Here is a 55,963-nt window from a genome sequence, read left to right on the forward strand (position 1 = left end):
GAGGGCATCAACAACCGGATCAAGGTCATCAAGCGCATCGCCTACGGCTACCGCGACGACGCCTACTTCTTCCTCAAGATCCGAGCCGCATTCCCCGGAGTTGGGAGATGAACCAAAAAAAAGCCCCGCATCGCGGGGCTTTTCGTTTGTGGCGGTAATGCGTATCAGCGCACGGATTTCAGCACCAGGTCGAGCTCGTCCTTGCCGTCCTTCTTCTGCAGGATCCGCGCCGGTACCGGCAGACCGTCGACCACCCACACGATCACCTGCTTGTTCTCGGTGCTGCGGCTGACCTTGGTGGCGCTGCGCGGCTGTCCGCCGACGGTGACGGTTTCCTTGCCCAGGTTCTGGTAGGCCTGCGCGCGCACCACGCCGTTGTCGACCAGGCGATAGTTCAGCGGCTTGCCCGCGGCCACGTCACGGACGATGGCCAGGTTGAGCAACATCGCGTCGAGGTCGCCGCTCTGCAGTTTCACCGGGCCCGCGCGGTCGGGCTTCACGTCGCCATTCCAGCGCGCCTCGCCCGCGCCCCAGTCGTAGGTCGCGTTCTTCTGCGACTTCTTCATCAGCATCTGGGTCGTGTCGCTGCCGGACAGCGGGCGCCAGTCGCCGCCGCGATCCTCGAACACCGTCGCCTGGCGCACGGACGCGACCGGGCTGGTCACGCTGAGTACGTAGTTCCAGCGATCCGCGCCGGCCGGGGACAGGGTCATCTGTGCATCGGCCTGCAGGGTGCCCTTCACACTGGCCTGGTATTCGGCCGAGAACGGCTTGACCGCCCACGCCGGGGCGGTGGCGAGCAGCAGGGTGGCGAATACGGTGGCGAGGCGGGAAGTCTTCATGGGGTCTTCGCTGTCGCGCTGGTGGGCGGCATGCGCCAGGCCAGCGTCATTCATGGGGCGGCGAACTGTAGCCGCAGCGGCGTAAATCGGGGCTGACCATCCAGCCGGAGAATGCCATCCTGTTCAGACATGCGGCCCGATGCCACGAGTTGCAAGGCCGCGACCAGCAGCGGGTGTTCGACCCGGAGGACGCGTGCCGCCAGGGTTTCCGGGGTGTCGTCGGGCTGCACCGGCACCACCGCCTGCATGATCACCGCGCCCGCATCCAGCTCCGGCACCACGAAGTGCACGCTGGCGCCGTGCTCGGTATCGCCGACCTGCAGCGCGCGTGCATGCGTGCGCAGGCCGCGGTACTTCGGCAGCAGCGACGGATGGATGTTCAGCAGGCGTCCGCGGAATCGCTGCACGAATGCCTCGCCGAGAATGCGCATGTAGCCCGCGCAGACGATCCAGTCCGGTCGCGATGCCGCCACGGCATCCGCCAGTTCGGCATCGAACGACGCCCGGTCCGGGAATGCCTTCGCATCGCGCGACCAACGCGCATCCGTCGGAACGTGGTGCAGCGCGGGGGCGTCCGGCTTGTCGGAAAACACGCCGACGACGTCGGCATCGAGTGTGCCCGCGGCGATCGCCTGCAGGATCGCCAGCAGGTTGCTGCCGCGACCGGAGGCGAGCACGGCGATGCGGACGGTCATGGCCGCGTCTCCGTGGACCGGTCGCGTCCCAGCGGCCAGGCCAGAAATGCGCCGAGCGTGGCCAACAGCATGTCGGCGTGCGCGTCCCATGGGTCGCCTTGCTGGCCGTTGTAGGCCTCGGCCGCTTCCGGTGACAGGGCCAGCGCGATGGCCCACTCCATCCACTCGTAGACCAGGCTCGCGCACATGACCAGCATCACCGCCAGCGCGAAGCCCTGCCTCGACGAGAGCCGTGGCCAGCGCTGCTGCAGCCAGTGCCGGGTCGGAGGCGCGAAACAGACGCCGAAGGCGAGGTGGATGAAACGGTCGAAGTGGTTGCGCTGCCAGCCGAACGCCGCGCCGGGCGACCAGCCGGTGGCGGCCTGCAGCCAGGCGTCGTAGGGGACGTAGGAATACAGCCAGCGCGCGCCGATGCAGTGGGCGATGACGAAGCCGCAGACCAGCGCGAAATGCAGCGGCCGCAACGGCCAGCGGCGGTCGTGCCACCACAGCCATGCCAAGCCGAGCACAGTCAGGCTGCTGTGCAGGGCCTGTTCGACCGGCCAGTGCGGCGCGATCCAGCTGGCCGCGAACAAGGCCAGGGTCAGTCCGAACGCGATCCGCTTGGTCGCGGTCATCCCGTTCAGCCGATGCGCAGGCGTTCGCCTTCGCCGACCGGCACGACTTGGCCGATGCGCCAGTGGGCGAGGCCCAGCCGGTCCAGGTCGGCTTCGATCGCGGCGACATCGCCCGGGGCCGCCATCAGCACGTAACCGATGCCGCAATTGAAGGTGCGCCACATCTCCTCGCGGGCGACGTTGCCTTCGCGCTGCAGCCAGTCGAACACCGCGGGCAGCGGCCAGCTGGAGGTGTCGATTTCCAGCCCGAAGTCCTTCGGCACCACCCGGATGATCTTCTCCACCAGTGCGCCGCCGGTGACGTGCGCCATGGCGTGGAGGTCGTGCTTCGCCAGCAGTTCGAGCACCGGCTTGACGTAGATGCGGGTGGGTTCCATCAGCGCATCGGCCAGGGTCACGCCGCCGAGGTCGAGATCGAGCGGATTCCCGGCGCGCTGCAGGATCCTGCGGACCAGCGAATAGCCGTTGGAATGCGGGCCGCTCGAGGCGATGCCGATCAGAACGTCGCCCGCCCGCACCTTGCTGCTGTCGATCAGCTTCGATTTTTCCACAGCACCGACGGTGAAACCGGCCAGGTCGTATTCGCCGGGCGGATACATGTCCGGCATCTCGGCGGTCTCGCCGCCGATGAGCGCGCAGCCGGCGATCTCGCAGCCCTTGGCGATGCCGGCAACGACTTGCACCGTGGTCTCCACATCGAGCTTGCCGGTGGCGAAATAGTCCAGGAAGAACAGCGGTTCCGCGCCCTGCACCAGCACGTCGTTCACGCACATCGCGACCAGGTCCTGGCCGATGCTGTCGTGGCGGTCGAGCTGCTTGGCCAGGATCAGCTTGGTGCCCACGCCGTCGGTGCCGGAGACCAGCACCGGCTCGCGATAGCGGCTCGAGAGGTCGAACAGGCCGCCGAACAGGCCCACGCCGCCCAGTACTTCCGGGCGCATCGTGCGCTTCACCAACGGTTTGATGCGCTCGACGACCTCGTTGCCCGCATCGATGTCGACGCCGGCATCGCGATAGGTGAGGCCATTGGCAGCAGGAGTCTGGGGGGCGGTCACGGCGGGCTCACGGGCGCGGGAAACGGCGATTTTAGCAGCCGCATTCATGCTGGCGGCGGCGCGGTCATGGACGTGCCCGCCGCGCTGCGGCACCATTTCAGGCGCAAGACACGGATTCCGGGCAAGGATTGGCGATGCGAGCGATGCCGCAAGCAAGCGGACGGTGGCGGTGGGCGGGCCTGATGGCGGCCTGCCTGTGGTTGCTCGCCTGCGTGCCGGCAATGGCCCAGCGCGTGGAGGGTGATCGCGCGGCCGCCAGTGGTGCCTACGAGGCCGAAGTCGCGGTGCGCAATCAGACCGATGGCGAGCGCAACGGCGCGTTCGGCCGCGCGCTGGCGCAGGTGCTGGCCAATGCCACCGGCGATCGCGGCGCCGCCCAGCAACCGGGCGTGCGCGATGAACTGGGCAAGGCCAAGGGCTATGTGGCCAGCTACGACTACCGCCAGGACGAAGGCGTGTCCGCCACCGGAGCGCCCAGTTTCCAGACCACCCTGGTGGTGCGCTTCAAGCGCGATGACGTGGATGGCCTGATCCAGATGCTGGGCCTGCCCAGCTGGCCCACGCCGCGCCCGAAGCCGGTGCTGTGGCTGGGCATCGACGATGGCACGGGACCGCGGCTGGTGGCGCTGGCGCAGGTGAATGCCGCGCGCGCGGTGCTCGACCAGGCCAAGCAGCGCGGTTATGCGCTGGGCCTGCCGTCCGGCAGCGCTGCAGAGCAAGCCGCGGTCGGTGCGATCTGGCGCGGCGATACCGCCGCGATCGCGTCGCTGTCCAAGCGCTACAGCCCGCCGATGCAACTGGTCGGCAAGCTGCAGCGCGCCGGTACCGGCGGCTGGGTGGCGGACTGGATCTTCGTCGACAAGGGCAAGGTGCTGTCGAAGTGGCAGACCAAGCACCCCGACGCGCGACGCGCGATGGCCGGTGGCGCCGACGGCGCGGCGGACGCGCTGTTCAAGCGTTACGCCAAGGCTGGCAGCGGCGGCCCGCCGGGGCGCTATCGCGTGCGTATCCTCGGCATCGACAGCGCCGACGACTACCTGCGCCTGGCCGGTTACCTCGAAGGCGTGTCGATCGTGAAGCGGGTGACCCCGGTGTCGGCCTCCGCGGACGTGCTGGAACTCGACCTCGAACTGGCCACCGGCATCGCCAACTTCGCCAGGTACGCCGATCGCGGCGAAGTGCTGACCACGGTGTCGGCCGGCAGCCGCGACAGCGACGACAACGATGGCGAACCCACCGCGCCGCAAGTCGCCACCTTCCGCCTGGATTGAGCATGCATCCCGACAACGACCTGGCCACCATCGCCACCTTCTACCGGCGGGTGCAGTGGACCGCGCTCGCCATCGGCGTGCTCTGGGTGATCTGGTTGCTGGCGCCGATCCTCAGCCCGTTCGTGTTCGCCGCCCTGCTGGGCTGGCTCGGCGATCCGATGGTCGACCGCCTGGAGCGCAAGGGCTTCAAGCGCAACAACGCGGTGATCCTGGTATTCAGCGCGATGACCCTGGTGCTGGTGATCGCCCTGATCGTGCTGGTGCCGATGCTGGAGCAGCAGATCGTCTATCTGGTGGAGTCGCTGCCGAACTACCGCGACTGGATGGTCGGCACCGCGCTGCCCTGGGTCGAACAGCGGACCGGGCTGCAGATCCTGTCGTGGCTGGATCCGGGCCGCCTGTTCCAGTTGATCCGCGAGCACTGGGAAAGCGCAGGCGGCGTCGCCGCGACGGTGCTGGGCTACGTGTCGCGTTCGGGTTTTGCACTGCTGGGCTGGATCGCCAACATCGTGCTGTTGCCGGTGCTGACCTTCTTCTTCCTGCGCGACTGGGATCTCCTGGTGCATCGGGTCGGGTCGCTGGTGCCGCGTGACCACTACGACACCGTGGCCAGGCTGACCCGCGAATCCGATGCCGTGCTCGGCGGCTTCCTGCGCGGGCAGTTGCTGGTGATGCTGATTCTCGGCGTGCTGTATGCGGTGGGCCTGTCGCTGGTGGGCCTGAACCTGGGCATCCTGATTGGCGTCATCGCCGGCCTGCTCACCTTCGTGCCCTACCTGGGACCGGCGGCGATCGTGGTGTTCGGCGGCACCGCCGCGCTGGTCCAGTTCGGCGACTGGCAGCACTTGGCGGGTGTCGCGGTCGTGTTCACCGTCGGCCAGATCATCGAGAGCTACTGGCTCACGCCCAAGCTGGTCGGCGACCGCATCGGCCTGCATCCGATGGCGGTGATCTTCGCGGTGATGGCCGGTGGCAGCCTGTTCGGTTTCCTCGGCATGCTGCTGGCCCTGCCGGTGGCGGCGGTGGTCAACGTGCTGCTGCGCTATGCGCAGGAGCGCTATCGGCAGAGCCGTCTGTACGCGGGTGACGGGCCGGCGATCGTGGTGGCGACTGCGGCCGATGTGCATCCGGTCGCCAGCCGCGATGGCGAACCGCCCGCCGCCTGAGATGCCGGTGGAAGGCCCGCTCGGCCCGCAGTTGCCCTTGGCGCTGCGTGCACCCGCCGACCAGCGCCTGGAACGCTACCTGCGCGCACCGTCGGGCTTGCTCGAACAACTGCAGTTGCTGGTCACTGGCGACAGGGGCGGTGCGCTGTACCTGCAGGGCAGCGCCGCAACCGGCAAGACCCACTTGCTGCTCGGCAGTTGCGCGCTTGCCACTGCGCTGGACAGGCGGGCGGCGTATCTCTCGCTGGCGAACCTGCGCGGACGCCTGCGCGCCGCCAGCGAAGGCCTGGATGCAGACCTGGTGGCGCTGGACGATGTCGACGCGATCGCCGGCAACCGCGAGGACGAAATCGCCCTGTTCGACCTGCACAACCGATGGCGCGATGCCGGCCGCAGCCTGTTGTACGCCGCGCCGGCAGGGCCCGATGCCTTGCCGCTGGTCCTGCCCGACCTGCGCTCGCGGCTGGTGCAATGCACGCGCTGGACGCTGCCGGTACTGGACGATGCCGCACGCGCCGAGTTGCTGCGCCAGCGCGCCGCCGCACGCGGACTGGATTTCGATGACGCCGCGCTGGACTGGATGCTGCGCCGCTGCAGCCGCGACCTCGGCACCCTCACCGCGCTGTTCGAGCAACTGGATCGCGCTTCGCTCGTCGCGCAGCGCCGCCTGACCGTGCCCTTTCTGCGCCAAGTGCTGGAAACGGACATCCCGTAACCGCAGCTGCACACGCCGCCTGGAACGACTTCGCCGGGCCAGCATTGCCGGCACCCGCTCTGGTGGGAGGGGCTTCAGCCCCGATGATCAAGGCATCGGGGCTGAAGCCCCTCCCACAAGCAGGAATCTGCTTCTACGACTCGCGCAACTCGTCGTCGAGTACGCGCAGCCGCTCCGGCGTGCCGACATCGGTCCAGCGGCCGCGGTGGTGTTCGCCGGTGATGCGGCTGTCGGCCATGTGCGCGCGCAGGATCGGTGCCAGCGGGAACTTCGGCTTGCCGTTGACGATGGCAGGGGCTTCTACGATCCCGCGCCAGCCATCGAACAGTTGCGGGCGATACACGCCTATGCCGGAATACGTCAGCCGATGTTCGCCATCTGCGCGGACGAAGCCGGCATCGTCCAGGGCGAAATCGCCATGCGTGGCCTGCGGCGGGCGATCCACCATCACCAGGTGGGCGAGTCCGTTCGGTTCGCGCGGCAGGCCGGCGAAATCGACGTCGGTCCAGACGTCGCCGTTGACCAACAGGAATGGTTGTTCGCCCAGCAATGGCAACGCATTCCACATCCCGCCGCCGGTTTCCAGCGGCGTGTCGCCTTCATGCGAGTAGGCGATGCTCAGGCCCCAGTTCGATCCGTCGCCGAGTGTCGCGGGGAACTGGTCCGCCAGCCAGGAGATGTTGACCACCACGTCTTCCACGCCGATCGCGGCGAGCTTGCCGAGATGCCATTCGATCAGGCGCTTGCCGCCGACTTCAAGCAACGGCTTCGGGGTGGTGTCGGTCAGCGGGCGCATGCGCTCGCCCAGGCCGGCGGCGAAGATCAGGGCTTTCATGCGGGCAGCCTCGCGATGGCCGGCTTGATGGTGCGTTCCAGCAGGTCGCGCAATGGATCGAGTTCGCGATACCGCGGCACCACTGCATCGAGATAGCCGATGAAACGCGGCGCGTCGGCGAGGTAGCGCGACTTGCCGTCGCGATGGTGCAGGCGGGCGAAGATGCCGAGGATCTTCAGGTGGCGCTGCACGCCCAGCCAGTCCGCATCGCGCAGGAAGCTGGCGATGTCGGGGACGGGCAGGCCGGCTGCAAGGGCGCGCGCGTGGTAACGACGCAGCCAGGCGTCCACGCGAGCCTCGGGCCAGCTGAGGAAGGCATCGCGCAGCAGGCTGACCGGATCGTAGGCGATCGGTCCGATCACCATGTCCTGGAAATCGAGCACCGCCGGGCCATCCGCCACCGGCATCAGGTTGCGCGGCATGTAATCGCGGTGCGTCGGCACGCGCGCCTGCGCCAGCGCGTTGTCCATCAGTCGCCGCTGCGTCAGTTGCAGGCGCTCGGCATCGCCGCAGTCGAGTTCGATGCCGAGGTGGTGGCGCAGATACCAGTCCTCGAACAACCCGGCGTCGCGTTGCAGCAGCGCCTCGCCGAACACCACGGTGTCTTCGGGCAGCGCGATCGACTGCAAGATCAGCAGTTGGGTGATCGCGCCGTCGATGTGCGCGTCGGCATTCGCAGCGTCGACCACCTGCGCCATCGTCGGGCCGCCGAGGTCTTCCAGCAGCAGGAAGCCGGCGTCGACATCGCGGGCGAGCACGCGCGGCACGCGCACGCCGCCGGCCTCCAGCAGGTCGCGCGCGCGTAGCCACGGCCGCACGTCTTCCTTGTCCGGCGGCGAGTCCATCACGATGCGTGAAGACGCTGCACCGTGAGTGCGCCAATAGCTGCGGAACCCCGCATCGGTGGAGGCGCGTTCGAGTCGTGCCGCGGCATCGCCCAGCGCGATGCGCGTCCAGGCCAGGCGTTGCGCAGTGCGCGGGTCCAGTGGTGTTGCAGGTTCGCTCATGCGCAAAGGGTAAACTGCGGCACCGTTCCGAGCGAGGCGTGCATGCCCAAGCTGCAACCCGTGTTGTTGTCCGGTGGTTCCGGCACGCGCCTGTGGCCGCTCTCGCGCGAGGCCTATCCGAAGCAGTTCCTGCCGCTGGCCGGCGACGACACCATGCTGCAGGCCACGTGGCTGCGCGTGGCCGACCTGGCCGATGCCGCTCCCATCGTGGTCGCGGGCGAAGACCACCGCTTCCTGGTCGCCGAGCAGTTGCGCCAGATCGGCGCGCCGACACCGGCGATCCTGCTGGAGCCGATCGGCCGCAATACCGCACCGGCAATCGCCGCGGCGGCCTTGCAGGCGATGGCCGGTGGCGACGATCCGCTGCTGCTGGTGCTGCCCTCCGATCACGTGGTGCGCGATGCCGATGCGTTCCGCAACGCCGTGCGCGTGGCGATGCCGGCCGCGGAGGCGGGTGCGCTGGTGACGTTCGGCATCGTCCCGGATGCCCCGGAAACCGGCTTTGGCTATATCCAGTCCGCCGCGGGCGAGGGCGTGCGCCAGGTGCTGCGCTTCGTCGAGAAACCCGATGCCGCTACCGCGCAGTCGTATCTCGATGATGGCCGCTATTTCTGGAACAGCGGGATGTTCCTGCTGCGCGCCTCGCGCTACCTCGAGGAATTGCAGCGTTTCCGCTCCGATATCGTGGGCGCTGTGCGTGCCGCGTTCGATGGCGCCGCGCGCGATGGCGATTTCATCCGCCTCGACAAGGACGCGTTCGCCGCCTGTCCATCGGATTCCATCGACTACGCGGTGATGGAGAAAACCGATGCGGCGATGGTGCTGCCTGTGGACATCGGCTGGAACGATGTCGGTTCTTGGTCGGCGTTGTGGGACGTGAGCGAGCAGGATGGCGACGGCAATGCGCACCATGGCGACGTGATCGCGATCGACAGCCGCAACAGTTATGCCTATGCGACGCGCATGGTCGCGCTGGTCGGCGTGGACGACCTGGTGGTGGTGGAAACCGACGACGCGGTGCTGGTGGCGCGCAAGGACCGCGTGCAGCAGGTCAAGGACGTGGTGGCGACGCTGAAGTCGCAGCAGCGCACGCAGGCTGCCCTGCATCGCGAAGTGCACCGCCCCTGGGGCAGCTACGACTCGGTCGATGCCGGCGACGGCTTCCAGGTGAAGCGGATCAAGGTCAAGCCGGGCGCGCGACTGTCGTTGCAGTCGCACACGCGCCGCGCCGAGCACTGGATCGTGGTCCGCGGCATCGCACGGGTGACGCGCGACAACGACGTGTTCGAACTGTTCGCCAACCAGAGCACCTACATTCCCATCGGCGCGAAGCATCGCCTGGAGAATCCTGGTGCCGAGATGCTGGAACTGATCGAAGTGCAGTCCGGCGATTACCTCGGCGAAGACGACATCGTCCGCTACGAGGATGTGTATGGGCGAACATGAGTGCTTGCGATCAGCCGGGGGCTGATCGCGCTCATGTGAGCGCCCGGCCACGGAAGGCCGGGCAGGGGTACGGGAAGCGATGATCCAGCGCGCCAGGGATGGCAACGACTTCAGTTGACGAAACTGGAGCCCATCAAGGCAACACCGATGCCAACCACTCGTCGTCCGAACCCTCGTTGACGTCGGCGAACAGCGGCGTCGAGAAATAACGCTCGCCGGTATCCGGCAGCATCGCCAGCAGGACCGAGCCTTCCGGCGCGCTCTCCGCCACTTTCAATGCCGTGGCCAGCGTGCCGCCTGCGGAGATGCCGACGAAGATGCCTTCCTCCGCCGCCAGCCGTCGCGCCGTCGCGATCGCGTCGTCGTCGGTGACCTGCAACAAGTCGTCGTAGACCTCGCGGTTCAGCACTTCGGGCACGAAGTCCGGGGTCCAGCCCTGGATCTTGTGCGGCTTCCATTCGTCGCCCTTGAGCAGGGATGCGCCGGCCGGTTCGGTGGCGATGATCTTCGTCTCCGGCCGCGCGACCTTGAGCACCTCGCCGACGCCGGTGAGGGTGCCGCCGGTGCCCCAGCCGGTGACGAAGTAGTCGAGCCGCTTGCCGGCGAAGTCGCGGAGGATTTCCGGCGCAGTGGTCTGCCGGTGGTAGGCGGGATTCGCGGGGTTGGCGAACTGGCTGGCCAGGAACCAGCCGTGCTGGTCGGCAAGCTCCTTCGCCCGGCGCACCATGCCGCTGCCGCGTTCGGCGGCCGGGGTCAGGATGACTTTCGCGCCGTATGCGCGCATCAGCTTGCGGCGTTCGATCGAGAAGGTTTCGACCATCGTCGCCACGAACTTGTAGCCGCGCGCTGCGGCGACCATCGCCAGCGCCACGCCGGTGTTGCCCGAGGTCGCTTCGACGATCGTGTCGCCGGGCTTGAGCAGGCCTTTCTGTTCGGCATCGAGGACGATCGCCAATGCGAGGCGGTCCTTGACCGAGCCGCCGGGATTGAAGGATTCGACCTTCGCGTAGAGCGTCACGTGCTTGGGCGCGATGCGCTGCAACTTGACGATGGGCGTGTTGCCGACGGTGTCGAGGATGCTGTCGTAGAGGGCCATGGCGGTTCCGTGGGAAGTGGGTCAGGCGGCGCGGGCGAATGCCACGTTGGCACAGCCTGCATCCGCGTTCGTTAAGGGCGCGCCGCCGAACCAGTGCAACTGCGAGGCGAAAGCGGCGACCTCGCCGACCACCAGCAGTGCCGGCGCCTGCACGGCATGTCGTCGGGCGAGTTCGGGCAGTTCGTCGAGCGTGCCGGCGATGACGCGTTGTTCGGGGCGGGAGCCGTTTTCGACCAGGGCGAAGGGTGTCGATGCAGCGCGGCCGTGCGCGATCAGGTTGTCGCGTAGGCGCGCCAGCCCCGACACGCCCATGTAGAAGGCCAGGGTCTGGTTGGCCTGTGACAAGGTAGCCCAGTCGTGCTCGGCGTCGCCATCCTGCGCATGCGCGGTGAGCAGCCGCAGCGACTGCGCGTGCTCGCGATGGGTGAGCGGGATGCCGGCATAGGCCGCGCACGCGACGGCGGCGGTGATGCCTGGGATGACTTCGAACGGGATGCCGTGCGCGCGCAGCACTTCGAGTTCTTCGCCGCCGCGGCCGAACACGAAGGGATCGCCGCCCTTCAACCGCACCACGCGCTTGCCGGCCGAGGCGTGTTTGACCAGCAGGTCATGGATGCGTGCCTGGGTGGCGTGGTGGTCGCCGCCGACGCGCTTGCCGACCTCGATCAACTCGGCGTCGCGATGCGACAACGCCAGCACATCGGCGCTGACCAGGCGGTCGTGGAGGACCACGTCGGCCTCGGCGAGCGCGCGCGCGGCATGCAGGGTGAGCAGGCCCGGATCGCCGGGGCCGGCACCCACCAGGCGCACAACGCCGACCGGCGGCGGATCGGCAACCGCAATGGGCGTCGGACGTGAGGTGGTGGGGGATGCAGGGCTGGGCGATGACATGCCAACACGCTAGGGGTCGCCGACCGCCGGGTGAAATGGTCGCCGGGTTTTCGCTTATGCTCCAGAGGCATAAGGAAGCGCTGGAAATGCTTTCGATCATTGCTATAATCCATCGCTGCATCCTGATAAAGCGATATATCGGTAGGCGACCATGACCCTGACCCAGCTCCGTTACCTCGTCGCGATCGCCGATTCCGGGTTCAACATCACCCAGGCCGCCGAGCGCGTGCATGCCACCCAGCCCGGCCTGTCCAAGCAGCTCAAGCAACTGGAGGACGAACTCGGCTTCCAGTTGTTCCTGCGCAAGGGCCGCAGCCTGGAAGGCGTGGCCCCGGCCGGCGTGAAGGTGATCGAACACGCGCGCCGGATCCTGGCCGAGGCCGCCAACATCCGCAGCTATGCCGCCAACGAGCGCGGCGAGCACCGTGGCCGCCTGTTACTGGCCACCACGCATACGCAGGCGCGCTACGTGCTGCCGCCGGTCATCGCCGAGCTCAAGCGCCGCTACCCGCAGGTCAGCGTCGACCTGTTCGCCTCCGGCGACGCGGAAGTGCTCGACAAGCTGGACGAAGCCGATTTCGCCCTGATCAGCAGCGCCGGCGGGCAGCCGTCGAGCAGCGGCGTCGCGATCCCGCTGTATCGCTGGCGCCGGGTATTGCTGGTGCCCGCCTCGCACCCGCTGGCCGCGTTGTCCGGACCGCCGAGCCTGGCCGAACTGTCGCGGCATCCGTTGATCAGCTACGAATCCTCGAAGTTGCCTGAGTCCTCGCTGCAGCGCGCCTTCGCCGCCGCCGGCGTGGAGCCGCAGATCGCGATGACCGCGCGCGACGCCAACCTGATCAAGACCTATGTGCGCGCCGGCCTGGGCGCGGGCCTGCTGGCGGAGATGGCCGTGCACACCCGCGAGGACGACGACCTGCGCGTGATCGAGGCGCCGGCCGAGTTGCCCGAATGCATCACCTGGGCGGTGGTGCCGCGCGGTCGCGTGCTGCGCGAATACGCATTGGCCTTGTTGCAGGGCCTGGCCCCGCAACTCGATCCGCGCGACCTGCGCCGGGTGCTGGAAGGCAACCAGGATGCCGAATGGCCAGTGGCGCCGCGCTGGAGCGTGCCGGCATCCGTGGCCTACACCTGACAGTCAATCGAAGAAATCGAAGATCGTGGGCATCGCCTGGATCGATGCCACGCGGCAGCGGGTCGATGGATCGTTGCTATGCTCCAAGCCCCCAGCTACGCGCAGCATGTGGTCCTGCAAATGTCGGCCCCGCCCCGTCACCATGCCGCCGCTGCCCTCGATCAGATCGTAGCCGCCGGCGCGAATGGGCCGCTGTCATCGCTGCTCTACATGGAGCTGAAGCAGCTCGCCGCGCGTGCGATGCGTGGCGAACGCGAGAGCCACACGCTCCAGACCACGGCACTCGTGAACGAGGCCTGGTTGCGGGTAGTCGAACAACACAGGGTCGATCCCGCCAATCGTGCGCAGTTCCTCGGCATCGCCGCGCAGATGATGCGGCGGGTGCTGGTGGATCACGCCCGGCGGCGGATGGCGGCGAAGCGCCCGACATCGGACGCACGCATCGCCATCGACGAGATCGACCTGCCTGAGGCGAGCGGGGACTTCCTCGATCTCAACCGTGCGCTTGAACGCCTTGCCGGCATGAATGCACGCCAGGCGCAGGTGGTGGTCCTCAAGTTCTTTGCCGGACTTGAACTGGAAGAAATCGCCGACCTGCTGGACGTCGCGCGCCCGACCATCGTCCGCGATTGGCGAATGGCGCGTGCCTGGCTGCTGCGCGAGCTGGCGGATGACTGACGCGCTGTACGCGCGCGCCCAGGCGATCGCGCATGAGGTCCTCGACCTTGCCGTGGGTGAGCGGGCAGCCCGCCTGGATGCGCGATGTAGTGGCGATGCAGCGTTGCGGCGCGAGGTGGAGTGGCTGATGGCGGCGTCGGATGACACCGCACTGGACGATATGCCGCGAGAGGTGGTCCTTGCGACCACCGCATTGACCGAGGACCTGCGCATCAAGCCCGGCACGCCGGGCAGCTACCGCCTCATCGAGCGGCTGGGTGAAGGGGGCATGGGCGTGGTTTGGCTGGCCGAGCGCGAGGTGGGCGGCGCCGTCCAGCGGGTGGCGTTGAAGCGCCTGTTCGCCGGCTCGGTGGCCCGGCATGCGCGCTTCCAGGAGGAGCAACGCATCCTCGCGGCCTTGAACCATCCCAACATCGCTCGCCTGGTCGACGCCGGTGACGACAGCGAGGGCGAACCCTTCCTCGCGATGGACTACATCCAGGGCAAGCGGATCGACCGTTGGTGCGATGACCGGGGATTGGACCTGCGCGCGCGCGTCGGGTTGTTCCTCAAGGTCTGCGCGGCGGTGTCCTATGCGCATGAGCGCTTGGTGATCCATCGCGACATCAAGCCCGACAATCTCCTGGTCGATGAGGCTGGCGAGCCCAAGCTGCTCGATTTCGGCATCGCCAGGCTGGTCGATGCCGATGCGTTGCTGACCAGTCCGACGCGGATGATGACCCCCGCATATGCAAGTCCCGAGCAGATCGAAGGGACGGCGCTGGGCACTGCGACGGATGTCTGGTCGTTGGGCGTGGTGCTTTACGAACTGGTGGCAGGCGTCAGGCCGTTCGAGCACATCTCTGGCGATCTGGCGCGCGCCAACCTGATCCTGTCCGGTCGGATCACGCCGCCAAGCCAGCAGGTGCCGCGCGGTGCCGGCGGCGATGACCCACCCGGACATCGGAACTCAGACCCCCGCAAACGCCGCATTCCGGCCGATATCGATGCCATCGTGCTGAAAGCGTTGCGCCGCAAACCCGAGCAGCGTTATGCCTCGGTACGGGAATTGGCGGAGGATCTGGAGCGCTTCCTCGACGCGCGACCGGTGCTCGCGCAGCGCGGGCGCTTGAGCTACCGCGTACAGCGCTATGTCCAACGCCACCGCTGGCCATTGGCGGTGGGGGCGCTGCTGGTCGTGGTGGTGACGGGATTCACCTGGCGCACGGTGCTGGCCGAGCGTGAAGCGCGACTGCAGGCGCAGGTGGCGGAGCAGACGGCGCAGTTCCTGATGTCCGCGTTCTCGTTGTCCGACCCCACGCAGGCGGATCGCCATGATTTCACTGCCCGCGAAGTGCTCGACCGCAGTCGTGATCGCGTGGACAAGGAGCTGGCCAATCAGCCACGGCTTCGGGCCAAGCTCCTGGAGGCGTTGGGCAATGCCTACTCCGGCATCAATGAGGGCGCCGTCGGTGCGCGCCTGCTCGAAAATGCGGCCCGATTGAACCTTGGCCCTGCCGTGAATGATCCTGTCGCGGCTGGCCGCAGCCTGCGCTCGAAAGCCATCGCCATCCGGACGGCGCGCGGATCCACCGAAGACGCCGAGCACGCCGCGCAACGCGGTCTCGACCTGCTGGCCCGCCACCTGGACGGGGACGCGCCATTGGTCGCGGACGCTTATGGCACGTTGGCATTGACGCTGAGTGCCAACGGCAAGGACTTCCGTGCCGTCGAGTCTGCCCGCAAGTCGCTCGCGCTGCGCCAGGCCGGCAACGCAGGCCCGCTGGCGATTGCGCGCAGCCATTCCGACCTCTGCAGCGTGATCGGGGGAACCGGCGAGTTCAAGCGGGCACTGCCGCATTGCCGGCGGGCGGTGGCCCTGCATGAGCAGGCAGGTACGACGCGCACGAACGATTACCGCCAACTGCTGAAGGCGTTGTCCGGGATGCTGGGTTATGCCGGTGATCATGCCGGTGCCCGGCGTGTCGCCCGTCAGCGATTGGTACTGACCCGGCAACTGTTCGGTGAAGGTCACTCGGTACTGGCCAGCGATCGCGTCGCGCTTGCCGGGTTGCTGGCGGCTTCCGGGATGTTCGCGGAGTCCAGGGCGCTGCTTGACCAGGGATTGCCGGACATCCTGCGGCACACCGGAGCTGGCAGCCCTGCATATGCAGCCGGGTTGTTGAGCGCCGGCTTGCTCGCTTACGAGCAGGGAGAGTTCGGAGCGGCAGAGCGATTGTTTCGCCAGTCGCACGATATCCTGGCGGAAGCATTGGGTGATCCCGACAACAACCAACTCCTCGTGGCGCGCACCATGCTGGCGACGACGTTGATCGCCTCCGGGCGAACCGATGCCGAGGCGCGCGCGCTGCTGCAATCGGTGATTGCGGCACGTTCGCGTTGGAATGTGCCCGAAGCGGGGCTCGCCTATGCACGATTGCCGCTGGCGCAGTGGCATGTGACGAATGGCGGGTACGAGGAAGCCGAAGCGCTGCTCGACCAGGTCGAGGCCGTCGGCAATCGCGTCGAGCTTGAATTGCACGCCCGTGTCGCTGCCACCCGCGCGCGGATTGCGCGTGCCCGCGGAGATGCTGCCAGGGCTGTGGATTTCGATCGATCGGCTTTCGACATCACCCGGCGCGACAGGGGCGCCATGCATCCGCGCACTGCGCGGTACGCGCTGGCCTATGCGCATGCGCTGCGCGAGTCGGGGACCATCACCGAGGCGAAGGCAATGGAAGACGAGTACCGCCAGAGGTTCGAGGCCGCCTATCCATCGTCATCGGAGTTCAGGGCTCGCAGGTAGCAGCCGGCGCTGCCGCAGGATCGCGCTGAGCGACCGTGGGGCAAGTGGGCCGACTCCGTCGGGCCGCATGCGCGGCGGCAGTTTGCGCCCCGACGAAAAAAAGACCCGTCCATCGGCGATTGCCGCATGGACGGGTCGGCTTCATCACCAACGAGCGTCGCCATCGATGATGGCGCTGCTGCATCCCCTGCTACATCAGCGGCTCGACCACACGACGTTGCCGGACGGTGCACGCAGTTCCAGCGTGCCGTTGTCGGTCAGGTGCACGCTGCTGCGCACCTGCGGGTTGTTGGCCGGCGTTTGCCAGATCACGCTGCCGCCTGCATCGGTCATCCGCAGTCGTCCGTCCGTGGTCAACTCCACCGATTTCGCGCGCTGGTACTGGACCTTGGGATCGTTGTTGACGCACCAGACGAACTGGTTGCCCGCGGTCTTGTAGATGCAGAGGTTGCCGTCCTGCTGGAAGATGATGTGGTGCCCTGACATGCCGTAGCGGGAACCCTGCTTCAGTTTCTCGCCGGGCAGGAACAGGCCGATATTTTTCCCGGCGGGTGCCGCGGGTTTGCCGGCGGGCACCTGGACGCTGGCGGGCTCGACCTTCTCGCCCGCGCGGTCGGCCTTCGGAAGCGCGGCCACGGTCTGCTGGAACTGCTTTGCACTCTCCACGAAGGTCTTGTCGCCGGTCGCCGCCACGTCGTAAGTGCAATGGCGGAGTGCCGTCGCGTCGTTGATGCCCGCCGCCTTGCAGGTCTGGTTGGCTTGCTGGCGTGCGGCAGGATCAAGATCGGCGATGCCCGGCTGGGTCTGCGCCACGGCCGCCTTCGGATCAGGATGGGCTTGGGTGAACAGCGATTCGTTGGCGCGCACCCGCCAGCTTTCGCCGACGCGTGCAATGTCGGCGCTGGTCATGCTGGTGCCCAGGGAGGCGCCGCCGCGGATCTGGAAGTCATTGCCGCGGTTGCCATCCATGTTGCCGATCATGCCCTCGTAGGTGCCGGCGGGTGCGACCGCCTTTTTGACTTCCACATCCATGGTGTTGTTGCTGTGCGCCACCATCCGCGCCACGAAGCTGTTGTTGGGCCAGTACACCATCAGGGTTTCCTTGCTGCCCGAGCGCAATGTTTCGATCGCGCCGCCACCCGGAAGCGCGGTGCGCGAAGCCGGCATTGCAGTGACCTTGCCGTTCACGTACAAGACACGCTTGGGCAACATGTACCACTCGACCTTGCTCGCTCCCACGCGCATCGCACCGGCTCGGTTCACCGAAACGCTCGGCTTCTCCGGCCAGGCTTGCTGGCGCGCCTGCACCATGACCTGGTTGTCGGCGGACTTGAGCAGCAGGTAGTCCCCCGTGGCCTGGAAGTCCCAGGTGAGGCCGTCCAGCGAGCGGATGTGCACATCGCCATGCGAGGCGGGCAGGAACGGACCGGACGCGACGGGGCGCGAAACGGCGGTGGTTCCGCCGGTGCTGATCTTGCTGCCATTGAGCAGGACCTGCGCCGATTGCAGCTGGTTGCCCACCGGGCACCAGTCCACCTGGGTGATGACGACGCGATTCCTGCCGGTGGTCACCAGGCTCTTCAGGTCCGTGGTGGCCGCTTGTGCATTCGGTGCCGAGCGCAAGACGTAACTACCGGCAACGATCTGGCCTTTCGGATATTTGTTGTTGAAGATGGTGATGCGCGACGCATCGTCCATGCCTTGGAAGCTGATCTTGAATTCATCCAGGCGGGTGCCCGCAGGCACCTCCACGAATGTCTGGAAGTAGGTGTAGTCCACGGCCTTGCGGCACACCCCCCCGGCTTGCGCGATCTTCGACGCGCTTGCGCTGCCGAACCCGATGGTCTCCGGGTTGGGCGCGGCAACCCATCCCTTGCCTTCTGCAGGAATCTGCGCCTGCTTGAACGCGATGTAGTTGTTTTCCGGCAACGCGCCATTGGACGGAAGTTCTGCATCCAGCTTGATGACGCCTTCGCCTTCATTCATTTGCCAGGGCGTGCGGCTGACCTGGCCAAAGGCGGATCCGGCAGCGCTGGCCATGAGGACCAGCGCTGCGATGCGGGCTGGGCGATGAGTGCTTTTCAAAGGGAACTCCTGGTGGATATCGATGGATCGCATGGCCTCCCCCTGTGGGATAGCCGGCCTGATGGACGTGGTTGCCCCTGTCCGTCAGTTACCCAACGCGCAGGATCGCGACGGGAAGGATCATTCGATGCAGGCATGCCCCTGCACCGCATCGAACAAAAAGGGGACGGAGGTAGTTAAGGTGCTCCTTAACTACCTCCGTCCCCTTTTTTGCTCGCGATGCGGGCCTGTCTGGTGTTGCCGTCCTGATGCTGGTTTGGCTTACGCCGCCGACGCCGTCGGTTCGTCGAAGTGCAGGCCGCACTCCCTTCGCAGGCCGAAGAAGCGGGTCTGCGCCAGGTCCATGCCGGGTCTCAGCGGCTGGGTGGTGTGCACGTCGCCGACCGACACATAACCCCTTTCGGCGAGCGGATGTTCCGGCAGGTCGTGCTGGAGCATGTAGGCACCGACGTCGATCTCGTTCCAGTCGGCGATGGGATGCAGCTTCCAGCGTCCATCGCGCAGCTCCAGGAATTCGATGCCTTCGCGCGTGCGCGCCTGGTCGCGGCGCAGGCCTGCGAACCAGCTGCGCACGCCGAGTTCATTGAGTGCGCGCTGCATCGGCTCGACTTTGCGCAGGCGGTTGTACTCGCGCAGTCCGTCGGCGCCGCTTTCCCACAGCTTGCCGAAGCGCGCTTCCATCCAGGCGATGCCGATCTGCGGGCGGTACACCTTGAGGTTCAAGCCGAGCTGGTCGACCAGTTGGTCGGCGTAGCGATAGGTTTCCGGGAACAGGTAACCGGTGTCGACCAGGATCACCGGAATGTCCGGCTTGGCCTGGGTGAGCAGATGCAGGGACACCGCGGATTGGGTGCCGAAGCTGGTCGACAGCGCGTGCGGCGCGGCCAGGCTGTCCATCGCCCAGGCCACGCGCTCCTGCGCAGAAAGTCGCGCCAGCCAGCGGTTGAGCGCGGACAGCGCCTGCGGCGATTCGGCGGCGGTGATGGGATCGGGCGGGCTCATGCGGCGACCTCGATGTGGATGTGGCGGTGGTGCGGTGTGGGGGAGGCGATGACGCCGCTGCGCAGCAGCCAGTCGCCGAAGCGCTCGCCTTGCGTGCGCTGCGTGGCATAGCTTGCGAACAACGGATCCAGGGTGGCGAGGAGTTGCGCCTCGTCGATGTTTTCGCGATGCAGGGTGTTGAGCCGCTCGCCGCGGTGGTCGGCACCGAGCATCAGGTTGTAGCGGCCCGGCGCCTTGCCGACCAGGGCGATCTCGCCGAGGTAGGGCCGCGAGCAGCCGTTCGGGCAGCCGCTGATGCGCAGGTGGATCGGTGCATCGGCGATGCCGTGGCGGGCCAGCAGTGCGTCGACTTCGTTGACCAAGTCGGGCAGGTAGCGTTCCGCTTCGGCCATCGCCAGGCCGCAGGTCGGCAGGGCGACGCAGGCCAGTGCGTTGAGCCGCAACGGCGAGGCGCTGCGCCAGCAATCCAGCGCATGTTCCCGCAGCAGCGCATCCACGCGCGATTGCAGCGTGGCCGGGATGTTGGCGATCACCAGGTTCTGGTTGGAGGTCAGGCGGAACTCGGCGTTGCCGCCTTCTGCCTGCAGCAGCCGCGCGATCTCGCGCAGGCCGGTGAGGTGCAGGACGGCGTCGCCGCGACCGTCCAGCGCACCATCGACGATGCGCCCCGACGGGATGCGCAGGGTGACGTGCTGCAGGTCGTGGCCGGCATCGACCCAGCCGAAGCGGTCGCCGTTGTGGTCGAAACGGAACGCACGCGCCGGCCCCAGGGGAAAGCCGGCGCGCCGTTCCACTTCGTCCTTGAACCAGTCCAGCCCGCGATCGTCGATCGTGTACTTCAGGCGCGCGCGCTTGCGCACCGCGCGGTTGCCGAAGTCGCGTTGCGCGGTGACCACCGCTTCCGCCACCGCGACGACCTGGTCGGGGGTGGCGAAGCCGATGACATTGCCGAGCCGCGGGTAGGTCTCGGGATCGCCGTGGGTCGCGCCCATGCCGCCGCCAATGCTGACGTTGTAGCCCAGCAAGGTGCCGGCCTCGTCGAGGATCGCGATGTAGCCCAGGTCCTGGGCGAACACGTCGACATCGTTCAACGGCGGGATCGCGAAGCCGATCTTGAACTTGCGCGGCAGGTAAGCCTGGCCGTAGATCGGTTCGACCTCTTCGCCGCTGCCGCCGACGCGTTCCTCGTCCAGCCACAACTCGTAGTACGCGCGGGTGTTCGGCAGCAGGTGCTTCGACACCGCCACGGCCTGTGCGAGCACCTGCGCCTGCACCTCCGGATACAGCGGATTGGCGGCCACCGCGACATTGCGGTTGACGTCGCCGCAGGCCGCCAACGTGTCGATCAGCGCGGCATTGATCGCCTGCATCGTTGCCTTGAGTTCGCGCTTGATGACGCCATGGAACTGGAAGGCCTGGCGGGTGGTGATGCGCAGGCCGCGCTCGGCGTAGGTCGTCGCGATGGCATCCAGCTGCAGCCATTGCGTGGGGTTGATCACGCCGCCCGGCGTGCGGGTGCGGATCATGAAACTGAAGGCCGGTTCCAGCTTGGCGAGGCGGCGCGCTTCGCGCACGTCGCGGTCGTCCTGCTGGTAGCTGCCGTGGTACTTGATCAGGGTCTGGTCGTCATCGCGCAGGGCGCCGGTGACCGCGTCCGCCAGCGAGGCGAGCAGGGTGCCGCGCAGGCCCGCGCTGGCCCGCTTGATGTCCTCGACCGAATGCGCGCTCATCAGTACAGATCCCGTGCGTAGCGGCCATCACGGGCCAACGTGTCGAGATACTCGTTTGCCGCGTCGCGGTCGCCGCCGTTGTGCGCGGACAGCGCGTCGATCAGGGCTGCGTGCACGTCCTTGCCCATCGCGGTCGCACCGCAGACGTACAGATGCGCGCCGCCTTGCAGCCAGTCGTACAAGGTGCGCGCCTGCTCGCCGATGCGCTGCTGCACATAGGTCTTGGGTGCGCTGTCGCGCGAGAAGGCCAGGTCGATACGGTCCAACTGGCCGTCCTTGAGCGCGCGCTGCCATTCCAGTTGGTAGAGGAAATCGCTGCGCTGGTGCGGCGCGCCGAAGAACAGCCAGTTGCGGCCGCTGCCGCCCAGCGCAGCGCGTTCCTGCACGAAGCCGCGGAACGGGGCCACGCCGGTGCCGGCGCCGATCATGATGATGTCGCGGCTGCTGTCTGCAGGCAGACGGAAACGCTCGTTGGCCTCGATGTAGACCGGCAGGGCGTCGCCTTCTGCACGGGTGGCGAGTTGGTGGGAAGCCGCGCCCCAGCGCGTCTGCCCATCGAGGTCGTATTCGACATGGGCGACGGTGAGGTGCGCTTCGTCGCCGACGACCTTGCGGCTGGAGGCGATGGAATACAGGCGCGGCTGCAGCGGGCGCAGCGCGGCGACCAATGATTCGGCATCCCAATCCGCGCGCTGCTGTTGCAGCAGGTCGATCGGTTGCAGGGTGGCCAGCAGGCGCTGGAAGTTGCCGGCGTGTTCCGGCGCAAGCAGGCGCTGCAGGTCGGCATCGCCGCTGCGCTCGGCCTGCGCGGCCACGAACGGGCGGGCGAGGCGGGTGAGCTCGCGCTTGTCGAGCAGCCACGCGCGCAGGCTGCGTTCTTCCTCGCCGATGCGCACCGCGGTGTCGCCGTCGAGCGCGGTCGCCTGCAGCACCGCATCGACCAGCGGCTCGGGATTGCGCGGCCACAGGCCCAGCGCATCGCCGGGTTCGTAGGCCAGGCCGGCGCCGTCCAGCGCGAGCTCGAGATGGCGCACGTCCTTGCCGCCGGCACCGAAGGTGATGCGCTGGTTGGCGAGCACCGACGCGGCGAACGGCTTGGCGCGCGAATACGGCGTGACCGCAGCCGCGAGCGGACGCAACGGTGTGACCGTGGCCAGCGGCGCGGCCGGCTTCAGCACGTCCGCGGCGATGCGGGCGACAGTCTCGGTCCATGGCGTGGAGACGGTTTCGATGTCGAGGTCGGCATCCGCGCACTCGGCGATGCGTTCGCCACCAAGCGCCTGCAGGCGCTGGTCGATGCGGCGGCCGATCGCGCAGAACTGCGGGTAGCTGGAATCGCCCAGCGCGAGCACCGCGAACTTGAGCTTCTTCAGCGCCGGTGCGCGGCGGCCTTCGACGAATTCCAGGAAGCCGCGTGCGTCATCCGGCGGATCGCCATCGCCTTGGGTGCTGACGACGACGTAGAGCAAGGTCTCGTCGGCGAGTTCGCGCAACGGGTAGGCATCGGCGCGCAGCAGGCGCACCGGGAGGTTCGCCGCCTGCAGTTTCGCCAGCAGGGCTTCGGCCGCGCGCTTCGCGTTGCCGGTCTGGCTGCCGTAGACGATGGTCGCCGGTTGCGCGGCGACGACCGGTGCGGCAATCGGCACCGCGGGCGCCAGCGCACGCGCCATGCCGGCCAGGTAGCCGGAGGCCCACAACAGGGCGCTGCCATCCATGCCATCGGCGAGCCGGGCCAGCGCGGCCGCGGTGTCGGGCTGCAAGGGCGTGGGGAGCGTGGTGGCGGGAAGCGACATCGTGGGCAGCCGGTCGACCGGGATGGGTGGGGATGGCGACGATCATCCGCACGCGTGGTGCGCTGCAGAAAGGATGCGGGGTCATGCGTCCATGCGCCTGCTGCATATGGCGCTGGCCGCAGGTCACTTATGCAGCGCCGGCATGGCGGCATTTCGACAGATCGGTTGCCTGCAATTTCTATTCCCATGAAACATGTGGGAAATGTTGACGAACAAGGCCAAGTACGGACTCCGCGCGATGTGCGCGCTGGCATCGCTGCCGCAGGGCGAGCGCTTGCAGGCGCATGCCATCGCCGATCGCGCCAACGTGCCAGGCAAGTTCCTGGAGACCATCCTGGTCGACCTGCGCCGCGCCGGCTATGTCGAGAGCCATCGCGGCCAACTCGGCGGCCATTCGCTGGCGAAACCGGCGGACGCGATCATGGTCGGCGACCTGATCCGCGCCATCGACGGTCCGCTGGCGCCGGTGCGCTGTGCCAGCAACAGTGCCTACGAACCCTGCGCCGATTGCATCGATCCCGAGCATTGCGCGGTACGCGCGTTGATGCGCGAAACCCGCGAAGCGCTGTCCGGCGTGCTCGACCGGCACAGCCTGCTCACCCTCAGCCAACGCGCCGCCGCCGAACCCCGCCAGCGCTCATCCGCCGGAGACCTGCCATGAGTGCGAACCCCGCGTCGTCCCTCGCCAGCGTGCCTGCCCATGTGCAGGACGGCATCCCCGACGTGGAGGCCCAGGTCCTGCGTGCGATCCGCGACACCCGGTTCGGCACGGTCGAGATCGTGGTCCACCAGTCGCGGGTCGTGCAGATCACCCGCAGCGAGAAAGTCCGCTTCGAGCGCTGAGCACGGCGCGCCGAACGCGCGTCATCCCACCCACCCGCCGACCGGTCGACCGGAGGCATGTCACCACAACCCATCGAGGTTCGCATGCCACTGAAACGCACACTCCTCGCGCTCGCCATCGGCTTAGCGGTACTGCCCGCGCACGCCGCAAATCCGCGCGACCCCACCACGCAGGAACTCCTGGCCCGCATCGCCGCGCTCGAAGAGCGACTGGCGGCGGTCGAGGGTCGTTCCGAGACCACGCAAGTCGCCGAGGTCGACCAGCGCCTGCGCGTGGTCGAACGCAAGCAGGAACTGCAGGTCGAGGCCGACGCCGCGAAGGCCGCCACCGCCACCACGTTGGCACTGGACGCCGGCAAGGGTCTCTCGGCGAAGGCGCCGGGCGGCCTGGAAGTGAAGCTGCGCGGCCTGGTGCAGGCCGACCTGCGCCACTTCGCCGATGGCTCCAGCCAGAACGACGGCTTCCTGTTCCGGCGCATCCGGCCAACGCTGGAAGGTACATGGGGTCCGCTGGTCGGGTTCCGCCTGACGCCGGAATTCGCCGGCGACAGCGCCACCATCGTCGATGCCTATGTCGACCTGAAATTCGATCCGCGCGCGACCGTGCGCGTCGGCAAGGTCAAGGGCCCGGTCGGCCTCGAGCGCCTGCAGTCCGGTGGTGCGACCGCGTTCGTCGAACGCGGCTTTCCGACCGAACTCGCGCCGAACCGCGACCTCGGCGCGCAGCTACAGGGCGACGTGTTCGGTGGCGCGCTGAACTACACGGTCGGCGTCTACAACGGCACCGTCGATGGCCGCGATGCGGTGACCTCGAATCCCGACGGCGAATTCGAATACGCCGGCCGGTTGTTCTGGGAGCCGTTCAAGAACCGCGACGGCAACCTCGGCACGCTGGGCATCGGCGTGGCGGCGAGCGTCGGCGACACCTTCGGCAGCGGCAACAATTTCCTGCCGCGCTATCGCACGCCGGGGCAGGAGCAGTTCTTCGGCTACGGCAGCAACATCGCCGCCAACGGCGAACGCCTGCGCAAGACCGTGCAGGGCTACTACTACCGTGGCCCGCTGGGCCTGCTCGGCGAATGGATCACCTCGTCGCAGGAAGTGCGCGTGGCCAGCGGTACCGGCGTCGGCACCCGTGCGAAGCTGGAGACCGAGGCCTGGCAGGTGGTCGCCGGCTGGGTGCTCACCGGTGAGGACGCGAGCTTCCGCGGCGTGGTCAAGCCATCGTCGCCATTCGCGATCGGCAAGGACGGCTGGGGCGCACTGGAGTTGACCGGCCGTTATGGCCGCATCGACATCGACGATGCGGCCTTTCCGTTGTTCGCCAACGCCGCGGCGTCGGCCAATGGCGCAAGCACTTGGGGTATCGGACTGAACTGGTACCTCACCCAGAACCTCAAGCTGGCCGCGTCGTACACGCAGGCGGATTTCGACGGCGGTGCCGCCGCCGGCGCGGATCGCGTCGACGAGAAGACCCTGTTCACCCGCGCGCAACTTTCCTTCTGAAGCATCCAGCGAACCCACGAGGATCGAACCATGAAGACACATCAAGACAACCGCAGGACGCTCAGGAATGTGTTGCTCGGCATGGCGCTCGCCCTGCCTGCATTCGCCGGCATCGCCAGCGGCAAGGACCCGGCGTTGCTCAACGTCTCCTACGACCCCACCCGCGAGTTCTACGCGGAATTCAACAAGGCCTTCGCCGCGGATTGGAAGGCAAAGACCGGCGAAACGGTGACCATCCGCGCCTCGCACGGCGGCTCCGGCAAGCAGGCGCGCTCGGTGATCGACGGGCTGGAGGCAGATGTAGTGACGCTGGCGCTGTCCGCCGACATCGACGTGCTTGCGACCAACGGCAAGCTGCTGCCGGCCAACTGGCAGGCGCGCCTGCCGCACAACAGTTCGCCGTACACCTCGACGATCGTGTTCCTGGTTCGCAAGGGCAACCCGAAGGGCATCAGGGACTGGGGCGACCTGGCCAGGCCCGGGGTCGGGGTGATCACGCCGAACCCGAAGACTTCGGGAGGCGCGCGCTGGAACTACCTCGCCGCGTGGGCCTGGGCGTCGAAGGAATACCGCGACGGCGACAAGGTGGTGGCCTACCTGACCCGCCTGTTCAAGAACGTGCCGGTGCTGGACACGGGCGCGCGCGGCTCCACCACCACCTTCGTCGAACGCGGCATCGGCGACGTGCTGCTGGCCTGGGAAAACGAAGCGCTGCTCACGCTCAACGATACCGACACGCGCAGCAAGTTCGAGATCGTGGTGCCCTCGATCAGCATCAAGGCGGAACCGCCGGTGGCATGGGTCGACAGGAACGTGGCCAAGCACGGCACCCGCAAGCAGGCCGAAGCGTATTTGCGGTTCCTGTACTCGGCGCAGGGCCAGACGCTGGCGGCGAAACATTTCTACCGCCCGTCGGAGCCGGACAAGGTGCCGGCGGCGTTGCTCGCGCAGTTCCCGCAGGTGTCGCAGGTCACCATCGACGGCGCGTTCGGTGGCTGGAAGAAGACCCAGGCCGAACATTTCGGTGATGGCGGCTTCTTCGACCGCATCTACAAGCCGTGACCGAACGGTCCGCCACGGGGACACCGCGATGAGTGCATTGGCACTACCAACAACGCGACCGCGCAACCGCAACCCGCTGCCGGGGTTCGGCATCAGCTTGGGCTTGGGCATGGCCTGGCTGGGCGTGGTGGTGATGTTGCCGTTGGCGGCGCTGGCGGTGCGTGCGGCCGGGTTGGGGCCGCAAGGGTGGCTGCGCGCGCTCAGGGACGAGCGCGTGCAGGAGGCACTGAAGCTGAGCTTCGGTGCCTCGCTCACTGCCGCCGTGATTGCGTCGTTGGTGGGTGCGCTGGTGGCCTGGGTGCTGGTGCGCTATCGCTTTCCGGGCAGGCGTTTGCTCGACGCGCTGGTCGATCTGCCATTCGCGTTGCCGACTGCAGTGGCCGGCATCGCACTGACCGCGATCTACGCGCCGAATGGCTGGGTCGGCAAGCTGCTCGCCGCGCACGACATCAAGGTGGCCTACGCGGTGCCGGGCATCGTGCTGGCATTGGTCTTCATCGGCCTGCCGTTCACCGTGCGCACGCTGCAGCCGGTGCTGGAAACGTTGGGCCGCGAGCCGGAGGAAGCCGCGGCGTCGCTCGGTGCCAGTCGCTTCACCACGTTCCGCCGCGTCATCGTCCCGGAGTTGTTGCCGGCATGGCTGACCGGGTTCTCGCTGGCGTTCGCGCGCAGCCTGGGCGAATACGGCTCGGTGATCTTCATCGCCGGCAACCTGCCGTACAAAACCGAGATCGCGCCGTTGCTGATCACGATCCGGCTGGAGGAGTACGACTACAACGGCGCGGTGGCGATCGCGGCGTTGCTGCTGGTCGCCTCGTTCGTCTGTCTGCTGGTGATCAACCTGATCCCGTTGCTGTTCGAGAAAAAGGGCAAGCGCAATGGCTGACGCATCCAGTTCGCCATCGCGCGATCCGCTGCAGGAACCGGCGTGGCTGCGCGTGCTGCTGATCGGTGCCGCCGTGCTGTCGATGGCATTGCTGGTGGTGTTGCCGCTTGCGATGGTGTTGGTCTCCGCATTCGGCGACGGTTTCCGCGCCTGGTTGAGCGCGCTGGCCGAACCCGATGCGCTTGCCGCGCTCCGACTGACGTTGTTCACCGCCGCCATCGTGATCCCGGTCAACGCCGTGTTCGGCGTGTTCGCGGCCTGGGCCCTGACCCGCTTCGAGTTCCGCGGCAAGCGCGTGTTGCTGGCTTTCATCGATCTGCCGTTCGCAGTGTCGCCTGTCGTCGCCGGCCTTTGCCTGGTGCTGCTGTTCGGCACCAACGGCTGGTTCCATGCATTCCTGCAGGAACACGACATCAAGATCCTGTTCGCGCGGCCCGGGATCGTGCTGGCCACGCTGTTCGTGACGTTTCCGTTCGTCGTGCGCGAACTGGTGCCGCTGATGCAGCAGCAGGGCGCGGACGAGGAACTCGCAGCGCGTTCGCTGGGCGCGGGTGCGTGGACGATGTTCCGCCGCGTCACCCTGCCCAACATCAAGTGGGGCCTGCTGTACGGCGTGCTGCTGTGCGGCGCGCGCGCGATGGGCGAGTTCGGTGCGGTGTCGGTGGTGTCGGGGCACATCCGCGGTCTCACCAACACGCTGCCGCTGCACATCGAGATCCTCTACAACGAGTTCGACGGCACCGCGGCGTTCGCCGTGGCATCACTGCTTGCCGGCCTCGCGCTGGTCACCCTGGTCCTGAAATTCTGGCTGGAGGCGCGTCATGGCGACGCGCTGGCAAATTCGCACAGGCGACACTGACCCATGCAACTGCACCTGCAAGGCTTGACCAAGCACTATCCCGGCGTGGCCGCGCTGGACGGCATCGACCTGGACATCGCCTCCGGCGAGTTGGTTGCGTTGCTCGGCCCGTCCGGCTCCGGCAAAACCACGCTGCTGCGGGTGATCGGCGGCCTGCTGCATGCCGACCACGGGAGCGTGCTGTTCGACGATGTCGATGCGACCCGCCTCAGCCTGCGCGAGCGCAATGTCGGCTTCGTGTTCCAGCACTACGCGCTGTTCCGGCACATGACGGTGGCGGAGAACATCGCCTTCGGCCTGCGCAGCCGGCCGCGCGCGCGACGTCCCGACAAGGCGACGATTGCAAAACGGCTGCAGGAGCTGCTGCAACTGGTGCAACTGCCGGAACACGGTGGTCGCTATCCGGATCAACTCTCCGGCGGACAGAAGCAGCGCATCGCACTGGCGCGTGCGCTCGCCATCGACCCCAGCGTGTTGCTGCTCGACGAGCCATTCGGCGCGCTCGACGCGAAGGTCCGGGTCGAGTTGCGTCGCTGGCTGCGCAAGCTGCACGAACGCACCGGCCAGACCACGCTGTTCGTCACACATGACCAGGAAGAAGCGCTGGAACTCGCGGATCGGGTGGTGGTGATGCGCGCGGGCAAGGTCGAGCAGGTCGGCACGCCGGACGAGATCTACCACGCGCCGGCATCGCCCTACGTGTTCGAGTTCATCGGCCGTGCCAACGTGCTGGAAGGTCGCGTGCAGCAGGGACGCTTCCAGTCGGGTGCGTTGCAGCTCGATGCCACCGGTACCCAGGACGGCCCCGCGCGGCTGTACGTGCGCCCGCATGACCTGGTGCTGTCCGAGCCCGGCATCGGCGCATTGCCCGCACGCGTGCGCGGCGTGCAACGCCTGGGCGGGCGCATCACCAGCGAACTGGAGATCGCCGGCCACGCGCGCGCGCTGGAACAGGAAACCTTCGATGCCGGCGCGGCGCCGGCGCTGTCGGTCGGCGAATCCGTGCATCTGCGACCGACGCGGTATCGGCTGTTCGCGGTCGCTGGTTGAGGGAGGTCACGGCGAAGGGTAACCATGTGCATTCCCTTCGACTCGGCTGCCGTACTCCGGAAGCCGCTGCCTCAGCCCTTCAATACAGTGAATTCGGCATCGATGGCCTCGGCATTCTTACGCCATTGCGCGAACCTTGTGCGTTGGGCTTCTGTTTGCTGCAAACTGCCAATGAGTGCAGAAATTCTCTGCTCCAACGTGAAGAATTCTGGGAAAAACTGCTCAGAAAAATCGGAGGCCTTGATTTTCGCAAGTAGTTCCGCCCGTTGACCCTCCAGGTTTTGCCTCATTGCCAGTTTGGACTTCTGAAACGCATCTCTGCGCTCCGCCTCCCTCCAGCTATCCCACGCCTCAAGAGCGATGCCTGCAAAGGCCAGAAATGCGTTCATGTTCTTCGCAAGATTGACTGCGCCCCATGGCTTGAATTTGAAGCTGGTAAAAAGCACGTCGCGAGTTGCCTTGATAGAGCCTGCGTTGATCACATTGCTCTTCATGACATAGTTCAGCCCTTGCCGCCCCAGCTTCACCGCATGCGAATCGAATGCGCTTATCTCGGCATCCAGGCTTGCCTCGATTTTCACGAGGTCGTTACTGACCGAATCGACACGCTTGCTGAATTCGTTCTGGATCTTCGTGTCAAGCACGATTCCACCACTGCCGATCTCGCGCTCGAAGAATTCGGAGATGGTCTCCATGCTGGAGCCATCAAGCCTCAAGATGAGATCCGTGAAATGACCCGCCACGAAATCGCTCAAGGCGATCTGGACGTCATTGATTCTCCTGCTCGCGGCATTGGCGTCAGATTTCGCATTTTCTACTGCTTTTGACAGCTTGCCAGCCTCGTCGGCGAGGGTTTCATCCTGCTCTATCGCCAGCGGTATCTCGCGCATCAGAATGTCCTGGATGACGCTCTTGCTGGTTTCCAATGCGAGACGTTCCAAACCGCCATTGGCCTTGATCTTGTCGGTTGTTGCGTCTTGCAAATGCGCGATATGTGAGAGTTGCTTGAACCGATCGGGCTCGCTCAGCCAATGCTCCATACCCGCGTCGAAGGGGTTGGCGGATACCGCAACGATGGACAAGGCGCGCTTTTCGTCGTCGTTCAGTCCAATCAGATCCCTCAGGCGGGATGAGACGTTCTCCTGCTTGATCGCGAAATTCTTCTGGTAATCATCTTCGTCGGAAATGTCGGACACTTCGTCGAAGCGGCTCAAGACGAAGATGGTGCGCGGCAGTAGGCACAAGTCGCGGAACAGCCAATTCAGGTCGTCCTTGTGGCTTTCCTTGAGCGGGTTTGTCGAGTTCATAACGTACAGGACGAGGTGCGCCCCGCTGACGTACTTCTTGGTGATTTCCTTGTATTTCTCCTGCTCGTGGATGTCCGCGTTGAATTTTTCCTTGTAGCCGAACAAGCCGGGGGTGTCGATCAAGGTCAAGGCGTCATCGATCTCGTAAACGGCAACGGCATCGGAGGACTCCTGATGACTGATGTGCATGGTGGACTTGTCCAGCTTTCCAAGCCATGCAGCAGCAATCGAGGTCTTTCCTTCCGAGAACCCGCCCACCAAGGCGACCTTCAGTTTCTCGCTGCCTTCGATGGACTTCAGCAGCTTCTGCTTCAGTGCGGGGTCGATCGAAACGCCTGCGGCTTCTCCTTCCGAGAGAAATTCAAGCAGCCTGCCCTGTATGGCCTTTGCTTTTTCCTGCTGGCCCTTGAAGGCACTCAATGTGGGTTCCATCACAATTTCCCTTCTTTGATGACCGATTTGGAAATGCCGGCCAAGCGCTGCGCAGAATCTTTCAGGGATTCGCTGATCTTGGCTGCTTGGATTGCCGGTAGTTGGAAAATTTTCTTGGCGCTACTCAAGTGTTTCTGGAGTGCCTGGAAATGGCTTTCCAACTGGTTGAGGTAGTCGGACTCCACAGCATCGAACACATTGTCAATGTTCTCGTCCGCCGCCTTTCTCTGCTGGGACATCTTATAGTCTTTGCTGAAGAATCCATACACCGATTTCACGAACGAGATCAGCAGCCCGATACCAGCAACTACCCCCAAGAACCAACCGACAGGATTCCACCAAAGCAAGGCCGCCCCGATGCCGACACTTACCAGGCCGCCTAGACTGATTCCGTTGTCTATGTCGATCTTCAGGTCGAAACCCCGGGCTCCCGTCTTGGATGCATCATCGAGGAATCCTTGGACGTGGTTCTTGAATCTCTCCGAGATATCCTTTACCTCTTCCTGAAATTCTCCGACATAGTGGTTTACGAGCTTCGGTAGCTCATTCTCAAGCTCGTTGCCGAACTGGTTGATTACATTCTCCATCGATTGCTTGAATACATCGTTGTCGATGTCCGATTTGATGGTCTCGTAGATGGCGTCGCGAGCAGCACGTCTCTTTCTGTTGATCAGTTCCGGAACCTCCGATTCCAATCGGTTTTTCAGTGCGCTAGCCGCGCTTTCCAATTGGCGCGACGACGATCGGGCCTGGTCTTCAAGATGACCCGACAGTGGCCGGAATGTTTCTTTGTTCAGCAAGGCGACCTGGGATCTGAGCTGGACTACGACATCATTGGCCTTGTTGAAGTTCGATCTGCGGATTTTCTGCTTGCTGTTGCTTGCCATCTCGTTGTTGAGTTTCTCGATCAACTCACTGATTCCGGTTTTCCGGAGGATCGCGTCTGCATCGAGTGCCATCAGGAACTTGTTCCTGTCCTTGGCTTTGTCTCCGCCGGGAATGAAGTTCTCCGTCGATGCGATGAACGCCGGATAGGCGCTGACGGCAAGCAAGCCGGCGTAATGCTGGCCGAGCTGTTTGTTCATCTCCGATTCCAGGACGGCCAAACCGCCACGCTCGCCATCATTGACGAGCTTCGGCATCCGCAACTGCTCCGCCGATTTCACGCTCTTGTTGAAGATGGCCCAGACTTCCGTTTGCGCCCCGAGGTGCTCCTTGATCTTTTCCAAGGTTCCTTTCGTGCCGGTCTTTTCGTCTCCCTTTTGCGGTGGGTCGGCCTTGCGCGTCACGTAGAACACTGCGTGAGCCTTGCGCACGGCCTGCATGATCGGCTCGCGCACCAGATCTTCCTTTCCCTCAATACCGGGCACGTCCAGAAGAACCACCTTCTCGCCATTTACGTCAAATTCGTAACGATGCGATTCGCGGGTGAAGTCCGAGCGGCCGTCCCCGATGATTTCCCCATCCTCAAGTTTCCTCAGCTTCCCCAGTCTGGCATCTGTCTCTGCCACGCACTGCCTGGCCTTGGCGATTTTTTCGTTCAGGGCCGCCGTTGTCGCGAGCCGCGTCTGTTCCAGCGTGTGCCCTTCGACCTTTAGCCGGCTCAATTCCTTCCTGGCATTCTCAAGCGCTTCCTTCAGCGGAAGCGCCCAGGCGAACGACAGCCACCTCCGCCAGAAGGGCATGGATTTCATCTCGGCTTCCAGTCGCCCGACCTTGGATGTCGATTCCTGTTCGTCCATCTTCTGCTTGAGGCTATCGCCCAGGAATCTGTCGGTAACGCGTCGTTTTTGTTCCTCGAGGTCAGTGATTTCAAGCTGCATTTTCGACCATGCATCGATGGCATCAGGGCCCAGGCCGTATTTTTCGTACAACTCGCGGAATTGCAGTCGTTGCTTCAGCTTGTCGCTCTCCCCCATCAGGATTCGAAGCGTTTCGATAATGGTCGATTTCCCTGCATTGGTCTCGCCGTAGAAGGCAACCGTGAACGCGTCCCACTCGGCGTTCCGCTCCAATTCCAGCAAGGCCGCATCCGCGTCGGCCTTGAATTGGCTGAAATATGCCTTGGCTGAGTCTACGGCCTTGGTCAAATCCTCGTTGATTGCCGGTTGTTCAAGCGCTTTCAATATCGAATCTGTTTCACCACGAACCGCACTGAAGATTTCTCTTGGTGAATCCAACTTCATGGCGCCTTCCAGGATGGTGGGTTTGGAGTTGTAGGCGAGATAGAACTGGTCAATGTGGTCGCCGGAACAGAGATCGTTTTGGCAAGGTGCTACTGAAGCTGCGCAAGGAGGCTGGCCACCCCGCAGAAGAAACTTGCGCTGGATGCCGCTCTCGAATGCAATTGTGTATCGCTGCTGGAACTTCGAATGCAGAACAAAGACTCGCACAGTTTCCCGGTAGACATGCAGCGACCCAACCAGCCGGTTACGCGCGCACGCTGGAACAGGAAACCTTCGATGCCGGCGCGGCGCCGGTCCTGTCGGTTGGCGAAGCGGTGCATCTGCGGCCGGCGCGGTATCGGGTTTTTGCCCGCGCGGACTGGGTGCCAGGATCCGATGGCCAATGGAAATGCCCCGCGTTTGCGGGGCTTTTCGTTTCCATCATGGCGATGTCGACGCGCCTACTTCTTCTTGCGCATCGCCGCGTAGATCGCCAGCAGCACGATGGCGCCGACCACCGAGGCGATGAAACCGGCGGGCTCGCCTGGCTTGTACCAGCCCAGGGTGCTGCCCACGAACCAGGCCAGCAGCGCGCCGCCGACGCCCAGCACGATGGTCCACAGGAAGCTCAACTTGTCGTTGCCCGGCTTGAGCGCACGCGCAAGCAGGCCGGCTATGAAGCCGATGAAGATCGTCCAGATGATGCCGCCACCGAAAATCTGTTCCATGCGTGTCGCTCCGGTTGGGTCCAGCGGGGGGAAGCGCAAGCCTAACCCGCGAAGGCGGCACTCAGCAGCAGCCATGGCCCCCGTTGCGCTCGCCGCTGTCGGCATGCGCGGCCACGCCGGTGGTCTCGCCTCGCAGGCTGGCCGCGTTGTGTTCGGCGATCACCCGCGCCACGCAGGCGGTCACGCCCTTGCCCATCGGGATGTGCAGGAACTCGTTCGGCCCGTGCGCGTTGGAGTGCGGGCCGAGCACGCCGGTGATCATGAACTGCGCGCCGGGGAATTTTTCGCCGAGCATGCCCATGAACGGGATGGTGCCGCCTTCGCCCATGTACATCGCCGGCTTGCCGAAGAAATCCTGGCTGGCCTGGTCGATCGCGTTTTCCAGCCACGGCGCGAGCGCCGGCGCGTTCCAGCCGGTGCTGGCCTTCTCCAGGTGCAGGCTGACCTGCGCGCCGTAGGGCGGGTTCTTCAGCAGCGCGTCCTGCAGCAGTTCGCCGCCGCGCTTGCCATCCAGGGTGGGCGGCAGGCGCAGGCTCAGCTTCACCGACGTGTAGGGCCGCAGCACATTGCCGGCCGATGACAATGCCGGCAGGCCATCGGCACCGGTGATCGAGAGCGCCGGCCGCCAGGTGCGGTTGAGCACCAGTTCGGTCAGGTCGTCCGACATCGGCACCATGCCATCGAGGAACGGAAACTTGCTGTAGACCTCGTCGCCCAGGACCTCGGCGACCTTGCCGGCTTGCTTGAGGCGCTCCGCCGGGATCTCGACGTGCATGCCCTCGACCAGGATGCGGCCGGTGGTTTCGTCCTCGATCCGCGACAGCAGCTCGCGGATGATGCGGAAGCTGGACGGGACGATGCCGGACGCGTCGCCCGAGTGCACGCCTTCTTCCAGCACCTTCACCGTGAGGTTGCCGCCGGCCATGCCGCGCAGCGACGTGGTGCACCACAGTTGTTCGTAGTTGCCGCAGCCCGAATCCAGGCACACGACGAGCGAGGGCTTGCCGATGCGGCCTGCAAGGTGGTCGACGTAGGCGGGCAGGTCGTAGCTGCCGGATTCCTCGCAGGCTTCGATCAGCACCACGCAGCGGGCATGCGCCGCGCCCTGCGCCTGCAGCGCCATCACCGCGGCCAGCGAGCCGTAGATCGCGTAGCCGTCGTCGGCACCACCGCGGCCGTACAGGCGATCGCCTTCGATCACCGGTTCCCACGGGCCCTTGCCTTCGTCCCAGCCGGTCATTTCCGGCTGCTTGTCCAGGTGGCCGTAGAGCAGGATGCAGTCGTCGTCGCGGCCGCCATTCGCGGCCGGCACTTCGATGAAGATCAGCGGGGTGCGGCCTTCCAGGCGCACGACTTCCAGTTGCATGCCGGGCACCTGCTGCGCGCGTGCCCAGGTTTCCATCAGCGAGACCGCGCGCTGCATGTGGCCGTTCGCGACCCAGTCGGCGTCGAACATCGGCGACTTGTTGGGGATGCGGATGTACTCCACCAGTTGCGGGACGATTTCGGCGTCCCATTTCGCGCCGACGAAGTCGCGGGCCTGGGTGGGGTCGAAGTGGTTGGTGGTCATGCGTGCCGATCCGAAGCGAGTGCGAGGCCGCCATTCTACTCCTGCCCCATTTTTGCCCCTCGCAGGTCGGCGATTTCCTACGGGCGCTTGGGCGAAGCCCCGGCACCTAGGCGGGTGGGGCGCTGATCGAGCGGGCAGGGCGACAGCCGCAACCTGTGTTCACCGGATCGCAGCCTGCGGTCGCGGATCGAACCCACCCCGAGGAGACCGCCATGAAGTTCCTGACCACCCTGTTCTCGTCCCTGCTGCTGTCGCTGGCCCTGGCCGGTGCCGCCTTCGCCGGCGAGAGCGTCAACATCAACACGGCCGACGCCGCCACCATCGACCGCGTGCTGCTCAACGTCGGCCCGGCCAAGGCGCAGGCGATCGTCGACTACCGCAAGGCCAACGGTGCGTTCCGCAGCCCCGAGCAGCTGGCGCTGGTCAAGGGCATCGGCCTGAAGACGGTGGAGAAGAACCGCGACCGCATCGTGGTCGGTGCCGCCCGTCCGGCCGCTGCACGTCCGGCAACCACCACGGCCAAGGCCGCGCCGCGTCCGGCGCCGAAGCCGGTCGCCCGCCGCTGATCCTGCGCAAGGCGGCGATACACTGCGGCGATGACCAGGTCATCGCCGCTCTCGTCGTGTGTGTTGCGCGCATCGGGCTACACCCGCATGCGCTGGAAGAACGGTGCCGGCTGGACCTCGGAAATCATGAAGGTGCCGGACGCGGATGACTGGGACTGGCGGCTGTCGATCGCCGAGATCGAAACCGACGCACCGTTCTCCGCGTTCCCCGGTATCGAACGCGAACTGGTCCTGCTCAGCGGCAACGGCCTGCGCCTGCGCTTCGATGACGGTGAAGTGCACGAGTTGCTGCCGCCGCACGACAGGCTGTGCTTCGCCGGCGAACGCAGCGCCTTCGGCGAACTGGTCGATGGCGCCACCCGCGATTTCAACCTGATGTGGAAACGCGAGGCGGTCGACGCGCGGCTCTGGCATCGCCCGCTGGTCGGCACCATGGTGCTGTTCGTGGCTCCCGGCGAGACCTGGATCGTGCACATGCTGGCCGGGCAGGCGCGCTTCGTCGACGGCAGTGGATTGGGCGACCTCGGCATCGGCGACACGGCGTTATTGCCTGCCATCGACGGTATGCGCACCCGGCATGCCCTCGATGGTGGCGGCGAAGCGTTGCTGATCCGTATCTCGCCGGTCGGCGTGGCGTCTTCGACGGAAGTCGCAGGAATCCCGTCCGCGGATTGACCAGGATCAAAACCCCGATCCCGATTGCCCCATAACCTGCCCGCCACTTCAGCTGGGCAGGGGCGTTGCGATGGGTTTCGTGTTGTTCGAGTCGGACGGGCACCGCTGCATCGCCTACAACGACCTGGTGCGCGGCGACGACGGCGTGCAAGCCAACCAGTTCCTGATCACCGAGGGCGAGCATTCCGCGCTGATCGATCCGGGTGGGGCGCTGCTCTACAACCCGCTCGTGCTGGCGCTGGGCCGCGACGTGCGCCCGCACCAGATCGAACTGCTGCTGTGCTCGCACCAGGACCCGGACATCATCGGTTCGGTCGACAAGTGGCTGTTGTACACGCGGGCCAGCGTGGTCTGCTCGAAACTGTGGGGCCGCTTCGTGCCGCACCTGGTGCCCGGCTACATGGAAAACGCCGGGCGCGAACGCTACCTGCTGGTCGATGACGAAGGCGCGCGCATCCCGTTGGGCGACAACGCCGAGATCGTCGCCTTGCCCGCGCATTTCCTGCACTCGGTCGGCAATCTCTCGTTCTTCGATCCGGTCAGCCGGATCCTGTTTCCCGGCGATGTCTGTTCCGGGTTGGTCAACAGCGGCGTGCAGTACGGTTTCGTGGAGGATTTCGAGGCCTACCGGCCCTGCATGGAAGGCTTCCACAAGCGTTACATGGCCAGCAATCGGGCGCTGCGGCTGTGGGTGGAGATGGTCCGCGAACTCGCCCCGGCGATGATCGTGCCGCAGCACGGCATGCCGTTCCGCGGCGCCGCGATCAAGCCGTTGCTGGACTGGCTGGAAGGCCTGCAATGCGGCGTCGACCTGATGGGGCCGGTGAACTACCGGCCGAACCCGCAGCGCCCGCCGATGCCCGCGCGCTACTGATCAACCGCGAGATCAGTAGACGTCGCGGCGATAACGCCCGGCGTCGGCGAGTGCCGTCATCCGCGATGGACCAAGGATCTCGTTCAACGCCGCATCCACGCCCGGCGCCATGCCTTCCAGGCTGCCGCACACGTACAGGGCAGCGCCCTGGTCGACCCAGGCGCGCACCACCTCGGCGTTCGCGTGCAAGGCATCCTGCACGTAGCGCTGCGGGTGGCCGTCGCGCGAGAACACCAGGTCCAGCCGTTCCAGCACGCCGCGGCGCTGCCAGGCCTCCAGCTCGTCGCCGTGCAGGCGGTCGGCACCGGCATTGCGTTCGCCGAACAGCAGCCAATTGCGGGTCGCGCCCGCGGCTTCGCGTGCCTTCAGGTGCGCGCGCAGGCCGGCAAGCCCGGTGCCGTTGCCGATCAGGAGCATCGGTTGCGTGGCCGGTGGTGCATGGAAGTTCGGGTTGCTGCGCAGGCGCAGGTCGATGCCGTCGCCGACCATCGCGTGCCGGCACAGCCAGCCGCTGCCGATGCCGGGCGTGCCGTTGTCCTGGTGCATCAGTCGCACCAGCAGGTGCAGGCGGCCGTCGGCGGGAATCGAGGCGATCGAGTATTCGCGATGCGGCAGGACGTGCAGCGTGGCGGCCAGTCCGCGTGCATCCAGCCCCGATGCAGCGGCAGGCAATCGCGAGCGCGACAGCAACGCCGCAAGCGGCATGTCTTGGTCGTCGTGACGGACGATGCGATTGCCGTCGAGCGCGTGGCGTTCGAGGAATGCCGCGACGTCGCTGGCCGCATTGCGTGGCCCGATCTCGGCGATGTCGCCGGCCTGCCACGCGGATGCTGTGTCGTCCGGCGCCTGCAGTTCGATATGCCAGGCTTCGCCGCCCACGCTGCCCGGGTTGAGCAGGCGACGCGACGCCAGCGTCCAGCGCTCGTAACGCGGCGTGGTCCAGTCCGACTGGTCGGTGTGCCCACTCAGCACGCCGACGTGGTGTTGCCAGTGGCGCAGCGCGGCGGGGTCGGCATTGTCCACCTCCACGCGGTCGAACAGTGGCTGCGCGCCGTGCCGGTGCAGCCACTCGTCCAGCTCGCGGCCGAAGGCGCAGAACTGCTCGTACTCGCTGTCGCCCAGCGCCAGCACCGCATAGCGCGTGCGCGACAGGTCGGCCGGCTGCGCCATCACTCGCTTGACGAAGCCCATCGCGTGGTCGGGCGGATCGCCTTCGCCGGTGGTGCTGGCGATGAACAGGCAATGCGCATCGTGCAGTGCGTGCAGGTCGATGGCGTTGATGTCGTGCACGCTGGCCGCCTGGCCAGCATCGCGCAGCGCCTGTGCCGTGCGTTCGGCCAGTTCCAGCGCGAAGCCGGTCTGGCTGGCATGGATCACGCGCCACGGCGCCTGCCCATCCGTGTTGGCCACGATCCGCGGCATGCGCCCGCGCCACGCGATCCAGCCGCAGAACGCGGCATATGCGGCGAGTGCGACCCCGGCGATTACGCGCGGTTCCAGCAGCGGCGTCACTGCCGGCCACGACCGCGCCTGCAATCGCAACAGCCACCATGAGAGCAACAAGAGCGCCAATCCCACCAGCCACTGGCCGATGACGGAACCGTCGAATCGCGAGGTTCTGCTCATTGCGCGAGATGCACCCGGAACGCATCGGTCATGCGTTCGCGCAACTGGCCGTCGCCATCGCGGCCCAGGTAGCGCACGGCCAGTCCTTCGCGTTCGGCCAAGGCCATGCCGGCCGTCTCACCGAGTACGGTCAGGGCTGTCGCCCAGGCGTCGGCATGCATGGCATCGCGGGCGATGACGCTCACCGCGACCGCTGCGTGTTCGACCGGTGCACCACTGCGCGGATCGAGGGTGTGGGTGTAGCGGTGTTCTTCGCCGTGTTCGTCGCGGCGGGTGTAGTGGTGCCAGCGGTCGCCCGATGTCGCCACGGCAAGCCCGTCGAGGTCGAGCACGCACGGTTCCAGCGAATGATCGTCTTCCTCCGGGCCGGCCTCGACCAGCACCCGCCACGGCGAACCATCCGGCTTGCGTCCGACGCCGTGGAGTTCGCCACCGACCTCGACCAATGCATCGCCGATGCCGACCTCGCGCAGGTGTTCGGCCACGCGATCGGCGCCGAAGCCCTTGGCGATCGCAGAGAGATCGAGGCGCACGCCGCCGGGTTGCAGCAATTCGCCAGCGCGCAGTTGGATCCGGCGCCAACCGATGTTCCTGCGCACCAGCTCGCGTTCGTCCATCGATGGCATGTGATCAATCGCGGCATCGGCACCGAAGCCCCAGAGCCTGACCAGCGAACCCATGGTCGGATCGAATGCGCCGTCGCTGGCCTCGGCGATCTGCAAGGCGCAGGCCAGCACACGGTGGAACTCATCGGGAATGCGCTGCCACGTGCCGGCATCGGCGCGGTTGTACACGCTGATATCGGACGCGGGATCCCATGTGCTCATCTGCGCGACCACGCGATCCAGTTGCGCCTGGATGCCGGCATGCAGCGCATGCAGGTCGGTATTGCGCGCGGCAGCGAGCCGCACGCTCCAGGTCGTGCCCATGGTCTCGCCGCCGAGCGTGTGGAGCGATTCATGCCCCTCTCCCTTCGGGAGAGGGGTTGGGGTGAGGGTTCGGCAATGCGTTGGCATCAGCGGCTCATCGCACCCTCATCCGGCGCTCCGCGCCACCTTCTCCCGGAGGGAGAAGGACGTGCATGGTCACTGCGGCAGGACTTCGAACGTGCCGACGTAGCTCAGGCGGCGCTGCTTGGCCTGTGGCACGCTGGTCTTGCTGTCGGTGGTCGCGGTTTCCAGCCAGTACATGCCGGCTTCCGGCCAGGTCACGCTGAACTCGCCCTTGGCGTCGGTGGTGGCCTTGATCTCTTCCTGCGCGTTGCGATAGCGGGTGCCGCCGCGGACGATCTCGATCTCCAGGCCGGCCGCCGGCTGGCCGTCCACGACCAGGCGGAACGTTGCCGCTTCGCCCGCGAACAGATCGTTCGGGTGGGTGACCGGGACCAGTTCCAGACCCTTGCCGATCGTCGCGACGTCGCTCGGACTGCCATTGGTGGCGAAGGTCTCGACGCGGCCGATCCCCTCGGTCACCTGCACGTTGACGGCATCCTTCGGGATCTTGGTCGCCAGGTCTTCGGCGGTGGCATTGCGCAGCATGCCGCCGCGCGCCGCGCTGCCCATGCCGCCCGCGGCGGGAGCAGGCGCATCCTTCGCCGCCTTGGCCGCGGCCAGGCTTTCCGGCGTATCCCAGCGCGCGGAGACACCGGCGTTGACGTTGGCGATGCGGTAGGTGCCCTGCTGCTCCAGCTGCACGTCGAAGACACTGCGGTACTTGCCGGTTGCCGGGTTCTGCGGCTTCGATGTGGTGCCATCCGGCGCGGTGATCACGACGTTGTCCAAGCGCATCGGCACGTGGTCCGGAAAGTACAGCGTGTTGGACACGGCTGCGTCCACGGTGATCCACGGATCCTTGCCGGCGAGCACGGTGGACGAAGGCACCAGCCACTGCTTGTGCGCGATGGCGGAGAACGGGAGTGCGGCGGCAATGACGGCGGCGAGGATCGAGATGCGCTTCATGGGGTGTGCTCCGGGACGTGTGCGATTCAGGGCTTGGCGCTGAGGGTGACCAGGCCGAGTTCTTCCTTGCCCTGGGCCTTGCCGGTGGACGGCGACTTGCCCTTCCATTCGAAGGGGATCTTCAGCAGTTCGCGGCCGCCGACTTCGCGCGCGGCTTCGACCACGAGGGTGTACTTGCCGGCCGGCAGCTTGGCGAGTGACGGGTGCTTCTGGTCGAGCTTGAGCGCGTGCTTGCCGACCGGGCGGGTCGGTGCGGTGATGCCGTCGACCGGCACCTTCAGGCTGCGGCCGCTCTTGCGCCACCACTGGCGCAGGTCCGGCAACCACTTGGTGCCGTGGCCTTCCTTGCCTTCGGTCTGCTGGTACCAGACTGCCAGGTCGGCGACGGATTTCTGGCCGGCGTCTTCGACCCAGATCGCGACATACGGGCGGTGGTATTCGGCCGCGTTGATCCGCGGGACCTCGACATTGATCGACAGGTCGGCGGCCTGCGCCGCGGGCGCGACCAGCAGGGTGCCGAGGGCGATGGAAACGGAAACGCGCATGGATGTTCGCCTTGGAAATCGGGGGGAGATCAGCGGGAATTCAATGGATGAAGAGCAGCGCCAGCAACAATGGGATCAACAGGCCCAGCGCCACCAGCGGCCAGGTGGCACGACGCTGGCGGCCGTGCAGGTAGAGCAGGAACAGGCCGGTCGCGGTGAACACGATGGACGCCGCCGCGAACACGTCGATGAACCAGCTCCATGCGGTACCGGCATTGCGGCCCTTGTGCAGGTCGTTGAGGAAGGCCAGCGTGCCGCGTTCGGTGCGTTCGTACTCCAGCGCGCCGTCCGTGCGCTGGATGCTCAGCCAGGCATCCTTGCCCGGCCCCGGCATCGACAGGTAGAGCTCGTCTTCCGACCATTCCGCCTCGCGATCGCCCGCCACGATGCCGTGCTTGTCGCGCAGCCAGCCGCTCAGGCCGACCGGCAGCGGCGCGTTGCCCTCCACGCGCGCCGGCAGCGCCTTCAACAACGTCGCCGGCACGATGTCGTTGACCGTGACGACCTCTGGCTTGCCCTCGATCTGCGCGGCATGGTTGAGGGTGATGCCGGTGATCGAGAACAGCAGCATGCCCACCAGGCACACGGCGGCGCTGATCCAGTGCCACTGGTGCAGGATGCGCAGCCAGTAGCCGCGGCGCTGCTGCTGGGTCGAATGGGCAGGCGTGGGGGACAACGGCGGACTCGGTCGAGGGAAGCGGTTTCAGCGTGCCATTACATCACGAATGCGAATCACTCTCAATTGAGGGTGCGTCCGGTGCGGGCGCCATCCCGATCAGAAACGGATGTTCAGGCTCAGCCAGAGGTTCCGTGCCTTGTCCTTGTTGTTGTAGTCGTCCAGGTAGGTCGCGGTGTAGACCTGCGTGGTCGGGTTCTGGGTGAACACGGTCTGGAAACTGGTGAAGTCCTGGTCCAGCAGGTTGTTGATCCGCGCCGACAGCGACACCGCCTCGCTGAAGCGGTACTGCGCAGCCAGGTGCAGGACCTCGTAGTCCTGGTAGTAGTTCGGATTGCCGCTGGCATCGCGGCTGCCGCGATAGCGCCTGGAACGCGCTTCGCCGATCAGCTGCATGCTGAAGCGGTCGGTCGCGGTCCAGTCCAGGGTCGCGTTCGCCATGTGCCTGGCCGACTGCATCAGCGGCAGGCCACGGTCGGCGCCGCTGAGTTGCTCGCTGTCGGTGAAGGTGTAGTTGGCGCGCACGGTGAAGGCATCGGACAGCTGGTAGCGGCCCGCGACTTCCGCACCGTTGATCCGCGCTTCGCCGATATTGATCTTCTGCGAGTACGTGCCGTAGCCGAGCAACCCGTAGTCGCCAAGATTGACGCAGGGCCGAACGCCGTTGGTGACGTCGCAGGAGGCTACCGCTTCGCCGCTGTCGATCTTGTCCTCGAAGTCGTTGCGGAACAGGGTCACGTTGAAGTCGTGGCCGCCTTCGGACGCCCAGTACAGCGCAATCTCGCCGTTGACGCTGGTTTCCGGCTTGAGGTCCGGGTTGCCGACGAAGGGCGAGGTGCCCTGGCCGCCGAAGCCGGTGATGCCGTCATAGAGGTCGGTGGTCTTCGGCGTCTTGTAGCCGGTGCTCACACCGCCCTTGATCGTCCAGCCGCCCGCCATCTCGTAGACCGCGTACGCGCGCGGGCTGAGATGGCCACCGAAGCGGTTGTGGTCGTCGTGGCGCAGGCCCAGGGTGATGGTCAGCGGCTTGATCGGGTTCCAGTTGTCCTCGGCGAACAGGGACCACATTTCGTGCTCCTGCACGGTGCCGTTGCCGGTGCTGCCGCCTTCCATGCCGAACACGCCGTCCTCGAGTTCACCGTTGATCAGCTGGCCACCGACGATGAAGCGATGCTCGCCGGCCCATCCTTCGACCGGGATATCGAGCTTCGCATCCAGCGTGTACTGGCGGCTTTCCATGGTGCGCTTCGGGCGTGGCAGGAAGGTTTCGATCACCAGCGCCTGGCGCTGTGCGCGGGTCTGGCCTGCATACGCGCCGGTGGTGCAGGTCGCCGCGTTGTTGCAGTAGATATCGCGATGAAGCAGGCGCTCTTCCACGGTGAACGGCAGGGTGCGGCCGTGGTTGGCGGTATCGATCCACGCCAGCGAGACGAAGCTGTTGCCGAAGTCCCATTGGCCTTCATGGGTCAGCGACCACTGGTCGCGGGTGAAGCGCTGGTCCGCGGAATAGCCCACCTGCGGCGCCGCGCGCCAGATCCCGGCCAGGCCATCGACCGTGCCCAGCGGATACGTCTCCGTGCCGAGGTTGTTGATGTACGGCGTGTTGTCGTAGACCTGCCGCGAGATGTCGTAGTCGAACTGCATGCTCTGGAACTCGCCCGGCTTCCAACTGAGGGTGATGCCCGCGTTCTTGTTGGTGTTGTCCACGGTCTTGCCGCCGCCGCCGAAGCCCAGCGAGCGCTCGAAGGTGATGCCGTCCGGCGCGATGATCGTTTCGTATTCCGGCGTGGAGGAATCGCGGCGATACCAGGAGCCGCGGATGCCCAAGCCGAGCGTGTCCTTCGCGATCGGTCCCATCAGCGCGAAGTCCAGGCTGCTGTCGGTGCCGAAGTCGCTGTTTTCCTGCAGGTTGCGGCTGATCGTGGCCGAGCCGCGCCAGCGGTCCGATACCTTGCGGGTGATGATGTTGATCACGCCGCCCAGCGCGTCGGCGCCATACAGCGTCGACGCCGGACCGCGGATCACTTCGATCCGCTCGATCATGTCCAGCGGCGGGATGTGGTTGAACTGGTTGCCGCCGAAGGAATTCGGATAGATGTCTCCGTGGTTGTTCTGCCGCTTGCCGTCGATGAGGATCAGCGTGTAGTCCGCGCCCATGCCACGGATGCTGATGGTCTTCTGGCCGGTCTTGTCGGCGGTCTCGCCCACGTCCACGCCTTCAAGGTCGCGCACCGAGTCGATCAGGGTCATGTACGGGCGCTTGGCCAGCTCCTCGCGGCTGATCACGCTGATGCTGGCGGGCGCGGCGGTGATCTTCTGCTCGAAACCGGCGGCGGTGACTACCACCGAATCGAGGGTCTTGGCGTCGTCGTCGCTGGGTCCGGCCTGGGCGAGGGCGGGAGCCGCCGACAGCGTGGCGAACGCGATGGCGAGGGCGAGGGCGAGCGGCGCGCGGCGAAACGCGCCTGTGGTCCGAGGCGTGTTGGTCATCATCTTGGGGTCATTGGAAGCAGGAGGGCACGGGACAGGGCGCGTGGCGTGTCGATGCCGCGATGCATCGCGGCAGGCGCCGACGCGTGTGCGGAGCGGCCGGGCATCCAGAGGGCGAGGTCACGCAACAGAAGATCCCGGCAGCACGCCAACAGTGGCGGTGAACAGGGGATATTCTAAATGAGAACGTATCTCAAATGGAAACGATTTTCGTTCCGCTTGATCTGGGTCAGGTCTCGGCCCAGCGCCGCAGCAGGTTGTGGTACACGCCGGTCAGCTGGACCAGCGACGGATGCTCGGGCATGTCACGGGCCAGGGTGCGGATCGACACGTCCAGGTCGAACATCAGCCGGCGTTGGGCGTCTTCGCGCAGCAGGCTCTGGATCCAGAAGAACGAGGCCACCCGCGCGCCGCGCGTGACCGGCGTGACCCGGTGCAGGCTGGTGCCGGGATACAGCACCAGGTGGCCGGCCGGCAGCTTGACCTGCTGGGTGCCGTAGGTGTCCTCGATGATCAATTCACCGCCGTCGTAGTCTTCCGGTGCGCTGAGGAACAGCGTGGCCGACAGATCGGTGCGAATCGGATCCGCGCCACCACGGCTGCGGTCGTAACGCACCGCGTTGTCGACATGGAAGCCGAACGACTGCCCGCCCGCATAGCGGTTGAACAGCGGCGGGTAGATGCGCCGTGGCAGGGCAGCGGAGAAGAACGTGCTGTTGCGCGCCAGTGCGTCCAGCACCAGTGCGCCGAGCTCGCGCGCCTCTGCCGAATCTTCCGGCAGTTGCGCGTTGTCCTTGGCCTTCGAGGATTGATAGCCGGCGGTGACGCGGCCATCTGCCCAGGGCGCGGCATCCAGGCGCGCACGCGCATGCGCGACTTGCTCGGCGGTGAGGACATCGGGGATCTGCAGCAGCATGGTGGTGTTCCCGCAACGAAGGCGCCCCGTCCATTCTGCAATGGACGGGGCGCAGGCCCGCTTGATTTCGGTCAGGTCGACGCGATCAGAAGCGGTAGGCTGCGGTGAGGGTGGCCGAACGCGCGGCGCCCGGCGTGGCCCAGCCGTTGTTGCGGATGCGGGTGAAGTACTGCTCGTCGGACAGGTTGTCGATGTTCAATTGCAGGGACAGCTGCTTGTTGACCTGATAGCCGACCATCGCCCGATGGGTCACGTAGTCCGGCGCGATGTACAGCACGGCGGGCGTGGTGTTGGTCACCGGGTTGGTGGCCGGCAGGCTGTTGTTGTTGAGGTGGAACTCGCCCTGGTAGGTCACGCCGTAGCCGAAGGTCCAGCTGTTCAACTCGTAGGTGGTCCACAGGCTGGCCGAGTGTTTCGGCGTATTGGTCAGCGGATTGCCCTTGAGCGGATCCGGGAACGACGCACTGTTGGCGCAATTGACCCCATCCACGTTGACCGGCGTGGTGCCGGACAGGCCGATGTTCGGATGCGATGCGCAGTAGTCGGACACACCGCTGAGCACTTCGCTGTCCAGGTAGGTGTAGTTGGCGAAGATCGACCACTCGCGGGTGATATTGCCGGCGACGCCCAACGCCACGCCGTCGACGCGCGCCTGGCCATCGAGCTGCTGCAGGCCGGTGGGGTTGTTCGGGTTGGCGGGATCGGCCACCTTGTAGTTGGTGCGGTCGTTACGGAACACCGCCGCCGACAGCATCAGCCGATCATTCAATACGTTCCACTTGGTGCCCAGTTCGATGTTGACTGCGGTCTCCGGATCCACCGAGCAGGTGGCGACGGTGCACGCACCGTTCACCGAGGCCTTCGACGGCGTCTTGCTGTTGGCGTACGACAGGTAGACGGTGCCGCTTTCCACCGGCTTGAACACCAGGCCGGCGCGGTACGAGAACAGGTCGTCCTCGTTCTCGAACACGCTGCGCGTGGTGATCTGACCGATGTTGGCGCCGGTTCCCGACACCGTGCTGGCGACAGTGTTGCCCTCGTTGTTCTCGTATCGCGCGCCCAGGCTCAGTTCCCAGCGCGGGCCGAACTTGAGGGTGTCGAACACATACAGCGCGCGGTTCTCCAGTTCGCCTTCGGTCAGGCCGGTGCGGATGTAGTTGATCGGGCCCGCGTAGATGTTGTTCGGATCGTGCAGATCCATCAGCGGGTAGGTCGGGGTGGTGCCGTTGGCATTGCGCTGCACGTTGCCGCTGTCGAGCGAATACGTCTCGCTGGCCAGCGACACGCCGGCGACCAGCGCATGCTCCACCGCGCCGGTGGCGAAGCGCACGGTCAGGTCGCTTTGCAGCACGGCGAGTCCGTTGCGGGTATCGCGGCTGGTTCCGCGCGGGCCGCTGGGCAGGTAGGTGCCGGGACTGGTGCAGGTCGCGCCGGTGGCGGGATTGATGCCGTTGTCGAGGCACCAGGTGCCCTGGGTCGGGTTGACGATGCTCAACTGGTCGACGCGCTGCACGCGCGCGAGGGTGCTCAGGCTGGCCTTGTCGCTGAAGTCGTGATCGAGCACGCCGGTCAGGGTGGTGGCCTGGATGTCTTGGACATCGACGTTCGCGTAGCCGAAGTAGCTCTCGCGATCAACGCCCGGCAGCAGGCCGCCCTGGCTGGCGAAGTAGGGCAGGCCATATTCGGGGATGTTGTCGTCCTGCTGGTGCAGGACGTTGACGCTGAAGCGGGTGTCGGAGCCCAGCCCCATCACGAACGACGACGCGAAGCCCCAACGTTCGTACTGCTCGACGTCGCGATCGGGCACGTCGTTGCGGTGGGCCATCGCATTGAGCCGCAACGCCGCGCCATCGGACAGTTCGGTGTTGCTGTCGGCGGTCAGGCGGGCCATCCCGTCGGTGCCCACACCCAGGGTGAAGGCATTGTTGTTGCCGGCATGCGCGGTCTTGCTGACCAGGTTGATGTTGCCGCCCACCGAGCCCGCGCCGGACATCGCCGAGTTGGCGCCGTTCACCAGTTCCAGCGATTCCAGGTTGAAGTTGTCGCTGCGGGTGTACTGCGCGCTGTCGCGCACGCCGTCGACGGTGATGTCGTTGCTGGCGCTGAAGCCGCGCAGGTTGATGCTGTCACCGTAGCCGCCGCCGCCTTCGCCGGCCCCGAAGGTGATGCCGGGCAGCGTGCTGAGGACGTCGCGCAGGCCGATCAGGTTCTGCTGGTCCATCACCGTCTTGGTGACCACGGTGATCGTCTGCGGGATGTCGAGCAGCGGCTCGGTGTACTTGGTCGATGAGGGCTTGTCGAGGTGCTCGGCGATCACTTCCACCGAATCGAGGTCCTTCGGCTTCTGCTGCGGATCGGCGGTGATGGCGGGATCGGCAACGGCGGCCGTTTCGATGGCGGGATCGCTGGCAATCGCCGGGCTGGACAACGCCAGGGCCAGGGCCAGGGTCAGCGTTGAGCGGGTCGCGAGCAGGGCGCGCGAACGGGTGTTCGACATGGGGGGCCTCGTTGCAGGGCGTGCGGCGCTTGGCTGGCCGCTTCAGGACGCCATGCTAATGAGACCCATTTTCAAATACAAACGATTATCAGGCGTCTTCGCGATCGTCCCGGGTAAAAACCACCCCATCGGTGTTGCGAACCGGGAACTTGGCCACCGGCTCGTAGGCCGGCGCGCATAGCGCGCGGCCGTCGCGGACATCGAACCGGGCCCCATGCAGCACGCACTCCACGCTGCCCTCGGCGGCATCGAAATGGCCGGCGGACAACTCGAAATCCTCATGCGAGCAGCGATCCTCGAGTGCGTACAGCGTGCCGTCGAGGTTGAACACCGCGATCGGCGCCTGGGTGACCTCATCGAACACGACCTTCATCTCGCCGGGCAGCAGCTCGGCGGTGGTGCAGACGTAGGTCCAGACCGTCTCCCTCACGCCGTCGCTTCCTGCAGTGACTTTTCCAGCACCTCGAAACGCAGGTCGTCGCGCTGCGGCTGGCCGAAGCGGTCGTCGCCGTACGGGAAGGGCTTGAGGATGCCGGTGCGGCGGTAGCCACGACGCTCGTAGAACGCGATCAGGCTGTCGCGGATATCGATCACGGTCATCCGCATCGCCGGCAGCCGCCATTCCTCGCGGGCGATGCGTTCGCATTCGGCCAGCACCTGCTTGCCGATGCCGCTGCCCTGCAGGCCGGGTGCGACCGAGAACATGCCGAAGTAGCCGGCACCATCCTCTTCGCTCACGTGCGCGCACGCCAGCAATTGCCCGTCCTGTTCCGCCAACAGCACGCGACTGCCTGGCCGTTCGATGTCGCTACGCAGGACATCCGGGTCGATGCGGTTGCCCTCGAGGAAATCCGCTTCGGTGGTCCAGCCGGCGCGGCTGCTGTCGCCGCGATAGGCGGACGTGACCAAGGCGACGATGGCGTCGAGGTCGGCAGTGGTGGCGGCGCGGAAGTGCAGGTCAGTCATTGGGTGGGTTCATCCGAACATGTAGCGGGCATAGGGCCAGGCCATCAGCAGCAGGACCAGCGCGAGCAGCGGGAGCACGATCCACAGCAACGCCTTCAGCGCCTTGCCGGCGCGACCCTGCAACGATTCGGTGCGGTCGTTCAGGCGTTCGATGCGTTCCACCTGCGCCTTGAACGCGGCGATGTGCTCGCGTTGCAGGGCCAGCGATTCGCGTTGCTGGTCGCGGATCTCGCGCAGCAGTTGCGCGATCTGCGGGTCGTTGTCCATCGCGGCCTCCGTGTCGGCCAGAGTCTAGCCGAGCAGGCGGCGGACCTTGCGCAGCGCGGCGACGAAGGCGTCGATCTCGTCGTGCGTGTTGTAGAACGCCAGCGAGGCGCGGCAGGTCGCGGCTACGCCGAACCACTGCAGCAGCGGATGCGCGCAATGCTGGCCGGAGCGCACCGCAACGCCTTCGAGGTCGAGCAAGGTGGCGAGGTCATGCGCATGCGCGCCCTCGACCACGAAACTGATCACCGCCGCCTTGTCCTTCGCCTCGCCGAAGATGCGCAGGCCATCGACCTTGTGCAGTTCCTCGGTGGCATGCGCCAGCAGTTCGCCTTCGCGCGCCGCGACATGGTCCATGCCCAATGTGGACAGGTAGTCCACCGCCGCGCCCAGGCCGACGAAGCCGGCGATGTTGGGCGTGCCGGCCTCGAACTTGTGCGGTGCGTCGTTGAACACGGTGCCGTCGAAGCGGACTTCCCGGATCATCTCGCCGCCGCCGAGGAACGGCGGCATCGCCTGCAGGTGTTCGCGCCGCGCCCACAGCGCGCCGGTACCGGTCGGCCCGCACATCTTGTGGCCGGTGATCGCGTAGAAATCGCAGCCGATCGCGGGGATGTCCACGGTCATGTGCGGCGCGGCCTGCGAGCCGTCGACGACGGTGACGATGCCGCGCTTGCGCGCCTCGCGGCAGATCGCGGCGACCGGATTCACCGTGCCCAGCACATTGCTGACATGGGCGATGGCGAGCAGCTTCACGTCTGGCGTCATCGCGGTCTGCAGCGCGTCGAGGTCGAGCGACCCATCCGGCAACAACTCGGCGACCTTGATCGTCGCACCGGTGCGCTGTGCGACCAGTTGCCACGGCACGATGTTGGCGTGGTGCTCCATCCGGGTGACCAGGATCGCGTCGCCTGCCTTGAGCCGCGGCAGCGCCCACGAGTAGGCGACCAGGTTGATCGCGAAGGTGGTGCCGCTGCACAGCACCAGGTCGTCGCGCTGCACGTTGAGGAACGCGGCCAGCTTGCGACGCGCGCCTTCGTAGGCCTCGGTGGCTTCGCTGCCCAGGGTGTGCACCGCGCGGCTGACGTTGGCGTTGTGGCGACGATAGAAGTCGTCGGTCGCCTCGATCACCGCTGCCGGCTTCTGCCCGGTGTTGGCGGAGTCGAGGTACACCAGCGGCTTGCCATGCACCTGGCGCGTGAGCAGCGGGAAGTCATTGCGCACGCGTGCCCAGTCGATGGGCAATGTCGCATCCATGTTCATGCGCCCAGCCGTGCCAATGCGCGTTCCAGCGCGTCCTCGCACAGTGCGCGCGTCGCGGCATCCTCGATGCCGGCCACGATCTCGCGGCAGAACGCGCCGGTCAGCAAGGCGCGCGCCTCGGCTTCGCCCAGCCCGCGCGAGCGCAGGTAGAACAGCGCATTGGCATCCAGTTGGCCGACGGTCGCGCCGTGCGCGGCCTTCACTTCATCGGCATGGATTTCCAGCACCGGCTGGGTGTCGATCTCGGCGTTGGCCGAGAGCAGCAGGTTCTTGTTCGACAGGTTGGCTTCGCTGCCGTCGGCGCCGGCGCGGATCTCGATACCGCCATGGAACACGACGCGGCCACGTTGCCCGGCGATGCCGCGCCAGCCCAGCGTGCAGGTGGTGTCGCGGGCGATGTGTTCGATGCCGAGGCGGGTGTCGACATGGCGGCGGCCATCGGCCAGCAGCACCCCATCGGCCTGCAGGTTCGCCTTGTCGCCTTCCAGGCGCACGTTGAGTTCGTGTCGCGACAATGCACCGCCGAGTTCGAGGTCGGTGCGGCGGTAGTCGGCCTCGCGGGCGAGCACGGCATCGGTGCGCGCGAACAGACTGGTGCCTGCGGCGGCGGCCTGCAGGCGCACATGCGCGAGCCGCGCGCGCTGGCCCAGATGCACGTGGCCGACATGGTTGGCCAGGCCGCGGTCTTCGCCCAATGCGAGGTGATGCTCGACCAGCGACAGCGATGCGTCGTTGCGCAGGTCGATGAGGTGCCGCAGGTGCACGCCGATGTCGCCGCTGGTGGCGACGAAGACCAGGTGCAGTGTCGCATCGATGGCACGGTCGACGCGGATCACTGCGCCTTCCTCGGCCAGCGCCGCATTGGTCACCGCAAAGACTTGATCAGCCCCGGCATAGCGGCGCTGCAGGACGTTGGCATCGCGGGCCGTACCTTCGTGCAGCACGCGCGACAGCGGCAAGGCTTCGATGCCTTCGGGCAATCCGTCGAGCACGCTGCTGCCGGCATCGAAGCGCCCATCGACGAAGACCATGCGCGGCGACGGGATCGCCTTGGTCAATGCGGCCAGTGCTTCCGCATCGACCGTTGCGATTGCAGGCGGCGCAACGAACGCGCGGCGTTCAAGCGCACGCACCGAGGTGTACTTCCAGGCTTCGCTGCGCGGCCCGGGCAGGCCATCGCGCAGCGCGCTGTCCAAGGCATTGCGGCGGCTCTCGCCAAGGCCGGCGGCATCGCGCGCGGCAAGCGCGTCGAACGCGGTCGCGAACGAATCCAGCAACGCGCTCATCAGGCGGCCTGCCCCGGCGCCTTGCGGCCTTCCAGCCAGGCGTAGCCGTGTTCTTCCAGTTCCAGCGCCAGTTCCGGGCCGCCGCTTTCGACGATGCGGCCATCGGCCAGCACATGCACCACGTCCGGCTTGATGTAGTCGAGCAAGCGCTGGTAGTGGGTGATGACCAGGAACGCGCGATCGGGCGACCGCAGCGCGTTGACGCCATCGGCCACGGACTTCAGTGCATCGATGTCCAGGCCGGAATCCGTCTCGTCCAGGATCGCCAGCTTCGGTTCCAGCAGGGCAAGCTGGAAGATCTCGTTGCGCTTCTTCTCGCCGCCGGAAAACCCTTCATTCACACCACGATGGAGCAGTTCGTCCTTCAGGTGCAGCACCGCAAGCTTCTCGCGCACCTTCTTCAGGAACTGCATCGAGTCCAGTTCGCTCTCGCCGCGTGCCTTGCGCTGCGCATTCGCAGCCGCGCGCAGGAAATAGGTGTTGTTCACGCCGGGGATCTCGACCGGGTACTGGAACGCCAGGAACACGCCGGCGGCGGCGCGTTCTTCCGGCGCCAGTTCCAGCAGCGGCTTGCCGTCGAATTCGATGCTGCCGTCAGTGACCTCGTAGCCCTCGCGTCCCGCCAGGATGTTGCCCAACGTGGACTTGCCAGCACCGTTCGGTCCCATGATGGCGTGCACTTCGCCCGCCTTCACGTCCAGCGAGAGGCCCTTGAGGATCTCCTTGCCGGCGACGGTGGCGTGGAGGTTATCGATCTTCAGCATGGTAGTTCCCGGGTTCCTTCAGCAGGGAGCGGTCGCAATGCGTGTTCCGTTCCACGTCTTCGATGTAGGTGCGCAACTGCAGCGTGCGCTCCCTGGTCAATCTGGTTTTCTCGCCGTAGAAGAGCAGCGGGTGCATCGAGCCGTACACGATCCGTTCGTCCTCGCCCGGGCCGACCGGGAAGCGCGCGGCCAGCTCGGCATCGCGGAAGCGGATCCATTGGCGCTGGGCATCCTTCAGCTTGCCGACGAACACCGGGTTGCCGGCGCTGCATGCCATGACATCGCGATACATGACATTGAGCGCCTTGTCCGCCGCAGCGAAATCGTCGAGGGCGCACATGTTCATCTCGCTCTGCGATCCGTCCGGATTGCAGCGAAGTTCATCACCGGCGGCCGCATGGCCGGCGACCAGCAACAACAGCAGCAGTGCCAGGGTTTTCATCCCACCGATCCCTCCAGGCTCACGTCCAGCAACTTCTTCGCTTCCACCGCGAATTCCATCGGCAGTTCGCGGAACACCGACTTGCAGAAGCCGTCGACGATCAGGCTGACCGCGTCTTCCTGGCCGATGCCGCGGCTGCGGCAATAGAACAACTGGTCGTCGCTGATCTTCGACGTCGTCGCTTCGTGCTCGACGGTCGCGGTCGGGTTCTTCACCTCGATGTAGGGGAAGGTATGCGCGCCGCATTGCTTGCCGATCAGCAGCGAGTCGCATTGGGTGTGGTTGCGCGCGCCATCCGCGCCCGCCGCCACTTTCACCAGCCCGCGGTAACTATTCTGCCCGCGCCCCGCGCTGATGCCCTTGCTGACGATCTTCGACTTGGTGCGCTTGCCGACGTGGATCATCTTGGTGCCGGTGTCGGCCTGCTGGCGATGGTGGGTCAGCGCGACCGAATGGAATTCGCCGACGCTGTCGTCGCCCAGCAGCACGCAGCTCGGGTATTTCCAGGTGATTGCCGAACCAGTTTCCACCTGCGTCCACGTGACCTTGCTGCGCGCACCACGGCATTCCGCGCGCTTGGTGACGAAGTTGTAGATGCCGCCCTTGCCGTTCTCGTCGCCGGGATACCAGTTCTGCATGGTGCTGTACTTGATCTCGGCATCGTCCAGCGCGACCAGTTCGACCACCGCCGCATGCAACTGGTTGTCGTCGCGCATCGGCGCGGTGCAGCCTTCCAGGTAGGAAACGTAGGCGGATTCCTCGCAGACGATCAGGGTGCGCTCGAACTGGCCGGTGTTGATCGCGTTGATGCGGAAGTAGGTGCTCAGTTCCATAGGGCAACGCACGCCCTTGGGGATGAACACGAAGCTGCCGTCGGAAAACACCGCCGAGTTCAGCGCGGCGAAATAGTTGTCGCCGACCGGCACCACGCTTCCCAGGTATTTCCGCACCAGCTCGGGATAGTCGTGGATCGCTTCCGACATCGAGCAGAACACGATGCCCTTCTCGGCGAGTTCCTTGCGGAAGCTGGTGCCAACGCTGACCGAGTCGAACACCACGTCCACCGCCACGCCGGCCAGCTTCGCCCGCTCGTGCAGCGGCACGCCGAGTTTCTCGTAGGTGTCGAGCAATTCCTGCGGCACGTCGGCGAGCGATGCGTACTTCGGGCCCTTCGGCGCGCTGTAGTAACTCAGCGACTGCAGGTCGATCGGATCGATCGCCAGCTTCGCCCAATGCGGCACCGGCATGGTCAGGAACTGCCGGTAGGCGGCCAGCCGCCACTCCGTCATCCACTCGGGCTCGTCCTTGCGCGCGGACAGCGCACGGATGATGTCCTCGGACAGGCCGGGCGGCAGGGAGTCCGATTCGATCTCGGTGACGAAGCCGGCGTCGTACTTGCGGCCCAGGCGCGCGTGGATCTGCGCGTTTTCCTGCGGGGCGTCGGGGGTTTCGATGATGGCGGTCTGGCGGGTCATCGGATTGCTCATGCGTTCGCGAGGCGGGCGGCGATCGCCTTGCGGGTGTTCGGGGGCCGGGCAGGGCGGAGCATCTCCGCCAGGCTGATGCCGCGCAGGGCGTCGGCGACGACGTCGTTGATCCGCCGCCAGTTGGCGCGCACGCCGCAGGATTGCTCGATGCCGCACTGGCCGTCGTGCAGGCTGCACTCGGTCATGCCCAGCGGGCCTTCCATCGCCTCGACGATCTCGACCAGGCTGATCGCGCTGGCATCGCGGGCCAGCCGGTAGCCGCCGTTTGCACCACGGAAGCCTTCCACCAGACCTGCCTGGGCCAGCGGCTTCAGCACCTTGGCCACGGTCGGCGCTTCCAGGCCGGCGTGTTCGGCCAGGTCGGGGGCGCTGAGCACCTCGCCCGGCCGCGCGGCGAGCACGGTCAGGATCAGGGTGGCGTAGTCGGTGAGCTTGGTGACGCGGAGCATGGCGGGGGCGGCTCGAAAACGTACCGGAATTGTACGGTTTCGGGCGGCCGCAGCCAAGCGCGGGCCCGTGGTCAGCGCAGGAGATGGTCGATCCAGCCAGAGACGGCGCGGGTGTAAGCCGATGGCTGACCCAAGGTGCGATTGATGTCGCCGTGGTCGAGCGGCTCGGATTGCACCGCCATCGAGACGCCCAGCGCCTGGCCGCGCGCCGCGAACTTGCGGGCTTCGTCGCAGGGCGAGGTCGGGAAGCGACGCTCGCTGGCGCAGACCAGCAGCATCGGCAACCCGTTGCGGGCCAGCTGCTGCTGCGGTGAGACCGACCGCCAGTACGCGGGATCGGCACCGAACGCCTCGTGGTAGAGCTTCGGCACCCGGCGCTGGCCCATCAGTGCGGGCACGTCCAGCGCGCCGCTGTCCAGCGAGACGATGCCACGCGCCGGCGTTGCCCCGGCCTGGATCAGCATCCGCGGGTCCGCGCCGAGCAGGGCAACCAGGTGTGCGCCGGCGGAATGCCCCATCAGCACCACGCGGGTGCGGTCGAGCTGCCATTCGCCGGCACGTCGCTGCACGGTCGCGACCGCGCGGGCGATGTCGCGCGCCTGCTCCAGCGGCATCGTCTCCGGGAGCATCCGGTAGTTGCTGGAGACCACGGCATAACCCTTCGGCAACCAGTGCGCGAGCTTGTCGGCCAGTCCGGGATTGGTCTTGTCGCCGTTGGCCCAGCCGCCGCCGTGCACGTAGAACACGACAGGCGCGCGAGAGGCGTTGGCGGGCAGGTACAGGTCGAACCTTTGCGCCGGGTCCGGGCCGTAGGCGATGTTGCGGATGGCGGTGCCACCCGCCGGCACGGCAACCGGACGTTCCTGGCGGCTGGCCTCGCGCGCCTGCTGCATGCGCTCACGCAGCCCTTGCGCCCCTGCCTGCGGCAACCAGCTGATGGCGATGCCGGCAAGCAGGAGCGCGGCGA

Annotated in this window: 51 protein-coding genes and 1 pseudogene (1 of these 52 cut by a window edge); 18 read left to right on the forward strand and 34 right to left on the reverse strand. The window is 66.3% G+C overall.

What is annotated here, in order from left to right:
- On the forward strand, positions 1 to 111 hold a 111-nt coding region (locus tag ACE3T8_RS10275), incomplete at its 5' end, for a transposase (protein ID WP_374608756.1).
- Between the two features lie 53 nt (positions 112 to 164).
- On the opposite strand, the gene ACE3T8_RS10280 is transcribed toward ACE3T8_RS10275, so the two are convergent.
- The 4 genes from ACE3T8_RS10280 to purM are packed head-to-tail and all read right to left on the reverse strand — an operon-like array spanning position 165 to position 3,305.
- Entirely contained in the window at positions 165 to 842 is a 678-nt protein-coding gene (locus ACE3T8_RS10280) for a DUF3108 domain-containing protein (protein ID WP_374609155.1), read from the reverse strand.
- Positions 843 to 892: 50 nt separating this feature from the next.
- Entirely contained in the window at positions 893 to 1,537 is a 645-nt protein-coding gene (gene purN, locus ACE3T8_RS10285; RefSeq protein WP_374609097.1) for a phosphoribosylglycinamide formyltransferase, read from the reverse strand.
- A complete protein-coding gene (locus ACE3T8_RS10290) occupies positions 1,534 to 2,154 on the reverse strand; it encodes a DUF2238 domain-containing protein (protein WP_374609098.1) in 621 nt (206 codons plus the stop codon). The genes purN and ACE3T8_RS10290 overlap by 4 nt, the downstream gene beginning before the upstream one ends.
- Positions 2,155 to 2,159: 5 nt before the next feature.
- Complete coding sequence (gene purM / locus ACE3T8_RS10295; protein ID WP_374609099.1) at positions 2,160 to 3,305, reverse strand: phosphoribosylformylglycinamidine cyclo-ligase; 1,146 nt, start codon at positions 3,303 to 3,305, stop codon at positions 2,160 to 2,162.
- Positions 3,306 to 3,391: 86 nt separating this feature from the next.
- On the opposite strand from purM, the gene ACE3T8_RS10300 reads away from it, so the two are divergent.
- The 3 genes from ACE3T8_RS10300 to hda are packed head-to-tail and all read left to right on the forward strand — an operon-like array spanning position 3,392 to position 6,361.
- Positions 3,392 to 4,480: a DUF2066 domain-containing protein gene (locus ACE3T8_RS10300; RefSeq protein ID WP_374609100.1), complete on the forward strand. Its 1,089-nt coding sequence runs from the start codon at positions 3,392 to 3,394 to the stop codon at positions 4,478 to 4,480.
- Complete coding sequence (locus ACE3T8_RS10305; protein ID WP_374609101.1) at positions 4,477 to 5,646, forward strand: AI-2E family transporter; 1,170 nt, start codon at positions 4,477 to 4,479, stop codon at positions 5,644 to 5,646. Before ACE3T8_RS10300 ends, ACE3T8_RS10305 begins: the two co-directional genes overlap by 4 nt.
- Positions 5,624 to 6,361 (forward strand): DnaA regulatory inactivator Hda, encoded by a 738-nt coding sequence (hda, locus tag ACE3T8_RS10310; protein WP_374609102.1) that lies wholly within the window; start codon positions 5,624 to 5,626, stop codon positions 6,359 to 6,361. The genes ACE3T8_RS10305 and hda overlap by 23 nt, the downstream gene beginning before the upstream one ends.
- A 133-nt stretch (positions 6,362 to 6,494) precedes the next feature.
- On the opposite strand, the gene murU is transcribed toward hda, so the two are convergent.
- Positions 6,495 to 7,196: an N-acetylmuramate alpha-1-phosphate uridylyltransferase MurU gene (gene murU / locus ACE3T8_RS10315; protein WP_374609103.1), complete on the reverse strand. Its 702-nt coding sequence runs from the start codon at positions 7,194 to 7,196 to the stop codon at positions 6,495 to 6,497.
- Positions 7,193 to 8,203 (reverse strand): aminoglycoside phosphotransferase family protein, encoded by a 1,011-nt coding sequence (locus ACE3T8_RS10320; RefSeq protein WP_374609104.1) that lies wholly within the window; start codon positions 8,201 to 8,203, stop codon positions 7,193 to 7,195. The genes murU and ACE3T8_RS10320 overlap by 4 nt, the downstream gene beginning before the upstream one ends.
- A gap of 42 nt (positions 8,204 to 8,245) precedes the next feature.
- Here ACE3T8_RS10320 and ACE3T8_RS10325 point away from each other — a divergent pair, with 42 nt between their 5' ends.
- Positions 8,246 to 9,649, forward strand: a complete 1,404-nt coding sequence (locus ACE3T8_RS10325) for a mannose-1-phosphate guanylyltransferase/mannose-6-phosphate isomerase (protein ID WP_374609105.1) — start codon at positions 8,246 to 8,248, stop codon at positions 9,647 to 9,649.
- A 133-nt stretch (positions 9,650 to 9,782) separates the two neighbouring features.
- Here ACE3T8_RS10325 and cysK read toward each other — a convergent pair whose 3' ends face one another.
- The gene (cysK, locus tag ACE3T8_RS10330; RefSeq protein WP_374609106.1) at positions 9,783 to 10,745 is read right to left on the reverse strand and encodes a cysteine synthase A; all 963 of its coding nucleotides are present in this window, start codon (positions 10,743 to 10,745) and stop codon (positions 9,783 to 9,785) included.
- A 21-nt stretch (positions 10,746 to 10,766) separates the two neighbouring features.
- Positions 10,767 to 11,585, reverse strand: a pseudogene (gene cobA / locus ACE3T8_RS10335) (uroporphyrinogen-III C-methyltransferase); the annotation flags it as partial.
- Positions 11,586 to 11,787: 202 nt separating this feature from the next.
- Here cobA and ACE3T8_RS10340 point away from each other — a divergent pair.
- From ACE3T8_RS10340 to ACE3T8_RS10350, 3 genes are all read left to right on the forward strand, one after another.
- Positions 11,788 to 12,771 (forward strand): LysR family transcriptional regulator, encoded by a 984-nt coding sequence (locus ACE3T8_RS10340; protein WP_374609107.1) that lies wholly within the window; start codon positions 11,788 to 11,790, stop codon positions 12,769 to 12,771.
- A gap of 78 nt (positions 12,772 to 12,849) precedes the next feature.
- Positions 12,850 to 13,449, forward strand: a complete 600-nt coding sequence (locus tag ACE3T8_RS10345; protein WP_374609108.1) for an ECF-type sigma factor — start codon at positions 12,850 to 12,852, stop codon at positions 13,447 to 13,449.
- A complete protein-coding gene (locus ACE3T8_RS10350; protein WP_374609109.1) occupies positions 13,442 to 16,234 on the forward strand; it encodes a protein kinase in 2,793 nt (930 codons plus the stop codon). The genes ACE3T8_RS10345 and ACE3T8_RS10350 overlap by 8 nt, the downstream gene beginning before the upstream one ends.
- 195 nt (positions 16,235 to 16,429) lie before the next feature.
- Here ACE3T8_RS10350 and ACE3T8_RS10355 read toward each other — a convergent pair whose 3' ends face one another.
- The 4 genes from ACE3T8_RS10355 to ACE3T8_RS10370 form a co-directional block, all read right to left on the reverse strand.
- On the reverse strand, positions 16,430 to 18,274 hold the full coding sequence (locus tag ACE3T8_RS10355) for a VWD domain-containing protein (RefSeq protein WP_374609110.1): 1,845 nt from the start codon (positions 18,272 to 18,274) through the stop codon (positions 16,430 to 16,432).
- Positions 18,275 to 18,580: 306 nt separating this feature from the next.
- Positions 18,581 to 19,321 (reverse strand): phosphoadenylyl-sulfate reductase, encoded by a 741-nt coding sequence (locus ACE3T8_RS10360; RefSeq protein WP_374609111.1) that lies wholly within the window; start codon positions 19,319 to 19,321, stop codon positions 18,581 to 18,583.
- Positions 19,318 to 21,051: an assimilatory sulfite reductase (NADPH) hemoprotein subunit gene (gene cysI / locus ACE3T8_RS10365; protein WP_374609112.1), complete on the reverse strand. Its 1,734-nt coding sequence runs from the start codon at positions 21,049 to 21,051 to the stop codon at positions 19,318 to 19,320. The genes ACE3T8_RS10360 and cysI overlap by 4 nt, the downstream gene beginning before the upstream one ends.
- Entirely contained in the window at positions 21,051 to 22,844 is a 1,794-nt protein-coding gene (locus ACE3T8_RS10370) for an assimilatory sulfite reductase (NADPH) flavoprotein subunit (RefSeq protein WP_374609113.1), read from the reverse strand. The genes cysI and ACE3T8_RS10370 overlap by 1 nt, the downstream gene beginning before the upstream one ends.
- 202 nt (positions 22,845 to 23,046) lie before the next feature.
- Between ACE3T8_RS10370 and ACE3T8_RS10375 the strand changes: the two genes are divergently transcribed.
- The 7 genes from ACE3T8_RS10375 to ACE3T8_RS10405 all read left to right on the forward strand — a co-directional run bounded on the left by ACE3T8_RS10375 (position 23,047) and on the right by ACE3T8_RS10405 (position 29,050).
- Complete coding sequence (locus tag ACE3T8_RS10375; protein WP_374609114.1) at positions 23,047 to 23,505, forward strand: Rrf2 family transcriptional regulator; 459 nt, start codon at positions 23,047 to 23,049, stop codon at positions 23,503 to 23,505.
- Positions 23,502 to 23,687: a YezD family protein gene (locus ACE3T8_RS10380; protein ID WP_374609115.1), complete on the forward strand. Its 186-nt coding sequence runs from the start codon at positions 23,502 to 23,504 to the stop codon at positions 23,685 to 23,687. Before ACE3T8_RS10375 ends, ACE3T8_RS10380 begins: the two co-directional genes overlap by 4 nt.
- An 84-nt stretch (positions 23,688 to 23,771) precedes the next feature.
- Positions 23,772 to 25,193, forward strand: coding sequence for an OprO/OprP family phosphate-selective porin (locus ACE3T8_RS10385; RefSeq protein ID WP_374609116.1), 1,422 nt, complete (start codon positions 23,772 to 23,774; stop codon positions 25,191 to 25,193).
- Positions 25,194 to 25,223: 30 nt separating this feature from the next.
- Positions 25,224 to 26,255 carry a sulfate ABC transporter substrate-binding protein gene (locus tag ACE3T8_RS10390; protein ID WP_374609117.1) on the forward strand — a complete coding sequence of 344 codons (1,032 nt, stop codon included), beginning with the start codon at positions 25,224 to 25,226 and terminating at the stop codon, positions 26,253 to 26,255.
- A gap of 28 nt (positions 26,256 to 26,283) precedes the next feature.
- Positions 26,284 to 27,141, forward strand: coding sequence for a sulfate ABC transporter permease subunit CysT (gene cysT / locus ACE3T8_RS10395; protein ID WP_374609118.1), 858 nt, complete (start codon positions 26,284 to 26,286; stop codon positions 27,139 to 27,141).
- Positions 27,134 to 28,000 carry a sulfate ABC transporter permease subunit CysW gene (gene cysW, locus ACE3T8_RS10400; protein WP_374609119.1) on the forward strand — a complete coding sequence of 289 codons (867 nt, stop codon included), beginning with the start codon at positions 27,134 to 27,136 and terminating at the stop codon, positions 27,998 to 28,000. Before cysT ends, cysW begins: the two co-directional genes overlap by 8 nt.
- A 3-nt stretch (positions 28,001 to 28,003) precedes the next feature.
- On the forward strand, positions 28,004 to 29,050 hold the full coding sequence (locus tag ACE3T8_RS10405) for a sulfate/molybdate ABC transporter ATP-binding protein (protein WP_374609120.1): 1,047 nt from the start codon (positions 28,004 to 28,006) through the stop codon (positions 29,048 to 29,050).
- A 71-nt stretch (positions 29,051 to 29,121) separates the two neighbouring features.
- On the opposite strand, the gene ACE3T8_RS10410 is transcribed toward ACE3T8_RS10405, so the two are convergent.
- The 4 genes from ACE3T8_RS10410 to ACE3T8_RS10425 form a co-directional block, all read right to left on the reverse strand.
- Positions 29,122 to 30,789, reverse strand: a complete 1,668-nt coding sequence (locus ACE3T8_RS10410) for a LeoA/HP0731 family dynamin-like GTPase (RefSeq protein WP_374609121.1) — start codon at positions 30,787 to 30,789, stop codon at positions 29,122 to 29,124.
- Entirely contained in the window at positions 30,789 to 32,975 is a 2,187-nt protein-coding gene (locus ACE3T8_RS10415) for a hypothetical protein (protein ID WP_374609122.1), read from the reverse strand. The genes ACE3T8_RS10410 and ACE3T8_RS10415 overlap by 1 nt, the downstream gene beginning before the upstream one ends.
- A 440-nt stretch (positions 32,976 to 33,415) precedes the next feature.
- On the reverse strand, positions 33,416 to 33,682 hold the full coding sequence (locus ACE3T8_RS10420) for a GlsB/YeaQ/YmgE family stress response membrane protein (protein WP_374609123.1): 267 nt from the start codon (positions 33,680 to 33,682) through the stop codon (positions 33,416 to 33,418).
- A 61-nt stretch (positions 33,683 to 33,743) separates the two neighbouring features.
- A complete protein-coding gene (locus ACE3T8_RS10425; protein WP_374609124.1) occupies positions 33,744 to 35,252 on the reverse strand; it encodes a M20 family metallopeptidase in 1,509 nt (502 codons plus the stop codon).
- Positions 35,253 to 35,464: 212 nt separating this feature from the next.
- Here ACE3T8_RS10425 and ACE3T8_RS10430 point away from each other — a divergent pair, with 212 nt between their 5' ends.
- The 3 genes from ACE3T8_RS10430 (at position 35,465) to ACE3T8_RS10440 (ending at position 37,367) form a co-directional block, all read left to right on the forward strand.
- Entirely contained in the window at positions 35,465 to 35,818 is a 354-nt protein-coding gene (locus tag ACE3T8_RS10430; protein ID WP_374609125.1) for a ComEA family DNA-binding protein, read from the forward strand.
- 30 nt (positions 35,819 to 35,848) lie between these two features.
- Complete coding sequence (locus tag ACE3T8_RS10435) at positions 35,849 to 36,493, forward strand: HutD family protein (protein ID WP_374609126.1); 645 nt, start codon at positions 35,849 to 35,851, stop codon at positions 36,491 to 36,493.
- 70 nt (positions 36,494 to 36,563) lie between these two features.
- Complete coding sequence (locus ACE3T8_RS10440; protein WP_374609127.1) at positions 36,564 to 37,367, forward strand: MBL fold metallo-hydrolase; 804 nt, start codon at positions 36,564 to 36,566, stop codon at positions 37,365 to 37,367.
- A 12-nt stretch (positions 37,368 to 37,379) separates the two neighbouring features.
- On the opposite strand, the gene ACE3T8_RS10445 is transcribed toward ACE3T8_RS10440, so the two are convergent.
- From ACE3T8_RS10445 to ACE3T8_RS10530, 18 genes are all read right to left on the reverse strand, one after another.
- On the reverse strand, positions 37,380 to 38,993 hold the full coding sequence (locus ACE3T8_RS10445; protein WP_374609128.1) for a sulfite reductase subunit alpha: 1,614 nt from the start codon (positions 38,991 to 38,993) through the stop codon (positions 37,380 to 37,382).
- The gene (locus ACE3T8_RS10450) at positions 38,990 to 39,922 is read right to left on the reverse strand and encodes an FAD:protein FMN transferase (protein ID WP_374609129.1); all 933 of its coding nucleotides are present in this window, start codon (positions 39,920 to 39,922) and stop codon (positions 38,990 to 38,992) included. Before ACE3T8_RS10450 ends, ACE3T8_RS10445 begins: the two co-directional genes overlap by 4 nt.
- 156 nt (positions 39,923 to 40,078) lie before the next feature.
- On the reverse strand, positions 40,079 to 40,951 hold the full coding sequence (locus ACE3T8_RS10455) for a DUF4198 domain-containing protein (RefSeq protein WP_374609130.1): 873 nt from the start codon (positions 40,949 to 40,951) through the stop codon (positions 40,079 to 40,081).
- A 26-nt stretch (positions 40,952 to 40,977) separates the two neighbouring features.
- Positions 40,978 to 41,496 (reverse strand): DUF2271 domain-containing protein, encoded by a 519-nt coding sequence (locus tag ACE3T8_RS10460; RefSeq protein ID WP_374609131.1) that lies wholly within the window; start codon positions 41,494 to 41,496, stop codon positions 40,978 to 40,980.
- A 40-nt stretch (positions 41,497 to 41,536) separates the two neighbouring features.
- Positions 41,537 to 42,172, reverse strand: coding sequence for a PepSY-associated TM helix domain-containing protein (locus ACE3T8_RS10465; RefSeq protein WP_374609132.1), 636 nt, complete (start codon positions 42,170 to 42,172; stop codon positions 41,537 to 41,539).
- Positions 42,173 to 42,271: 99 nt separating this feature from the next.
- Positions 42,272 to 44,662 (reverse strand): TonB-dependent receptor domain-containing protein, encoded by a 2,391-nt coding sequence (locus tag ACE3T8_RS10470; RefSeq protein WP_374609133.1) that lies wholly within the window; start codon positions 44,660 to 44,662, stop codon positions 42,272 to 42,274.
- A gap of 229 nt (positions 44,663 to 44,891) precedes the next feature.
- Entirely contained in the window at positions 44,892 to 45,578 is a 687-nt protein-coding gene (locus ACE3T8_RS10475) for a Fe2+-dependent dioxygenase (RefSeq protein ID WP_374609134.1), read from the reverse strand.
- A gap of 85 nt (positions 45,579 to 45,663) precedes the next feature.
- Positions 45,664 to 48,075, reverse strand: a complete 2,412-nt coding sequence (locus ACE3T8_RS10480) for a TonB-dependent receptor (RefSeq protein ID WP_374609135.1) — start codon at positions 48,073 to 48,075, stop codon at positions 45,664 to 45,666.
- 88 nt (positions 48,076 to 48,163) lie between these two features.
- Positions 48,164 to 48,505 carry a non-heme iron oxygenase ferredoxin subunit gene (locus tag ACE3T8_RS10485; protein WP_374609136.1) on the reverse strand — a complete coding sequence of 114 codons (342 nt, stop codon included), beginning with the start codon at positions 48,503 to 48,505 and terminating at the stop codon, positions 48,164 to 48,166.
- Positions 48,502 to 49,041, reverse strand: coding sequence for a GNAT family N-acetyltransferase (locus ACE3T8_RS10490; protein ID WP_374609137.1), 540 nt, complete (start codon positions 49,039 to 49,041; stop codon positions 48,502 to 48,504). The genes ACE3T8_RS10485 and ACE3T8_RS10490 overlap by 4 nt, the downstream gene beginning before the upstream one ends.
- 9 nt (positions 49,042 to 49,050) lie before the next feature.
- Positions 49,051 to 49,308 (reverse strand): hypothetical protein, encoded by a 258-nt coding sequence (locus ACE3T8_RS10495; RefSeq protein WP_374609138.1) that lies wholly within the window; start codon positions 49,306 to 49,308, stop codon positions 49,051 to 49,053.
- Positions 49,309 to 49,332: 24 nt separating this feature from the next.
- Entirely contained in the window at positions 49,333 to 50,568 is a 1,236-nt protein-coding gene (locus tag ACE3T8_RS10500; RefSeq protein ID WP_374609139.1) for a cysteine desulfurase, read from the reverse strand.
- On the reverse strand, positions 50,565 to 51,854 hold the full coding sequence (gene sufD, locus ACE3T8_RS10505; protein WP_374609140.1) for a Fe-S cluster assembly protein SufD: 1,290 nt from the start codon (positions 51,852 to 51,854) through the stop codon (positions 50,565 to 50,567). The genes ACE3T8_RS10500 and sufD overlap by 4 nt, the downstream gene beginning before the upstream one ends.
- Positions 51,854 to 52,618, reverse strand: a complete 765-nt coding sequence (gene sufC / locus ACE3T8_RS10510) for a Fe-S cluster assembly ATPase SufC (protein ID WP_374609141.1) — start codon at positions 52,616 to 52,618, stop codon at positions 51,854 to 51,856. The genes sufD and sufC overlap by 1 nt, the downstream gene beginning before the upstream one ends.
- A complete protein-coding gene (locus ACE3T8_RS10515; protein ID WP_374609142.1) occupies positions 52,602 to 53,060 on the reverse strand; it encodes a lysozyme inhibitor LprI family protein in 459 nt (152 codons plus the stop codon). Before ACE3T8_RS10515 ends, sufC begins: the two co-directional genes overlap by 17 nt.
- Entirely contained in the window at positions 53,057 to 54,514 is a 1,458-nt protein-coding gene (sufB, locus tag ACE3T8_RS10520) for a Fe-S cluster assembly protein SufB (RefSeq protein ID WP_374609156.1), read from the reverse strand. The genes ACE3T8_RS10515 and sufB overlap by 4 nt, the downstream gene beginning before the upstream one ends.
- Before the next feature lie 29 nt (positions 54,515 to 54,543).
- Positions 54,544 to 54,996 carry an SUF system Fe-S cluster assembly regulator gene (locus ACE3T8_RS10525; protein ID WP_374609143.1) on the reverse strand — a complete coding sequence of 151 codons (453 nt, stop codon included), beginning with the start codon at positions 54,994 to 54,996 and terminating at the stop codon, positions 54,544 to 54,546.
- Between the two features lie 71 nt (positions 54,997 to 55,067).
- Positions 55,068 to 55,963, reverse strand: partial view of an alpha/beta hydrolase gene (locus tag ACE3T8_RS10530; RefSeq protein ID WP_374609144.1) — the 3' portion only. 16 nt of this gene lie beyond the right edge of the window; 896 of the gene's 912 nt are visible here — the last part of the coding sequence; its start codon lies beyond the right edge, outside the window — the gene reads right to left on this strand; its stop codon occupies positions 55,068 to 55,070.

The organism is Thermomonas sp. (assembly GCF_041919455.1).
GTDB lineage: Bacteria > Pseudomonadota > Gammaproteobacteria > Xanthomonadales > Xanthomonadaceae > Thermomonas.

Bases quoted from the DNA above. Each gene is read 5' to 3' on its own strand.
- ACE3T8_RS10390 (WP_374609117.1), top strand. From the start codon at position 25,224: ATGAAGACACATCAAGACAACCGCAGGACGCTCAGGAATGTGTTGCTC.
- ACE3T8_RS10455 (WP_374609130.1), bottom strand. From the start codon at position 40,951: ATGAAGCGCATCTCGATCCTCGCCGCCGTCATTGCCGCCGCACTCCCG.
- ACE3T8_RS10280 (WP_374609155.1), bottom strand. From the start codon at position 842: ATGAAGACTTCCCGCCTCGCCACCGTATTCGCCACCCTGCTGCTCGCC.
- purN (WP_374609097.1), bottom strand. From the start codon at position 1,537: ATGACCGTCCGCATCGCCGTGCTCGCCTCCGGTCGCGGCAGCAACCTG.
- ACE3T8_RS10450 (WP_374609129.1), bottom strand. From the start codon at position 39,922: ATGGGCACGACCTGGAGCGTGCGGCTCGCTGCCGCGCGCAATACCGAC.
- ACE3T8_RS10490 (WP_374609137.1), bottom strand. From the start codon at position 49,041: ATGACTGACCTGCACTTCCGCGCCGCCACCACTGCCGACCTCGACGCC.
- ACE3T8_RS10320 (WP_374609104.1), bottom strand. From the start codon at position 8,203: ATGAGCGAACCTGCAACACCACTGGACCCGCGCACTGCGCAACGCCTG.
- ACE3T8_RS10415 (WP_374609122.1), bottom strand. From the start codon at position 32,975: ATGAAGTTGGATTCACCAAGAGAAATCTTCAGTGCGGTTCGTGGTGAA.
- ACE3T8_RS10405 (WP_374609120.1), top strand. From the start codon at position 28,004: ATGCAACTGCACCTGCAAGGCTTGACCAAGCACTATCCCGGCGTGGCC.
- ACE3T8_RS10290 (WP_374609098.1), bottom strand. From the start codon at position 2,154: ATGACCGCGACCAAGCGGATCGCGTTCGGACTGACCCTGGCCTTGTTC.
- murU (WP_374609103.1), bottom strand. From the start codon at position 7,196: ATGAAAGCCCTGATCTTCGCCGCCGGCCTGGGCGAGCGCATGCGCCCG.
- ACE3T8_RS10445 (WP_374609128.1), bottom strand. From the start codon at position 38,993: ATGAGCAGAACCTCGCGATTCGACGGTTCCGTCATCGGCCAGTGGCTG.
- ACE3T8_RS10340 (WP_374609107.1), top strand. From the start codon at position 11,788: ATGACCCTGACCCAGCTCCGTTACCTCGTCGCGATCGCCGATTCCGGG.
- ACE3T8_RS10410 (WP_374609121.1), bottom strand. From the start codon at position 30,789: ATGGAACCCACATTGAGTGCCTTCAAGGGCCAGCAGGAAAAAGCAAAG.
- ACE3T8_RS10440 (WP_374609127.1), top strand. From the start codon at position 36,564: ATGGGTTTCGTGTTGTTCGAGTCGGACGGGCACCGCTGCATCGCCTAC.
- ACE3T8_RS10515 (WP_374609142.1), bottom strand. From the start codon at position 53,060: ATGAAAACCCTGGCACTGCTGCTGTTGTTGCTGGTCGCCGGCCATGCG.
- ACE3T8_RS10380 (WP_374609115.1), top strand. From the start codon at position 23,502: ATGAGTGCGAACCCCGCGTCGTCCCTCGCCAGCGTGCCTGCCCATGTG.
- ACE3T8_RS10375 (WP_374609114.1), top strand. From the start codon at position 23,047: ATGTTGACGAACAAGGCCAAGTACGGACTCCGCGCGATGTGCGCGCTG.
- ACE3T8_RS10470 (WP_374609133.1), bottom strand. From the start codon at position 44,662: ATGACCAACACGCCTCGGACCACAGGCGCGTTTCGCCGCGCGCCGCTC.
- purM (WP_374609099.1), bottom strand. From the start codon at position 3,305: ATGGTGCCGCAGCGCGGCGGGCACGTCCATGACCGCGCCGCCGCCAGC.
- ACE3T8_RS10360 (WP_374609111.1), bottom strand. From the start codon at position 19,321: ATGAGCCCGCCCGATCCCATCACCGCCGCCGAATCGCCGCAGGCGCTG.
- sufD (WP_374609140.1), bottom strand. From the start codon at position 51,854: ATGAGCGCGTTGCTGGATTCGTTCGCGACCGCGTTCGACGCGCTTGCC.
- ACE3T8_RS10355 (WP_374609110.1), bottom strand. From the start codon at position 18,274: ATGGCCAGCGCTGCCGGATCCGCCTTTGGCCAGGTCAGCCGCACGCCC.
- ACE3T8_RS10525 (WP_374609143.1), bottom strand. From the start codon at position 54,996: ATGCTCCGCGTCACCAAGCTCACCGACTACGCCACCCTGATCCTGACC.
- cysT (WP_374609118.1), top strand. From the start codon at position 26,284: ATGAGTGCATTGGCACTACCAACAACGCGACCGCGCAACCGCAACCCG.
- ACE3T8_RS10430 (WP_374609125.1), top strand. From the start codon at position 35,465: ATGAAGTTCCTGACCACCCTGTTCTCGTCCCTGCTGCTGTCGCTGGCC.
- cysK (WP_374609106.1), bottom strand. From the start codon at position 10,745: ATGGCCCTCTACGACAGCATCCTCGACACCGTCGGCAACACGCCCATC.
- sufC (WP_374609141.1), bottom strand. From the start codon at position 52,618: ATGCTGAAGATCGATAACCTCCACGCCACCGTCGCCGGCAAGGAGATC.
- ACE3T8_RS10435 (WP_374609126.1), top strand. From the start codon at position 35,849: ATGACCAGGTCATCGCCGCTCTCGTCGTGTGTGTTGCGCGCATCGGGC.
- cysW (WP_374609119.1), top strand. From the start codon at position 27,134: ATGGCTGACGCATCCAGTTCGCCATCGCGCGATCCGCTGCAGGAACCG.
- ACE3T8_RS10475 (WP_374609134.1), bottom strand. From the start codon at position 45,578: ATGCTGCTGCAGATCCCCGATGTCCTCACCGCCGAGCAAGTCGCGCAT.
- ACE3T8_RS10425 (WP_374609124.1), bottom strand. From the start codon at position 35,252: ATGACCACCAACCACTTCGACCCCACCCAGGCCCGCGACTTCGTCGGC.
- ACE3T8_RS10500 (WP_374609139.1), bottom strand. From the start codon at position 50,568: ATGAACATGGATGCGACATTGCCCATCGACTGGGCACGCGTGCGCAAT.
- cysI (WP_374609112.1), bottom strand. From the start codon at position 21,051: ATGAGCGCGCATTCGGTCGAGGACATCAAGCGGGCCAGCGCGGGCCTG.
- ACE3T8_RS10385 (WP_374609116.1), top strand. From the start codon at position 23,772: ATGCCACTGAAACGCACACTCCTCGCGCTCGCCATCGGCTTAGCGGTA.
- ACE3T8_RS10370 (WP_374609113.1), bottom strand. From the start codon at position 22,844: ATGTCGCTTCCCGCCACCACGCTCCCCACGCCCTTGCAGCCCGACACC.
- ACE3T8_RS10325 (WP_374609105.1), top strand. From the start codon at position 8,246: ATGCCCAAGCTGCAACCCGTGTTGTTGTCCGGTGGTTCCGGCACGCGC.
- ACE3T8_RS10495 (WP_374609138.1), bottom strand. From the start codon at position 49,308: ATGGACAACGACCCGCAGATCGCGCAACTGCTGCGCGAGATCCGCGAC.
- ACE3T8_RS10420 (WP_374609123.1), bottom strand. From the start codon at position 33,682: ATGGAACAGATTTTCGGTGGCGGCATCATCTGGACGATCTTCATCGGC.
- ACE3T8_RS10350 (WP_374609109.1), top strand. From the start codon at position 13,442: ATGACTGACGCGCTGTACGCGCGCGCCCAGGCGATCGCGCATGAGGTC.
- hda (WP_374609102.1), top strand. From the start codon at position 5,624: ATGGCGAACCGCCCGCCGCCTGAGATGCCGGTGGAAGGCCCGCTCGGC.
- ACE3T8_RS10345 (WP_374609108.1), top strand. From the start codon at position 12,850: ATGCTCCAAGCCCCCAGCTACGCGCAGCATGTGGTCCTGCAAATGTCG.
- ACE3T8_RS10480 (WP_374609135.1), bottom strand. From the start codon at position 48,075: ATGTCGAACACCCGTTCGCGCGCCCTGCTCGCGACCCGCTCAACGCTG.
- ACE3T8_RS10460 (WP_374609131.1), bottom strand. From the start codon at position 41,496: ATGCGCGTTTCCGTTTCCATCGCCCTCGGCACCCTGCTGGTCGCGCCC.
- ACE3T8_RS10300 (WP_374609100.1), top strand. From the start codon at position 3,392: ATGGCGGCCTGCCTGTGGTTGCTCGCCTGCGTGCCGGCAATGGCCCAG.